A 57,671-nucleotide genomic window follows, 5' to 3' on the forward strand; every position below is an offset into this window, starting at 1 on the left:
AACGCAGCGTGGGGGCACCTCCCGTGCCCGAAGGGCTACGGGGGAGCACGTGCCGGGCGTCGCGCGCCAGGCGGGATTTGTCAGACACGGCCTAGCGGGCGTCTGCCTGGTGACTGCCGGCGCCGCGGTCGAGGAACGCGGCGACCGTCCGGGTGAAGGCGCCGGGGTCGTCGAGCCACGGATAGTGCGCGGCGCCCGCCTGTACGGCCACTTCGGCGTGCGGGAACAGCGCGGCGGCCTCGGTGGCGTGGGCCGGTGTGGGGCCGCCGTCGTACTCGCCCACGAGCACGAGCACGGGCGCGTCCAGTGCGGCGAGGGCCTTCACCGTGGCCGCGGGGTCGAGGGCGCCGTTCGCGTAGTAGACGCCCTTGGCCTGCGGGTTGGCCTGGTGGGCCTCGTCCGCGGCGTGGGCCCTGGCCGTGGCGTCCCAGCGGCCGTACATGAACGGCACGATGTCCGGCCAGAGATCGTCGAGGTCGTGACCGGCGAGGAACTGCTCCCACGCGGCCCGGCCGGCCTCGTACCAGGGCTCGCCCTCACGCAGGGCGGCGGCGGCGCGCCAGTCCTGTTCGGTGGGCTGGATGCCGAGGGCACGGGTGCTGGGGGTGACGAGGGTGAGCGAGCGCACTCGTGCGGGGTACGCCGCCGCGTACAGCACGGCGAGACTGCCGCCGGCCGAGTGCCCGAGGAGGTCGGCGCGGTCGAGCCCCAGGTGCGCGCGCAGCGCCTCGACGTCGCCGACGAGCCGGTCGCAGCGGTACGTGGCCGGGTCGTCCGGCATCGCGGAGTCCCCGGTGCCGCGCAGATCGAGCCGGACGAGCCTGCGGTGGGTGGTCAGCCCGCCGAGGTCGCCCAGGTAGGCGGAGGCACGCATCGGCCCGCCGGGCAGACAGATCAGCGGCTCGCCGTCCCCTTCGAGGTGGTAGGCGAGCTGGGTCCCGTCGTACGCGCTGAACATCGGCATGACGTGATCCATCCTCCCTGGGCGTCCGTGTTCGCGCCAACGGGTAGGTCGTGGTGTGGGGTGCGAGCCGGGCCTGTCGGAGCCCTTGACGCCCGGCCGGGTGGCTGGATTACTGATCCCGAACAGCTCGACCGAATGATCGGTCGTCCGACTTGTGCAGCTGAGCTGGGGGCTGGAATCCTATGACGGACCTGCTGGATGCCGGGGAGCGCCTGAGCCGCGAGGAGCTCCGGGCCCTGCAGCTGGAGCGGCTGCGGGCGACCCTGCGCCACGCCTACGAGAACGTCGCCTTCTACCGGGAGTCGTTCGACAAGGCGGGACTGCGCCCCGAGGACTGCCGCTCGCTGGCCGATCTGGCCCGTTTCCCGTTCACGACGAAGGCGGATCTGCGCGATCACTACCCGTTCGGGATGTTCGCCGTGGAGCAGTCGCGGGTACGGCGCATCCACGCGTCCAGCGGGACGACGGGGCGGCCCACGGTGGTCGGCTACACCGACCGGGACCTGCGGACCTGGGCCGACGTGGTGGCCCGGTCGATCCGCGCGGCGGGCGGACGCCCCGGGCACAAGATCCATGTGGCGTACGGGTACGGCCTGTTCACGGGCGGGCTCGGGGCGCACTACGGGGCGGAGCGGCTGGGCTGCACGGTCATTCCCGCGTCCGGCGGAATGACCGCGCGCCAGGTGCAGCTGATCCAGGACTTCCGGCCCGAGATCATCATGGTGACGCCGTCGTACATGCTGACGCTGCTGGACGAGTTCGAGCGGCAGGGAGTCGATCCGCGCTCGACCTCGCTCCAGGTGGGGATATTCGGCGCCGAGCCGTGGACCGAGGAGATGCGGCGGGAGATCGAGGAGCGGTTCGCGATCGACGCGGTCGACATCTACGGGCTGTCGGAGGTGATCGGTCCGGGGGTGGCGCAGGAGTGCGTGGAGACCAAGGACGGGCTCCACATCTGGGAGGACCACTTCTACCCGGAGGTCGTCGACCCGTTCACGGGTGAGGTGCTGCCGGACGGGGAGGAGGGCGAGCTCGTCTTCACCTCGCTCACGAAGGAGGCGATGCCGGTGATCCGGTACCGGACGCGGGATCTGACGCGGCTGCTGCCGGGGACGGCACGGGTCTTCCGGCGGATGGAGAAGGTCACCGGGCGCAGCGACGACATGATCATCCTGCGCGGGGTGAACCTCTTCCCGACGCAGATCGAGGAGATCGTGCTGCGTACGCCGGGTGTCGCCCCGCACTTCCAGCTGCGGCTGACCCGCGAGGGCCGGATGGACGCGCTCACAGTGCGGGCCGAGGCACGCGACGGGGCGACGCCGGAGCGGCGGGCCGCGGCGGCGGCGGAGATCGCGGCGGCGGTGAAGGACGGGATCGGGGTGTCGGTGGGGGTCGAGGTGGTGGATCCGGAGACGCTGGAGCGGTCGGTGGGCAAGATCAAGCGGATCGTGGACCTGCGCCGGCAGTAGCGCCGCGCCGTCCACGGGAGATCGGTTCAGCGCCGGGGGCCGCGGCTGCCGTGCCGTCGGTCCGCCGGTACGGCCGCGAGCTCCGGACGTCCTCCGGCCAGGGCGACGGTCGCGGAGACCAAGGCCTGGCGGCCGGCGCTCTCGGCGGGCTCGTCCGGCGCGTGGAGGCGCTGCATCGTCAGCCCGTCGAAGCCGGCGAGGACGAAGCGGGCGATCAGCTCCGCGGTGAGCTGCTCCACGACCGCCCGGTACAGGTCCTCCTTCGTGCCGAAGGTGGGGCCGGGGCCGCCGAGGAGAGCGGTGCCCACGAGGCCCCGGCGCAGGTCTTCGCTACGCGAACCGGTCCCGCAGCTCGCGCTTGAGGATCTTGCCGCTGGCGTTGCGGGGCAGCGCGTCCACGAACAGCACCCGCTTCGGGGCCTTGAAGTGGGCGAGCTTCTCGCGCGCGTGGGCCAGGATCTCGTCCTCCGTGACCTCGCCGCGCGGTACGACGACGGCGGTGACCGCCTCGATCCAGCGGTCGTCGGGCAGGCCGACCACCGCCGCCTCGGCGACGGCCGGGTGGGTGTAGAGCGCGTCCTCGACCTGCCGGGAAGCCACCAGCACTCCCCCGGAGTTGATGACGTCCTTCACCCGGTCGACGATCGTGTAGTACCCCTCGCTGTCACGCACCGCGAGGTCGCCCGAGCGGAACCAGCCGCGCCGGAAGGCCGCCTTGGTCTCCTCGTGCTTGTCCCAGTAGCCGTCGCACAGCTGCGGGGAGCGGTAGACGATCTCCCCCGGCGTGCCGTCGGGGACCTCGTCACCGTCCTCGTCGACGACCATCGCCTCGACGAACCGGACGGGCCGGCCGCAGGAGTCCATCCGCCCTTCGTGCTCGTCGGGGCGCAGGACGGTGGCGAGCGGCCCGATCTCGCTCTGGCCGAAGCAGTTGTAGAAGGCGAGTCCCGGCAGCCGTTCACGCAACCGCTCCAGTACGGGGACGGGCATGATCGACGCACCGTAGTACGCCTTTCGCAGCGCGCTCAGATCACGGGTGGCGAAGCCGGGATGCCGGGACAGGGCGATCCAGACGGTGGGCGGTGCGAAGAGACTGTCGGCGCGCCCCGCCTCGACCAGGTCGAAGATCTGCTCGGCGTCGGGGGCGTCGAGGATGGTGTTCTCCGCCCCGACGGCGAGGTACGGCAGCAGGAACACATGCATCTGCGCGGAGTGGTAGAGCGGCAGCGAGTGGACGGGCTTGTCGTTCTCGTCGAGATCCAGGGCCGTGACGGCGGAGACGTACTCGTGGACGAGCGCGCGGTGGGTCATCATCGCGCCCTTCGGCAGGGCGGTGGTTCCGGAGGTGTAGAGCAGCTGGACGAGTTCGCGGGCATCGCGGTCGGGGTCGTACTCCTGAGGGTCGGCGAGGGCGGTCAGCAGCGAGCCCCCGGTGTCGCGCAGGGCGCGTACGGCGAAGCCTTCGGGGACGCGGCCGGCCAGGTCCGGATCGGCGAGCACGAGTGAACTGCCCGACTGGCTCAGGATGTACGCGAGGTCCTCCCCGGTCAGGTTGTGGTTGACCGGGACGTGCACGAGTCCGGCGCGGGAGCAGGCCAGGAAGGCGATCAGATAGGCGTCGGAGTTGTGCCCGTAGGTGGCGACGCGGTCGAACTCACGCAGGCCGTGGCCGGTCAGCACGGCGGCCGCGGTGGTGACGGCCCGGTCCAGTTCGGCGTAGGTCCAGGAACGGTCCGCGTAGCGGACGGCGGTACGGTCGGGGGTGCGCTGCGCGCTGCGTCGCAGAACGCCGTCGACGGTGCTGCTGAGAAGTCGCTCCAAGGCTTCCATGGCTGGATCCTGAGCGGCGGCACCGGCCGGGTCAAGCATCCGCCATCACCGCTTGACTCATCGGATGACTTGCTTTGCCTGCTGTTGATCTCTGCATGCCCGTCAACTGGTGCTCTCGGGAACAGAGTTGACCACATGGCCATGACATGGACAGCCGCGCCCACGCGCGAGAACCCCGAGAGCGTCGCCTCGCCCTTCGCCGGGCGCGACCTGGTCCGGGTGCGGGCGGTCACCCTGGACGCGGTGGTCGGGTACGCGGAGGCCCTGATGCGGCCGGGCGAAGTGCCTCCCGGGCCGCGCTCCTCCCCCATCAGCTGCTACGACGGCAGCGCGGGCACGGGCCTGGAGCTGCTCCAGCACCGCGCGGACGATCCGCGCGTCGCGCCGCTGGTGGGGCGGCTGGCGCGCTGGACCCTGGACTTCGCCGATACGCGCGAGCTCACCGGCGGTCTGTTCCACGGGGGCACGGGCGCCTGTGTGTTCGCCGCGGCGGCGGGTGATCTGCTCGGCGAACCGGAACTGACCGACAGGGCCCGGACCCTGTGGACCGCGCTCGTCGACGAACGGGAAGGGCGCGACGACCTCAGCCGTGGCAGCGCCGGGATTCTGCTGGGGAGCCTCGCCATGGGGCGGCACACGGGAGATGCCTCCTTCCTCACGCACGCCGCGGCGCAGATCCCGGGACTCCGGCTGGAGCAGGGCGTCGAGGCCCTGCGCGCCGGGCCGCCCGCCGGGGCACGGCAGTCAGGGAACGGGCACGCCATCGGCTTCGCGTACGGTCTGGCGGGCCGGGCGCACGCGCTCACCGCGTATCTGGCCGCCCGGCGGGCGCTCGGGGACCCTGCGGCGAGCTTCGGCGTCGACCTCTCCCTGCTCGACGCCGCGTACAGCGTCCTCGCGGACCGTACGGCGGAGTTCGTCCGCCACGTCCGCACCGCGGGGGTCGGCCCCGTGGCCGCCTCCTGGTGCCAGGGGCTGGCCGGGATCGGTACGGCGCTCACCCGGGCGGTCCGGGAGACGGACCGGGAGGATCTGATCCCGCTGGTCGCGGAGGTCGCACGGGCGGTGCTGGAGATCGCCCCGCGGATGACGGCGGTGTCGCAGTGCTGCGGCCTCGCCGGGGTCGGGGAGTTCCTCCTCGACGCGGGACGTCACCTCCAGGAGCCGGAGTACGAGCAGCGGGCGCGGGACATCGCCCTGCTGGTCCTGGCACGTACGGGCGGCACGCTCGCCGGACCCGTGTCCCCCGGCGCCGCGCGGACGAGGCCGAACGGTGGCTGGGGCACCGGCTCCGCGGGGGTCCTCGGGTTCCTGCGCCGACTGGGATCGGGCGGCGGCCGGCGCGTCGTGGGAGATCTCTCCCACGAGTAGGCCGGACACGCCGGACAAACCGTGAGGGTGGGCGGAGTGATGCACCGCCGGGCCTTCACGGGCTGAACGAGAGGAAGACGAACGCGGCGAAGATCACCAAATGGACGCTGCCCTGGAGGAGGGTCGCGCGGCCCGGCACCACGGTCAGCGCGCTGACCACGGCGGTGAGCGTGAGCAGCACCATATGGGTGGCGCCGAGCCCGAGGACGAGCGGACCGGACAGCCAGACCGAGGCGAGGGCGATGGCCGGGATGGTGAGCCCGATGCTCGCCATCGCGGAGCCGTAGGCCAGGTTGAGGCTGGTCTGCATACGGTCGCGGCGCGCGGCACGGACGGCCGCGAGGGTCTCGGGGGCCAGCACCATGAGGGCGATCAGCACACCGACGACGGCCTGGGGCAGCCCGGCCGACTCCACGCCCCCCTCGATGGACGGTGAGACCAGCTTGGCGTCGCCGACGACGGCGACGAGCGCCACGACGAGCAGGCCGAGGCTCCAGCAGGCCTCGCGCACGGTGGGCAGCTCGGCGTGTTCCTCGGGGTCGGACGGGGCGCCGTCGCGTGTCACGGGCAGGAAGTAGTCGCGGTGCCGCACGGTCTGGACGGCGACGAAGACCCCGTACAGCACGAGGGAGGAGACCGCGGCGAAGGCGAGCTGGGCACCGGTGAACTCGGGGCCCGGGGCGCCGGTGGTGAAGGTGGGCAGTACGAGGGTCATGGTGGCGAGGGTGCAGACGGTGGCCAGTGCGCCGCCCGAGCCCTCGGCGTGGAAGACGGCGACGCGGCTGCGCAGGGCGCTGACGAGGACGGACAGGCCGACGATCCCGTTGCAGGTGATCATGACGGCGGCGAACACCGTGTCCCGGGCGTAGCTGGACGCCTTGCTTCCGCCGCCCGCCATCAGCGTGACGATCAGGCCGACCTCGATGACGGTGACCGCGACGGCGAGGACCAGGGAGCCGAAGGGTTCGCCCGCCCGGTGCGCGACGACCTCCGCGTGGTGGACGGCGGCCAGTACGGCGCCGATCAGGCACACGCCCACGAGGGCCACGGAGAAGGCGGACAGCTCACGTCCCCAGCCCAGCGCGAGGGCGACGGCCGCGACGACCGGCACCCAGGTGGTCCACTGCGCGGTCAGCGCTGTCGTGCCGGTCTTCATGCGGGTCACGCTGCCAGGCGGCGGCGCGGGCCGCGCGGGGTGCTGCGCCGATGGGGTCGCACGGGCTCACGGCGGTCGGCGCAGCGCGTACGCGCGGCGGTACGTCCGGCCTCCCGCAGGTCGGGAGGCCGCTGCCGTCACACGGCGCGTTCGCGGCCCTCCCAGTAGGGGTCGCGCAGACGGCGCTTGTAGAGCTTGCCGTTGGGGTCGCGGGGCATGGTGGCGATGAAGTCGACGCTCTTGGGGCGTTTGTAGCCGGCGAGGCGCTCTTCACAGTGGGCGAGGAGTTCGGCGGCGAGCGCCGGGCCCGGCTCCCGGCCCTCGGCCGGTTCGATGACGGCCTTGACCTCCTCGCCCCAGTCGGCGTGCGGGATGCCGAAGGCCGCGGCGTCGGCGACGGCGGGGTGGGTGAGGAGGGCCGCCTCGATCTCGGCGGGGTAGATGTTGACGCCACCCGAGATGATCATGTCGATCTTGCGGTCGCGGAGGAACAGATAGCCGTCCTCGTCGAGGACGCCGAGGTCACCGACGGTGAAGAAGTCGCCGATACGGTTCTTGCGGGTCTTGGTCTCGTCCTTGTGGTAGCTGAAGCCGCCGGTCGACATCTTCATGTAGACGGTGCCGAGTTCGCCGGGCGGCAGCCGGTTGCCGTCGTCGTCGAAGACGGCGAGTTCGCTGATGGGCCAGGCCTTGCCGACCGTACCGGGCTTCTTCAGCCAGTCCTCGGCGGTGGCGAAGGCGCCGCCGCCCTCGCTCGCCGCGTAGTACTCCTCGACGCAGGTGCCCCACCAGTCGATCATCGCCCGTTTGACGTGGTCGGGGCAGGGCGCGGCGCCGTGGATGGCGTGTCGCATCGAGGTGACGTCGTACCGCGCCCGTACGTCGTCGGGGAGCGAGAGCAGCCGGTGGAACTGCGTCGGAACCATGTGCGTGTGCGTGCAGGCGTAGGTGTCGATCAGCCGCAGCATCTCCTCGGGCGTCCACTTATCCATGAGCACCAGCCGGTGGCCGATGTGCAGGGACGCGCCCGCGAACTGCAGGACGGCGGTGTGGTAGAGCGGCGAGCAGACGAGATGGACGTTGTCCTCGAAGGGCCTGATGCCGAAGATGCCGAGGAAGCCGCCGAGGTGGCTCTCCTCGGGGAGTCTGCCGGTGAGGGGGCGGCGGATGCCGCGCGGGCGGCCGGTGGTGCCGGAGGTGTAGTTCATCACCCAGCCGAGGGTGCGGCCGTCGGGCGCCGAATCCGGCTGTCCGTCGAGGAGTTCGGCGTACGGACGGAAGCCCGGGATCTCGCCGACCGCGTGCCGGTGGGTCGCGGGGAGCTCCGCCTCGTCGGCCGCGGCGGTGGCGGCGGCCGCGAACCGTTCGTGGGCGATGAGGACCTTGGCCCCGGAGTCGGCGACGATCCAGGCGATCTCGGGGCCGACGAGGTGGTGGTTGACGGGGACGAGATAGAACCCGGCCTGGCTGGCGGCGAGATAGGCGGTGAAGAACTCGACGCCGTTGGGGAGGACGACGGCGAACGCGTCACCCCGTTCGAGTCCGGCCGCGCGCAGGCCGTGGACGAGCCGGTTGACGTCGGCGTGGAGCCGCCCGGCGGTCCACTCCTCGCCGTCGGGCGCGATCAGGACGGTGTGGTCGGGGGTGGCGGCCGCCTGGGCCCAGAATCCGTTCACCTGCGCACTCATGACCCGCTCCTTCCGGCGATACGGTTCAGACGGTCCATGGCTCGTTCGAAGCCGCGCGTGAGGTCGTCGACGACCTGCTGGACGCTGCGCTCGGCATTCATCCGGCCGACGATCTGGCCGACGGGCGTGCCGAGCAGCGGTTCGATCTCGTACTTCTGGATCCGGGACACGGCCTCGGCGACGAGCAGGCCCTGCAACGGCATGGGCAGGGCGCCGGGGCCGTTCGGGTCGTCCCAGGCGTCGGTCCATTCGGTGCGCAGCTGGCGGGCGGGTTTGCCGGACAGGGCGCGGGAGCGGACGGTGTCGCCGGAGCCGGCCGCGAGGAGTCTGGCCGTCAGCGCCCGGGAGTGGAGGTCGGCCTCGGTGGTGGTGAGCCAGAGGGAGCCGAGCCAGACGCCCTGGGCGCCGAGGGCGAGCCCGGCGGCGATCTGTTCGCCGCTGCCGATCCCGCCGGCGGCGAGTACGGGAAGGGGGCTGACGGCTTCGACGACCTCGGGGGTGAGCACCATGGAGGCGATCTCGCCGGTGTGACCGCCGGCCTCGTAGCCCTGGGCGACGACGATGTCGATGCCCGCGTCGGCGTGGCGGCGGGCGTGCTTGGCGCTGCCGGCGAGGGCGGCGACGAGGACGCCGTGGTCGTGGGCGCGCTGGACGACGTCGGCGGGCGGGGAGCCGAGCGCGTTGGCGAGGAGCTTGATCGGGTAGTCGAAGGCGACGTCGAGCTGGCTGCGGGCGACCTGCTCCATCCAGCCGGTGATGCGCCAGCCGGAGGCCTCGCCCTCTGGCAGCGCGGGCACGCCGTGCTTGGCGAGGGTCTCCTCGACGAAACGGCGGTGTCCTTCGGGGATCATCGCCTCGACGTCGGCCTCGGTCAGGGTGTGCCCGTCCGCGGCTTCGGCCTTCTTGGCGGGCATGACGACGTCGAGGCCGTACGGTTTGCCGCCGGTGTGCTCCTGCATCCAGTCGAGATCGCGGGCGAGGTCGTCCGGGGCGGTGTAGCGGACCGCGCCGAGCACGCCGAATCCGCCGGCCCGCGTGATGGCGGCGGCGACCGCCGGGAACGGCGTGAAGCCGAAGATGGCGTGCTCGACGCCCAGTTTCTTGCTCAGCTCCGTCTCCATGGGCGGCAGGATGCCGCAGCGGGACGGCCGAGGGAAGAGATTTTCTGATGCAGTGTCAGATTCTTCGCCGCCCGGCGAGTGACGCCGGCCGGTCAGCACCCGGGCGCGGGGAGTGGATCGACCGATCGGACGACCCTCTTGTCACCCGCCCCGCTCGTCGGGACCAGCCTGTGTGGTGATGGTCATGGCGGGCCCCCGGGCGGAGGCTGGACGCGGCGCGCGAAGCGCTCCGTCACCCGGCACCGGTCGGCGCCCGCCCGCGCGCCTCCCGGCCGCGGCGTGGCCGACGGCGCGACCCATCGATGAGCTGCCCGCCCTGCGGTCGGCCGGGTGGGTGGCTCGGGCGCCGACGGCGTACGGACGTCCTCGCCCGGCGCGCCACCGACCGATTCCCCTTCCCCCTCTGTGGAGGTTTGCCGTGAGCAGGAAATCAATCCCGCAGGCCCACCGGGCCGTACCGGCCGCCGCGCTCGCGGCGCTGGCCGCGGCGGCGGCGGTGCTGACCGGATGCGCACCGGGCGGCGGCGACCCCGCCGCGTCCCCCCGCGCCGCCGCGCCCTCCACCTCCGCCTCCGCCCCGGCCTCCGGAGCACGCCCGAGCGCGCCGGGCGCCTCCGGCGGTCCGGCGCGCACCGTCGAAGGCACCCTGGTGGCCAGCGACTTCGGGGCCGACACCGTGACCTTCGTCGATCCGTCACGGCGTGGCGAGGCGGCCGGCCCGGCGTCGGTGGAGGTGGGCACGGCCCCGTACGGGATCGCGCTCGGCGCCGACGGGAGGGCGTGGGTGGCGACGGCGGAAGGCGTCGCCGTGGTGGACACCAGGAGCCGTGAGCGCACCGCCCTGATCCCGTACGCGACCGACACCGGGCCGGTGACCACCGGCGAGTACCGGGGCGGCGGGATGGGCATCGCGCTCTCCCCCGACGGGCGGTTCGTCTACGTCGGCGTGAACGTCCCCGGCGGCAACGGCACGCTGGAGGTGATCGACACCCGGCGGGATCGTGTGGTCAGGAGCGTCCCGGTGGGACGGCGGCCCTTCGACGTCGACGTCTCTCGCGACGGCCGCCATGTCTACGCCACGAACCACGATTCCTTCGACGTCACCGTCGTCGGCACCGGCGACTGGGGCACCCGCCGCATCGAAGTGGCCCCGTACGGCACCGAGGGGGGCCTCGGCTCCTGGCTCAAGCCGCACTACACCGCCGTGCGCCCCTCCGACGGCGCCCTCCTGCTCCCCTTCGAGGGCGAACGCCTCGCGGTGGTCGACCCGGAGACCGGCCGGGTGCGCATCGAAACCATGACCGCCAACACCCACCAGCACGGCGCCACGGTGACCGGTGACGGCACTCTGTACGTGGTCGGCACCGGACCGATCGACCCGTCCGAGGACGCCGGTCCGTCCCTCACCGTCCGCGCCCCCGACGGCGACGAGCGCGTCATCCCTCTCGACGGGCCCCACGAGGACGTCGCCGTGTCGGCCGACGGCCGCACCGCCTACGTCTCCGGCGGCTTCACCCGCGACGGCTACTGGAACGGCCTCAGCGTCGTCGACATCGCGACGGGCGACGTGACGCGCCTCCCGGTCGGTGAACGGCCCCTGGGAATCGCCGTGCTGTAGGTGCCCCTGCGTGCTCCTGCCCTGCGGCGGCCCTCCGCGACACCCCGTCGCGCACGCCCTCAGCCGCCCCGTCCGGAGCTATAGACACTGTCAATGCGATGCATCGACAGCACTTCTTGGACGCTATAGCACCTGGTCGTGCATGGTGAATGACGTCGGCCCACAAGGCAGGCACCCACCACGAAGGGAGTGATCGTGCACAAGCTGCAGGACGGCTACACGCGGTTCCGCGAGGACGTCTATCCGGCCAGGGCGAGGCTGTTCTCGCGTCTCGCGACCGATCACCGTCCCGGGACGCTGTTCATCGGCTGCTCCGACGCCAGAGTCGTGCCGGAGCTGATCACCCAGAGCGACCCGGGTGAGCTGTTCGTGATCCGGACCGCGGGCAATCTCGTCCCCGCCTACGGCCCCGGATCGGACGGCGTGGCCGCGAGCATCGAGTACGCCGTGGCCGTGCTGGGGGTGCGCGACATCGTCGTGTGCGGGCACACCGCCTGCGGGGCGATGACCGTCCTCGCCGAAGGGCACGACCTCGGCGCCGCACCCGTCATCGCGGACTGGCTCCGCCACGCGGACGCGTCCCGCGCCCGCGCTGCCGCCGCCCCCGCCGGATCGGGCGCCGACAGGGTCACCACCCTGGTCCGGGCGAACGTGGCCGCGCAGTTGCAGAACCTGGCCACCCACCCCTCGGTGACCCGCGCCCTGGCCGAGGGCGTGATCGCTCTGCACGGCTGGGTCTTCGACATCGGGGCGGGCACCGTCGAGACCATCGACGACGCCCTGGCCGTGTCCTGACCGTCCCGGACCGCGCCGGCCCGTCCCGCACGCACGACCGCGGCCACCACGCCCGCACGCACCACGGTCCCGATGGGGACCGTTCCGTTCCCGGGCAATTCCCACAGACAGAAGGAAAGTCGCCATGACGCACGCCCAGTTCGACCCCGCCGCCCGTCAGGCCCTGGCCGTCTCCGCCGTCGAGGCCAAGACCCGCAAGGACCTCACGTGGCAGCGGATCGCCGACGCCGCCGGCCTGTCGCCCGCGTTCGTGACCGCCGCCGTCCTCGGCCAGCACGCTCTGCCCGAACAGTCGGCGAAGGCCGTCGCGGAGCTGCTGGACCTGGACGACGACGCGGTCATGCTGCTGCGGACCATCCCGACCCGCGGCTCCATCCCCGGCGGCATTCCCACCGACCCGACCATCTACCGCTTCTACGAGATGCTCCAGGTCTACGGCACCACCCTCAAGGCCCTCGTCCACGAGCAGTTCGGCGACGGCATCATCAGCGCGATCAACTTCAGGCTCGACGTGAAGAAGGTCGCCGACCCCGAGGGCGGCGAGCGCGCGGTGATCACCCTGGACGGCAAGTACCTGCCGACCAAGCCCTTCTGACGCGAGGCCGCCGCCACCCGGGGCCCATCCCTACATGAAGGAGCAGTCATGACCCCCGCCCGACCGGACGAGACGGACCTCCGGCACCTGCGAAGGGCCGTGGACCTGGCGGCGGAGGCGCTGCGCGCCGGTGACGAACCGTTCGGCTCCGTCCTGGTCGGCCCCGACGGGCAGGTCCTGGCGGAGGAGCGCAATCGGGTGCACAGTCTCGGCGACGTCACCCGGCATCCGGAGTTCGCGCTCGCCCGTTGGGCCGTCGTCCATCTCACCGAGCGGCAGCGGAGGGCCTCCACCGTGTACACCTCGGGGGAACACTGCCCGATGTGCTCGGCCGCCCACGGCTGGGTGGGCCTCGGTCCCATCGTCTACGCCCACTCCGCCGCCCAGTTGACGCAGTGGCTGACCGAGCTGGGTGTGGCACCGTCACCGGTGCGCTGCCTGACCGTCGACGACGTGGTCCCCGGCCTCGACGTGCGGGGACCGGTTCCGGAGCTCGCCGATCGCATGCGCGACATGCACAGCAGCTTCCATCGGCAGGCACGCCGGGACGAGCGGCCCTGACCGCTCGGGCGGATGCGCCCCCGCCCATACCCCTCGCAATAGCCGCAGCCACGGTATCCGGGTGCTTCCATCGACGCTGCCTATGATGGAAGGTGTCCGTGGAACTGCGTCACCTGCGCTACCTGCTCGCCGTCGCCGATCAGGGCAGCTTCACCCGCGCCGCGGAGGAGCTGCACATCTCCCAGCCGACCCTCTCCCAGCAGATCAGACAGCTGGAGCAGAGGCTGGGCACACAGTTGCTGGACCGCACCGGACGTACGGTCCGGCTCACCGGCGCGGGCGAGACGTACGTCGTGTACGCGCGACGGGCCCTGCGCGACCTGGCCGCCGCGGAACGCGCCCTCCACGAGGTGCGGGACCTCTCCCGCGGCCACCTCAGGCTCGCGATCACCCCCACGTTCACGGCCTACCTCGTCGGCCCGCTCGCCGCCGAGCTCCACGCCCGCCATCCCGGAATCACCCTCTCCGTCCGGGAGATGACCCAAAGCCGCATGGAGTCCGCCCTGCTCGCCGACGACATCGACGTCGGCATCGCCTTCGCGGGGCCGCATCAGCCGGGCATCGAGGCGACGGCCCTGTACCACGAGAGGCTCAGCCTCGTCGTGGGTGCGGACCGGACCGGGCCCGACGGTGCCTCCGGGAGGGACGCGCCGCCCGCACAGGAGAGGGACACGCCGCCCGTACGGGAGAGGGACATGCCGCCCGTTCGGGAGCGGGACGTGCTGCCCGTTCGGGAGCGGGACGTGCTGCCCGTGGCCGAGGTGACCGAGCATCAGCTCGTCCTGCTCAGCCAGGACTTCGCCACCCGCGGTCACATCGACGCCTACTTCGCCGAGCACGGTGTCACGCCCCGCATCGCGATGGAGGCGAACTCGGTCCAGGCGCTCACCGAGATCGTCCGGCGCACGTCCTTGGCCACCGTGCTCCCCGACGCCGTGACCCACGACCACCCGGGACTGCGCCCGGTGCCGCTCGACCCCGCCCTTCCGCCCCGTACCGTCACGCTGCTCAGGCGGGAACTCGCCCATCTGAGCCCCGCGGCCGGGGCCTTCAGCCGGCTGACCCGTGAGGTGGTGGAGTCCCGCGCGTACCCGCCCGCGCGCGGAGCGTGCCCGAGGCAAGACCCAGCCGGGACTCGGCCGTCTCGATCGCCACGTCGCTGAGATCCGGGTCCTGCGGCGGCGAGTCGTCGTTGGCGTACGCCCCCAGGCCGTCGACGGCGATGAGGATGTGCAGAGTCGCCCTGAGCGCGTCGTCGGTCGTGAACTCCCCGGCCCGGACGCCTCTGTCGACGAGGGCCACGAGAGCGGCCCGCGTCTCCGATTCCTGCGTGCGCACCGCGTGGCGCAAGGAGTCCTTGAACCTGCTGAGGTGCCGTGCGTTCAGCCACAGGCGGCTGAGGTCCAGGTAGTCACCGTCCGCGAGCCCCACGAGGAAGCGCGCGAGACGCTCGACGGGCGGCAGGTCCTGCTCGTGCGGCGGCAGGAGCGAGTCGCGTTCCCTGGTCGTGGCGTGGGTGAACGCCTCGCTGACGAGGTTGTCCGCCGCGGGGAAGTAGTGGCTGATGAGGCCGGGGCGGACGCCCATCTCCTCGGCGACGCGCCGCAGCGTGATCAGCTCCAGTCCCTCCTCCAGCGCGATGTGCGCGGCGGTCTCCACGATCTCCGCACGGCGCTGTTCCGGCAGCTTTCGCGTTCGTATCGGCCGAGGTCTTGACGTCATGGGTCAAAGGTTATTGGATCGGTGACCAATACACTGTTGGCCGACTGACCAATAACGGCGCCGGAGGCGCACCCGAGAGGCTTCGATGACGACACACCCCACCACCACCCGCGCAGGAGCTCTCGACGGACAGGGCCCCGAGCGGGCGGGGCATCCGGAAACCCGGGGCATCGACCTCGTCCCCGCCGACGAGCGGACGGGGCACCCGCGCCGGCTCTTCGCGGTATGGGCGGCTCCGAACGTCAGCTACCTGAGCTTCACGGTCGGCGCCACCCTGATCCTCATGGGGCTCACGCTCCCGCAGGCGGTCGGTGTGATCATCGCCGGAAACCTGCTGTGGATCTTCACGGGGATCCTCGCGGCGAGCGGCCCGGTCGCCGGCACGAGCGGCTCGGTCGTCTCGCGCGCGTTCTACGGGGTCATGGGCAACAAGGGCGTGCTCATCCTGACCGGCTGGCTCATCGCCTCGGCCTACCTCGCCCTGAACTGGTCGGCCGCCTCGGTCGCGGGCATCGGCCTGGCAGGACGGATGGGACTGCCGGCCGGCCCGGCCGTCGACGCGGCCGTCATCTGTCTCATCGCCGGGGCGACCCTCTTGATCGCGATCTACGGATACGCGACGATCGTCCGCCTCTACACCGCGCTCAGCGTCCTGCTGACCCTCGTGTTCGTCGTCGTGACGGGATACGTGCTCGCCCAGGCCGACTGGTCCTACGCCCCGGCGGAGCCTCTGCAGGGCACCGCGCTCGCCGCCACGCTGGGCATCGGCTTCACCATCGTCGCCTCCACGCCGCTGTCCTACAACAACAGCCCCGACCTGGCCCGGTACCTGCCCGGCGACAGCGGCCCGCTCGCCGTCGCCGGGTGGACGGCCGCGGGCGCGTACCTGCCGAGCGTCGTGTTCACCTCCGTCGGCGCGCTCGCGGCCACCAGCCTCGACATGAGCGACCCGCAAGCCGCGCTGGAGAGCATCCTGCCCGGGTGGTTCGTCCCCGTCTTCGTCATCGCGGTGGTCGCCAACACCGTGGCGAACAACGGCATGACGGCCTACAGCGCCGGCCTGTCCATCCAGTCGGTCGGCGTCCGGCTCGCCCGTATCCCCGCGGTCCTGACCATCGGCGTCCTCGGCACCGCCATGACGCTGTACGCGATCCTCGTCCAGGACTTCCTCACGAGCGTCAACACCATGCTCCAGCTCGTGGTCGTCGTGACCGGACCGGCCATGGCGGTGGCCGTGACCGACCTCGTCATGCGGCGCAACCGCTACGACGGGCCGGACCTGCTCGAGCAGGAACACGGCGGGCCCTTCTGGTACCACCGCGGTGTCCACTGGTCCGGCGTCCTCGCGCTCGTCACCGGTGGACTCACCTCCCTGATGTGGGTGACGACCACCTTCTGGACCGGCCCGATCGCCGCGGCCACGGGTGATGTCGACATGGCGATCCCGTCCGGCATGGCCGTCGCCGCCGCCGTCTACTGGGCGTCCGCACGCGTCCTCGGGACCGTCCCGCGCCCCGGCTCCCCGCGCCCCTGACACTCCCGCGGCCGGTTCCCAGCGCCCCGCGCCGCAGCTCCCCACGAACGGCACCGAAGGAAACCCGTGACCCCGACCGTCATCCCCCGCCCCGCGCACCGCCCGCACATCGCGGCCGCCGCCACCGACCCGTACGACCGCGGCACCGCCCGAGGTGAGCGGCTCCGTGACGGCATCCCCGCCGCGGCGGAGGTGTACGACCGGCTCTTCGCGCTCGGCGGCATCACCCCCGACCGGGTACGTGAGGACGCCGAGCGTGCCCTCGACGCCATCGGGCGGTTCCGTCCCGCGGCCCACGCCGAGATCTCGGGCATCGCCCATGGCGCCGGCGTCGAGGAGTGGCGCGTCGCCGCCCTCAACGCCCGTACGGAGATCCTGGCCCGCAGCGCCGCCGTGCCACCCGGGGAGTGCACCACGATCGTGCGCCGCGTCCCCGGCGACGGCGGTCCGCCGCGCACGTTCGGCGTCCAGACGTGGGACTGGCACGTCGAGCTGAGCGGCATGTGGCACACGCTGGAATCACGCGGCGGCCGGCACGACGTCGTCGGCCTCACCGAGAACGGCATACTCGGCAAGATGGGTGTCAACAGTGCGGGCCTGGCCCTGCACTTCAACATCCTCGGTCACGTCGACGACGGCATCGGCGGCATCCCCGTGCACGTGCTCGCGGCCATCGTCCTCGAAGAGTCGGGAAGCGTCGCCGAGGCCGTCGAGATCGTCCGCGGCGCGCCGCTCGCCTCCTCCGGGTCCTTCGCGCTCTTCGACGAGACCGACGCCGTCCTCCTCGACCTGAGCCCGGTCGGGGTCTTCGCGGTGCCGCCCACGCACGACACGCTCGTGCGCACCAATCACTTCCTCACACCGGTGCCCGCCGCCGGTGAGAAGTCCTGGCTCTACCAGCCCGACTCGGGCGAACGCCACGACTTCGTCCGCGATCGCCTCGCCGGCGGACGGACGCCGACGACGGCCGACGAACTCGCGGGCCTTCTCGTGACGGGTGCGGGCGAGCCGCCGGTGACCTGCGTGCCCGACCTGGACAAACCGCTCGGCCGCCGCTGGGCCGGCCTCGCGACCCTCACCCTCGAACCCGCGACACGCACGGCCCGGATCCTCGACGGCACCCCCGCCGACATCGGCTCACGCGACTGGCGCGTCCTCACCGCCGGCTGATCCCGGCGCCGGGGACACCGGCGTGGCCTGGGCGATGAGGAGGGCGACGTCGTCGTGGTCGTCGGGGTGCCGCAGGGCGTGCAGGAGCCACTCGCAGGTCTCGTCCAGGGGCCTGAGCGGTTCGTCCAGGGTGCGCAGCAGGGTGTCCAGGCGCTCGTCGATGGGGTGGTGGCGGGTTTCGACGAGGCCGTCGGTGTAGAGCACGAGCCGGTCGCCCGGGTTCAGGTCGAAGGCGGTGGTGTGGAAGGGAACACCGCCGACGCCGAGGGGCGCCCCGGTGGGCAGGTCGAGCAGCCGGGGGTGGCGCCCGGCCGCGGCGAGGACGGGCGGCAGGTGTCCGGCGTTGGCGATGTGGCACCGGTGCCGGTGGGGGTCGTAGACGGCGTACACGCAGGTGGCGATGTAGTGCTCCAGCCCGTGGGTGATCTTGTCGAGATGCTGGAGGACCTCGTCGGGTGCCAGGTCGAGGTCGGCGAAGGCGCACGTGGCGGTGCGCAGCCGGCCCATGGTGGCGGCGGCGTCGATGCCGTTGCCCATGACGTCGCCGACCACCAGGGCGGTCCTGTCCTCGGTCAGCGGGATGACGTCGTACCAGTCGCCTCCGACCTCGCTGGACGCCTGGGCGGGCTGGTAGAGGGAGGCGATGGCCAGGCCCGTGAGCCGGGGCGGGCGGCCCGGCAGGAGGCTGCGCTGGAGGGTCTCGGAGACGTTGCGGACGCTCTGGTGCCAGCGGGCGTTGTCGATGGCGACGGCTGCGCGGGCGGCCAGCTCGGCGGCCAGGATCACATCGTCCTCGTCGAACGGGAGCTCGTTGCGGGCGCGCAGCAGGTCGAAGGCGCCGAGGACCTCGTTGCGGGCGATCAACGGCACCGCGAGGTAGGAGTGCACACCGGCCCGGGCGAAGGCGGCGGCGCCGTCCGCGTCGCGGGCGATGCGCTGCAGGTCCTTGTCGGCGACGTGGGCGACGACGACGGGCTGCCCGGTGTGGACACACTGCGTGATCAGCCGGTCCGCGCTGTAGGCGGCCAGGTCCCCGGGCTGCAGGGCGCCGGTGGCCGGCGTCGGGTAGGCGGTGGCGACGGCGAGCGCGCGGAACAGCTCCGGGCCGCGTTCCTGGGACGGGTCGGTGCGGCGGAAGGCCAGGACGGCGTCGAGCAGGTCGACCGCCGCCACGTCGGCGAGGTCGGGCACGGCGACGTCGACCAGTTCCTGGGCGGTCGTCCCGACCTCCAGGGTGGTGCCGACGCGGGCGGAGGCGTCGGCGATCATGGCCAGGCGGCGGCGGGCCCGGTCCGCCTCGGTCGCGGCCTGGTGGCGTTCGCTGACGTCGACCACGGTGCCCGCCACGCCGATCACCCGCCCGCTGCGGCCTTCGAGCCTGTAGTACGACACCGACCAGGCGTGATCGTGGTCCGGGTCGGCCGGGGTGCGGCCGACGGTGTACTGGTCGATCAGCGGTGTGCCGGTGAGCAGCACCTGGCGCATCGCGGACTCGATGGTGTCGACGTCGAGGAAGGGCAGGAGGTCGCGGGGGTGCCGGCCGATGTGGTCGGCGGCGGGGATGCCGTTGATCCGCTCCAGGGCCGGGTTGATCAGCAGATAGCGCAGGTCGGTGTCCAGCAGGACGATACCGATGGCCGCCTGCGACACCAGGCGCTCGGACAGGGCCAGGTCGGTCTCCATCCGCTGCAGTGTGCTCTGGTCCGCGGCGATGCCGAGCGCGTAGACGTCACCGACGTCGTCCAGAAGGCGCATGTTGCGGAACTCCACCAGGCGCGTACCGCCGTCCTTGTACCGGATCGGAAAGGCTCCGGCCCAGCTCGCACCGGTGGCCATCACCTCGGCGAACAGTTTGACCACCAGGTCCCGGTGCTCCTCGCGGACCAGCAGCTGGGCCGCGTACTGTCCCAGGGCCTCCTCGGCGGTGTACCCGAACACCTCGTCGGCCTGCGGGCTCCAGAACACGATCCGCCCGCTCGTGTCCAGCACGACCGCGGCCACGCCGAGCAGGTCGAGCAGCCCTCCCGGCGGCGACGGCCCGGGCCTGCGGTTCTGCTCCTCGTCGCGGAGCGGCTCGTGTGCGCCCATGTCCGAAAGCTCCCTCCTCGCGGCGGGCCCTCGGGGCGCCCGCCGGCTGAGGTCTCCTCTTCCATGCTCCTCCCCGGACCCGGTCCCGCACGATCCGGTGGCCCGCCCCGCGCGGCACCGGCCCCCCGCGGGCCGGGCGGTCCGGTCCGCGTCCACGCGCCCGTCCGGGGCGACGCCGGCATCGGGTAGACCGTCGCTCATATGTCCAACTGGGCAATGGCATCACGGGTGTTGCAGCCGCTATCGTCCTCCGCACATCGCACGCGCATACGCATACGCACAGCCGCACTGCATCACGGTCGTCCCCCGGAGAAGCCTCGGAGTCTCACGCGTGGCAAGGGGGTCCGATGGAATCCTTCAGGGAGGGTGAGGTATGACGGAGGTCTCGGCGGGCAGAGGAATCAGCCGCCGCCGGCTGGGCGGCGGGCTGCTGGCGCTGGGAGGTGTGCTGGTGATCGGACCGTTCCCGGGCGGCGCCGCGGTGGCCGCCCCGGGGCCCCGGGGCGACCGTACGACCCTGCGGCGCGGCTCCCCGGAGCGGGCCGGGCTCATCGCCGAGCACCTGGACCGGCTCGTCGCGGACGCCGAGAAGTACCTCTCCCCCTCTCCCAAGCACCCCTGGTACGCGGGCGCGGTGCTGCTCGCGGGCCGCGGCGGGACGGTGGCGCTGCACCACCCGATCGGCAAGGCGGTGCGCTACGTGGCGTACGACGAGAAGACGGACACGGGGGTGGAGTTCCCGGCGGACGACCAGATCCCGATGGCGCGGGACACGGTCTTCGACCTCGCCTCGGTGTCGAAGCTGTTCACGTCGATCCTGGCCGTGCAGCAGATCGAGCGCGGCGCGCTGGTGCTGGAGGAGAGGGTCGCGGCGTATCTGCCGGAGTTCGGGGCGGCGGGCAAGCAGGACATCACCGTACGGCAGCTGCTCACCCACACCTCGGGCCTGCGCGCGTGGATCCCGCTGTACAAGGAGCCGACGAGGGAGGGGCAGCTGCGGCTGCTGTGGAACGAGGCGCCGGCGAATCCGCCGGGAAGCAAGTACCTCTACTCGGACCTCAATCTGATCGGGCTTCAGCTCGTCCTGGAGAAGATCACCGGCCGCGGTCTGGATGCCCTGCTCCACGACGAGATCACCGCTCCGCTCGGGATGCACCGCACGCGTTTCAACCCGCCCGCCTCCTGGAAGCCGCGGATCGCGGCGACCGAGGATGCCCGGCTGCCGTGGTCGGGACTGGAGCGGGGGCTCGTGTGGGGCGAGGTGCACGACGAGAACGCGTACGGGTTCGGCGGCGTCGCAGGCCACGCGGGGGTGTTCTCCTGCGCCTGGGACCTGGCCGTTCTGGCCCGTACGCTGCTCAACGGCGGGACGTACGGGCGGGCGCGGATCCTGTCCGAGGAGTCCGTGGAGCTGATGTTCACGGACTTCAACACGGCGTTTCCCGGCGACGAGCACGGTCTCGGGTTCGAGCTCTACCAGCACTGGTACATGGGGGCGATGGCCACGCCGCGCACGGCGGGGCACACGGGGTTCACCGGCACGAGTCTGGTCCTCGACCCGTCGACCGACTCGTTCCTGGTACTGCTCGGCAACTCCGTGCATCCGGTGCGGAGCTGGCGCTCGGGCAGTGCGCCCAGGGTGGCCGCCGCGAACCACCTGGCCCGTGCCGTCGCCGTACGGCCCGACCGGGGAGGAACCGCCTGGTTCTCCGGCATGACCGGCGCCACGACCACGACCCTCACCCTGCCCGCGCTGAGCCCGGCCACCGACCGCGCCCGGCTGCGCTGCTCCCTGTGGTGGGACACCGAACCCGGCGCGGACAAGGTGTACCTGGAGGCCTCGGCGGACGACGGCGGCACGTGGCAGCCCGTGCCGTTCACGACCGTACGGCCGGGCCTGCCGCCCGAACCGCATGCGGCCGGGTCCGCGACCGGCTGGTCCGGCCGCGTCTGGCACCGGCTGGAGGCGTCCCTCTCCCCCTGGCGGGACCGTCCGCTGCGGCTCCGCTGGCGCTGCACGACGGACCGGCTGTACGTGGGCCGCGGGGTGTACGTGGACGGGCTGCGGGTCGAGGACGGCGGCCGGGTGCTCTTCGACGAGTCCCGGCCCAAGGACGCGGCCCGGATCGACGCCGTGGGCTGGACCGCCGCAGCCGACTGAGGCGTCCCTGCCCGGCCTGCCGGGGCGCGCCCGGCGGGCCGGGCCGGGGCCCCGTACCGGCGCGGGCGCGCGCGGGACCGCCGGGAGGGGGATCTCCCGCTACGGCACCGCCGGGGCAGGGACCTCCAAGTACGGACCCGCAGGGACGGGCATCTCCCGCTACGGCACCGCCGGGGCAGGGACCTCCAGGTACGGACCCACAGGGACGGGGACCTCCAGGTACGGGACCCGCCGGGGCAGGGACCTCCAGGTACGGACCTGCCGGGCGAGGTCCCGTCGGATACCGCCAGGTACCGGATCAGTCGTCCAGGACCGTGAGCACGATCTTGCCCCGGGTGCGGCCGGTCTCCCCCAGCCGGTGGGCGTCGGCGGCCCGCTCCAGCGGCAGGACGGTCTCCACAACGGGCCGCAGCCGGCCCTCCGCGGCCAGCCGGGCGAGGGCCCGCATCCCGGTGGAGTCGGGCTCCACCAGCGTGAAGCCGGTGCGGATGCCCCGCCGTCCGCTCCCGTCGGCGGCCGGGGCGGGCGGGACGTCGTCGGGCGAGGGCAGGGTGAGCAGCGTGCCGCCGTCCCGCAGCACCTTCAGGGAGCGCGTTCCGTAGTCCCCGCCGATCGAGTCCAGGACGACGTCCACCTCACGGCCGGCGAGCGCCTCCACGAAGTCCTGCCGGGTGTAGTCGATCAGTTCGTCGGCGCCCAGCTCCTTGAGCAGGGAGTGCTTGTCCTCCCGGGCGGTACCGACGACGTGGGCGCCATGGGCCGCGGCGATCTGCACCGCGAGGTGCCCGACGCCGCCGGCCGCCGCGTGGATCAGGAGCCGCGTGCCGTCGGTCAGCCCCGCCGTCTCCACCAGCGACTGCCAAGCGGTGAGGCCCGCCAGCGGCAGCGCCGCGGCCTCGACATGGCTGAGGGACCCGGGCTTGGGCACGAAGTGCCGGGCGGGCCCGGTGACGTACTCGGCGTATCCGCCGGCCTGGCGGGGGAACTCGGGCATGCCGAACACCTCGTCGCCCGGCCGGTACAGCGTGACACCGGGGCCGACGGCCTCGACGACACCGGAGACGTCGTAGCCCAGCACCGGAGGGTCGGAGTGCATCCCGAAACCGCCGGTGGCGCGGGTCTTCCAGTCGATCGGATTGACGCCCGCCGCATGCACCCTGACCAGGATCTCCGTCGGTCCCGGTGCGGGCCGGGCGAGGGTCACCGGGGTGAGCACCTCGGGGCCGCCCCAGGAGGCCGGGCTGATCGCGCGCATCGTGGTGTCGTTCATGAGGGGTCCTTTCCGTTCCTGCGGTACGTCTCCACGATCGGCGCTCGCCCGCCCGCCCAGAACTGGCCGGATGGCCATGCTGTGACAGAATCTGGCCATGGCCGATGCGCAGCGAGTGGACACGACCGACGAGTGGGATCCGCGCGGCGGCTGCGTCGTACCGCCGGGGCCCGACCCGCACCGGGTGGCGGTGCTCGCCCTCGACGGCGTCATGACCTTCGAGCTCGGTATCCCGCCCCGCATCTTCGGCAGCGCCCGGGCCGCGGACGGGACCGCGCTGTACGAGGTGGCCGTCTGCACGCCGGACGGCGGGCCGGTGCGGACCGAGGCGGGCTTCTCGATCGACGTGGAGCACGGTCCGGAGGCGCTGGAGCGCGCGGACACGGTGGTCGTCGCGCCGACGCACCGGCTGGGTGTCATCGGTGAGCAGGGGGTGCTGCCCGGACCGCTGGCGGCCGCCCTCGCCCGGATCCGGCCGGGCACGCGGATCGTGTCGGTCTGCACCGGCGCGTTCGTCCTCGCGGCGGCCGGGCTGCTCGACGGGCGCCCCGCCACCACGCACTGGGCGGAGGCGGGGCACTTCCGCCGGCTGTTCCCGCGCGTACGGTTCGACGAGGACGTCCTCTTCGTCGACGACGGCGATCTGCTGACCTCGGCCGGAGCGGCGGCGGGCGTCGACGTGTGCCTGCATCTGGTGCGGCGCGACCACGGAAGCGCGCTCGCCAACCAGGTCGCCAGGCGCTGCATCGTGCCGCCCTGGCGGGACGGCGGTCAGGCGCAGTACATCGAACGCCCGGTGCCCGCCCCGACGACGGCCACGACGGCGCCGACCCGGGCCTGGGCGCTGGAGCGGCTCCACCGGCCGCTGACCCTCGGGGAACTGGCCGGGCACGCGCGGATGAGCGTACGGACCTTCACACGACGGTTCCGCGACGAGGCGGGCGTCACCCCTGGCCAGTGGCTGACCGCACAGCGGGTCGAGGTCGCCAAGCAGTTGCTGGAGACGAGCGACCTGTCCATCGACCTGGTCGCGGACCGCGCGGGGTTCGGCAGCGCCAACTCCCTGCGGCAGCACATGCGTGAGCTCGTGGGCGTCTCCCCCGCCGCGTACCGGCGGACGTTCCACACCGCGGCCGCCACGCGCGAGCCGGCGCCCGCGGCGTAGGGCCTCCGAGGTCTCCGGCCCCGGACGCCGGCGGCGTCACCGCCCCAGCGCCGCCATCGCCGCGTTGTGGCCGGGAATGCCGCTCACCCCGCCGCCGCGCACCGCGCCCGCGCCGCAGAGGAGCACGTTCGGGTGGGCGGTCTCGACGCCCCAGCGGCCCGTCCCTTCGTCCGCGTAGGGGAAGGAGAGGTCCCGGTGGAAGATGTGGCCGCCGGGGAGACGCAGGTCGTGTTCCAGGTCGAGCGGGGACTTCGCCTCGATGCAGGGCAGGCCCGCCTCGTCCAGGGCGAGGCAGTCGGCGATCGGGTCCTCCAGGTGGGCGTCGAGTTCGGCGAGGGTGGACTTCAGGAGGGTGTCGCGCGCGGAGTCGGGGTCCGTGGTGAAGAGACGGGCCGGGGTGTGCAGGCCGAAGAGGGTAAGGGTCTGGTAGCCCTGGGCGGCGAGCTCGGGGGCGAGGATGGACGGGTCGGTCAGGGAGTGGCAGTAGATCTCGGACGGTGGCGCGTCCGGCAGCCGCCCGGCGGCGGCCCGGGCGTACGCCGTCGCCAACTCGCCGTAGCCCTCGGCGATGTGGAAGGTCCCGGCGAACGCCTGCCGGGGGTCGACGGCGTGGTCGCGCAGCCGGGGCAGACGGCGCAGCAGCATGTTGACCTTGAGCTGGGCGCCTTCGGGCGGGGCCGGGAGCTCGTCGCCGAGGAGCGTGGCCAGGGCCTGGGGCGAGGCGTTCACCAGGACCTTGCGGGCGGCCACCGTGCCTTCGCCGTCGGGCGTGCGGAAGACGACCTCCGCGGCTTCTCCGTCCGTGTCGATCCGGATCGCCTCGTGGCCGGTGACGATCTCCGCCCCCGCGCCGCGCGCCGCGTCGGCGAGGGCGTCGGTGAGGGCGCCCATGCCGCCCACGGGGACGTCCCAGTCACCGGTGCCGCCGCCGATGACGTGGTACAGGAAGCAGCGGTTCTGCACCAGTGAGGGGTCGTGGGCGTCGGCGAAGGTACCGATCAGCGCGTCCGTCAGGACGACGCCGCGGACGAGGTCGTGCGTGAAGCGTTCCTCGATCGCGACGCCGATCGGCTCCTCGAACAGCATCCGCCAGCTGTCCTCGTCGCCGACGCGGGCCTTCAGCTCGGCGCGGGTCGGCAGCGGCCCGGTGAGGGTCGGGAAGACCCGGGTCGCGACGTGGTGGGTGGCGGCGTAGAAGGACTGCCACGCCTCGTACTCGCGGTCGGAACCGGTGAGCGCGGCGAACGACTCGCGCGTGCGGTCCCCGTCCCCGCCCACCAGCAGGCCGGTGGGGCGCCCGCCGCGCACGGTGGGCGTGTAGGAGGAGACGGTCCGCTTGCGTACGGCGAACCGCAGGCCCAGGTCGCGCACGATCTTCTCGGGCAACAGGGAGACCAGGTACGAGTAGCGGGACAGCCTGGCGTCGACCCCGGCGAAGGGGCGGGTGGAGACGGCGGCTCCTCCGGTGTTCCCGAGGCGCTCCAGGACGAGGACGGTGCGACCGGCCCGGGCGAGGTAGGCGGCGGCGACCAGTCCGTTGTGGCCGCCGCCGACGATGACGGCGTCGTACGCGGCGCGGGAGAACGCGTGAGCGGGGGCTACGGGCATGCCTCTTGGTAGCACGGGGTGATACTCCGGGCCAGGGGGCGGTCCGGACGCGCCTGGCCGGTTTCCCGTGCTTGTGGCAGTGCCGGTGGCCGTGCCGGTCACTGTGCCTGCGGCAGTGGCCGTTCCGTGCCGGTCACTGTGCCCGTGGCAGTGGCCGTGCCTGTGCCCGTCCCGTGCCCGCGCCTGGTGCCCACGCCGGGGCCGGAGCGTTCGCCCACGCCAGGGCCGGCGCCTTGCCCGTGCCGTGCCCACGCCAGTGGCCGTGCCGCGCCCGTGCCGTGGCCGTGCCGCGCCGTGGCCGTGCCGCGCCGTGGCCGTGCCGCGCCCGCGCCAGTGACCGTGACCGTGTCAGTGGCCTTGGCCGCCTCGCTGTTGTCGCAGCGCCGCGACCTGCCGGTACAGTTCGACGGCCTCGCCGCCCCTGCCGAGTTGTTCCAGGCAGTGTGCCTCGTCGTTACGGCTGGCCAGGGCGTCGGGGTGGTCGGCGCCCAGGACGCGTTCGCGGGCCTCGGCGACCTGGCGGTAGACGGCGAGGGCGTCCGCCCAGCGGCCGAGCCAGCCCAGTCCCACGGCGATCTCGCGGCGGCTGACGAGGGTGTCGGGGTGGCCCGGTCCCAGCACCCGCTCCCGGATCGCGCAGACGTCGCGGGCCTCGGCGAGGGCCTCCTCCCAGCGGGCGAGCCGCCCCAGGTTGACGCCGAGGCCGTGGCGGGCGCGCAGGGTCTCGGGATCGGCGGGGCCGTGGACGCGGGTGCGGTCGTCGACGAGGGCGCGGTACAGCTCCAGGGCTTCCGCGCTGCGGCCCAGCCTGCCGAGGCTGATGCCGACCTCGTAGCGGGCGGCGAGCGTGTCGGGGTGACCGGGGCCGAGCGCCTGGGAGCGGGCCTCCGCGACTTCCCGGTAGGTCTGCAGGGCCTCCGCCCAGCGCCCCAACTGGCCCAGTGCGTAGGCGACTTCGTAACGGGTGACGAGGGTGTCGGGGTGGTCGGGGCCGAGTACCCGGGCGCGGGCCGCGGCCACCTCGTACGCCAGCCGGTACGAGTCCTCCAGACGGCCCAGCCGGCTCAGGTTGAAGGCGAGGTTGTGACGACAGCGCAGGGTGTCGGGGTGGTCGGGCCCGACGGTGCGCATCCGGGAGTCGAGGACCGCCGCGTACACCTGATGGGCCTCGAAGTGGCGGCCGAGCTGGCCGAGGACGTACGCCGTCTCCTGGCGGGCGGCCAGGGTCTCCGGGTGGTCGGGGCCCATCGTGCGGGCGCGGCCGTCGGCGACGCGGCTGAACTCGCGCAGGGCGTCGGCGATGTGCCCGGACCTGCTGAGGGTGAACCCGACCTCGTAACGGCTCGCGAGTGTGTCGGGGTGGTCGGGGCCGAGCGCCTGCTCGCGCTCGGCGGCGACCGCCCGGTGCACCTCTCCGGCCTCCTGCCACCGGCCGAGCCGGCCGAGGCTGAGTCCCGCGTTGTGCCGGCTGGTGAGGACGGCGAGCAGCTCGGGCGGAGGGGTGGGGCGTTCGGGTCTGGGCAGCGGGACGGAGGTCAGCGGGCGGCGCAGCTCCACGCCGGTGGTCCACTCACCGGTGAGGCCCGCCGTGTAGTCGGGCGGGGTGGGGCGCAGGGTGCCGGTGCCGGTCGCCTTGTGGCCGGTGGTCATGCCCCGGGTCCAGGAGGGCAGCCGCCGCTCCCGGGCGGGCTGCTGACCGGGCACGTCGGCGGCGCCGGGGCCGCCGGCGCTCGGCCCGGCGGTCATCGGCCCGCCGGCCATCGACCCGCCGGCCATCGGCCCGTGCGCCGGGTGGCCGGTTCCGGTCCGGGCCGTAACGATCTTGGCGCGCAGCGCCCTCGCGTCGGCGGGCCGGTCACCGGGGGCCTTGGCGAGCAGTTCGAGGACGATCCGGTCGAGGAAGGCGGGCAGTTCGGCGCGGTGCGTGCGCAGCGGCTCGGGCGGGGTGTCGCGGTGGCCCACGAGGACGGCCCAGGCGTCGTCGAGGTCGAACGGCGGGACGCCGGTGGCGATCTCGTACAGCACACAGCCCAGCGAGTACAGGTCGCTGCGGTGGTCGATCTGCCCGCCGCTGATCTGCTCGGGCGACATGTAGTGCGGGGTGCCCATGGCGATTCCGGTGCCGGTGAGGCGGGAGGTGAAGCCGACGTCATGGCCGAGGCGGGCGATGCCGAAGTCGCAGATCTTCACCGTCCCGTCGCCGAGCCGCATGATGTTGGCGGGCTTCAGGTCGCGGTGGACGATGCCCTGTTCATGGGTGTAGGCGAGGGCGTCGGCGACCTGTTCCGCGATGTCGACGATGTCGGGCACGGCCAGCGGGTGCTGCTTGTTGTCCTCCAGGAGCTGGCTGAGGTTGCGGCCCTCGAGCAGCTCCATCACCAGATAGAGCACGCCTTCGTACTCACCGAAGTCATGGACGACGGTGACGCCGCGGTGCTGGAGCGCGGCGGCCACCCGGGCCTCCCGGCGGAACCGCTCACGGAGCACGCGCGTGAACGAGTGGTCCTGCTGCGGACCCAGCGGTTTGAGGCATTTGACGGCCACGCGCCGGCCCAGGGACTCGTCGCGGGCCTGCCACACCTCGCCCATGCCACCGCGCCCGATCAGATTCTGCAGCCGGTACCGGCCGTGGATCAGCCTGGTGTCCGCCATCGCGTGCTGTCGCCCCCGTCGCTTCGCTGCTGCGCCCTCCCCGGCCCGTCCAGTATGGACGCCTGTCTGCGGAGTTTGTACGGGGCGGGGCGCGCGTCGGGGCCGAGTCGCGCCATTGCCTTCAAGATGTGACCTGGCGGCAGCTGCCAGCGCAGCCGGGAGGGGATGGCGCGCAGGGTGGTGCCCGTGGTGGCGAGGCGGCGGGTGACCCGGTCGGGGGCCGGGGCGGGCCTGCCGTACAGCGCGTGGGCGTACGGCGGCAGGGCGTCGTAGGCGAGCGCTGCGACGCGCCGCCAGAGCAGTTCGCGCGCCGGGACGAGAAGGGTGTGGACGGGCGGGCGGCGCAGGAAGCCGTCGACGGTCCGGGCGTCCGCTCCGACGGCGAGCTGCGGCCGTACGGCTTCGAAGTACGCGGCGAGCTCGGCGGTGGAGGCCGGTACGCCGGCGGGGTCGAGACCGACGAGCCGGGCGCTGACCCGGTGTTCGCCGACGTAGCGGTCGGCCTGCGCGTCGCTCAGCGGGAAGCCGGAGCGCCGCCCGACGTGCAGGTACGAGTCGATCTCGGCGCAGTGGACCCACAGCAGCAGGTCGGGCTCGTCCACGCCCAGCATCCGGTGGATCTTACGGACGCGGGCGCCGGCCTTCTCGGCGGCCGCGACCGTCCCATAGGTGATGGTGCCGACGAAGTCGGCGGTGCGGATGAGCCGCCCCCAGGCGTCTCTCCGGAAATCGCTGTTGGCCATCACGCCGCGCACGGCCCGGGGGTGCAGGGCCTGAAGGTAGAGCGCGCGCACTCCTGCGACCCACATCATCGGGTCGCCGTGCATCTGCCAGGTCACCGAGTCCGGGCCGAAGAGCCCGGGGTCCGCCGCGTCGCTCATACGTCGACGTTAACGCCGTACCCGGGGCATCCCCAGCCCGATCCAGGAGATGATCTCGCGCTGGATCTCGTTGTTGCCGCCGCCGAAGGTGAAGATCACGGCGGAGCGGTAGCCGCGCTCCAGCTCGCCGTGGAGCACGGCGCCCGTCGAGCCCTCCTTGAGCGGGCCCGCGGCCCCGACGATCTCCATCAGCCAGGCGTAGGCGTCGCGGCGCGCCTCGGAGCCGTACACCTTGACGGCGGAGGCGTCCTGCGGGGTGAGGCTGCCCTCCTGGACCGCGTTCACCATCTGCCAGTTGAGCAGCTTCATCGCGTCGAGCCTGGCGTGGGCGCGGGCGAGGCGGCCGCGGACCCAGCCGAGGTCGATGACACGGCGGCCGTCGGCGAGCTTGGTGTCGCTCGCCCAGCGCTGGACGTTGTGGAGGGCGCGGATGGCCATCGTGCCGTGGGCGGCGAGGGTGACGCGTTCGTGGTTGAGCTGGTTGGTGATCAGCCGCCAGCCCTTGTTCTCCTCGCCGACGCGGCGGGAGACGGGGACGCGGATGTTCTCGTAGTAGCTGGCGGTGGTGTCGTGGGAGGCGAGGGTGTTGATGAGGGTGCAGGAGTAGCCCGGGTCGGACGTCGGCACGAGGAGCATCGTGATGCCCTTGTGCGGCGGGGCGTCCGGGTCGGTGCGGACGGCGAGCCAGACCCAGTCGGCCGTGTCGCCGTTGGTGGTCCAGATCTTCTGCCCGTTGACCGTGTAGTGGCCGGTGTCCTCGTCGCCCTCGCGCACCGCCCGGGTCTTGAGGGCGGCGAGGTCGGTGCCGGCGTCGGGCTCGCTGTAACCGATGGCGAAGTCGATCTCGCCGGCGAGAATCTTGGGCAGGAAGTACCCCTTCTGTTCGTCGGTGCCGTACTGCATGATCGTCGGGCCGACGGTGTTGAGCGCCATGAGCGGCAGCGGTACGCCCGCCTGGGCGGCCTCGTCGAAGAAGATGAACTGCTCCATCGGGCTCATCCCGCGCCCGCCGTATTCCGTGGGCCAGCCGACGCCGAGCCAGCCGTCGGCGCCGAGGCGGCGGATCGTCTCGCGGTAGAAGCGTTTCTGGGCGGAGGGGTCGGCGTAGCGGGCGTAGGCGTTGTCCGGGACGAGTCCGTCGAAGTACGTGCGCAGCTCGGCGCGCAACTGCTGCTGTTCCGGCGTGTATTCGAGGTGCACGGCCCCTCCAGGCGTTACCGAGTCTGTCGATGCGTCCCTGCGGCGCGCACACAGTAGAACGTGTTGCAGGAATCCGGAAGGGCCGTGCACAGCCCGCTAGTGAGGCGTCGTGAGGGCGGTGCCCGCGAGGCCGGGGCGGATCAGCACCTTGATGTGGTCGTCGGGGCGGCGCAGCGCGGCGAACGCCGCGTCGACGCCGCCGTATCCCGCCTCCCCCGTGATCAGCGCGGCCGCGTCGATCCGGCCCTCGGCGATGCGCCGCAGGGTGCCGCCGAACTCCTCGGGCGGGTAGGTCAGGCACATCCGGATGGTCACGTCCTTGTAGATGCCGACGACGGGCCGGATGGTGTCCTCGGTCATCACCCCGCCGATCTGCAGGATCTCGGTGCCGCGCGGGACGGTGTGCAGGAGGCGGTTCAGCATGCCCGGTACGCCGACGCAGTTGACGACGACGGTGGGGCGGACTCCGGGCCCGGCGAGCTCCGCGCAGCGGGCCACCGGGTCCTCGGCGGCCGGGTCGACGACGGCGTGCGCGCCGAGCGCGCGGGCGGCCGCGCGGCGCAGGGCGGACGGGTCGGAGGCGACGACGGGTCCGGCGCCGCGTTCCAGGAGGGCGGCGACCGCGCCGAGGCCGACGGGTCCGCAGCCGGTGACGACGGCCGGGGTGCCCGGGCCCGCGCCGCTGCGGGCGACGTTGCCGAAGCCGACGGCGAGCGGTTCGGTGAGCGCGGCGTGGCGCGGGTCGAGGGAGCCCGGTACGGGGATCAGCGCCGCGGCCTGGACGACGATCCGTTCGCCAAAGCCTCCGGGGAAGGCGTTGCTGTAGCCGACCGTACGGACCGTGCCCGCCGGGTCGAGCGCCCAGGGCAGCGCGACCACGCCGGTGCCGGGTTCGGGGCCGACCGCGCCGGGGCCGTACGAGATGACCCGCGCGGCGAACTCATGGCCCATGACCAGCGGTGTCTTCGGGTCGAAGAGGAAGCTCTCCGTGCCGCTGTCGCGCGACGCCGCGAGGAAGTCCTCGGTGTGCGCCACCGCGCTGAGATCGGAGCCGCAGATGCCGCAGGCGACGGTCTCCAGCAGCGCCTGCCCGGGGCCGGGCACCGGATCGGGGACCTCGCCGACGGTGAAGGAGCCGTCGGCCAGTACGGCGGCCCTCATCGGACCTCTCCCCCGCGAACTTCTCCACCGCGAAACTCTCCGCCGCGAACCTCTCCCCCGCGCGCGACGGCCTCGGCCGTGGCCTGGCGCATCGCACCGATGAACCGCTCGCTGTTGCGTCCGGCCCAGGCGAGGGAGGCCTGGCGGGCGTCCGCCGTGCCGGTCAGCCGGGGCACCACCCGCTCGGCGAAGAGTTCCAGGCTGCGCCGGGTGGCCGCGGGGTCGCCGATGTCCAGCTGAAGGATGAGGAACGTACCGAACCCACCGGTTTTGTCCGCGAGTTGGCGGATGCGTTCCACCGCGTCCTCCGGGTTGCCGATGACGGCCCGGCCGAACGTCGGGAGCCCTTCGCCGCTCCAGCGGGCGACGGCCTCGGCCGGGGTGGCACAGCCGTCGAGGCGCGCCCCGCTCAGTGCCTCGACGTACGCGACGAGGTCACCGGTGCCGAACTCGGCCTCCTTCAGGGCCTGTTCCCGGGTCTCGGCGAGGTGGACGGGGGTGACGAGCCGCCAGGCGGAGCGATCGGGGGTGTGTCCGGACTCCCGGCAGGCCTCCTCGTGGGCGGCCCAGTTGGTGCCGAGCGTGGCGTAGCCGGCGGGGTCGGCGGCGGCCAGGGAGAGCAGCCCGGCGCCGTACCGTCCGGCGAGCCGCGCGCCGGTCGGCGACACCGCCGAGGCGACGGCGATCTCCAGCTCCCGGCCCCGGTACGGGCCGAGCTGCAGCCGCGCCTCGTCGAGGGTGAACCAGTCGGTGGTCGCGGTCACGGTCTCACCGCGCAGCAGCCTCACGATCGCGTCGAGCGACTCGGCCATCATGGCGCGCTGTCTCATCGGGTCGACGCCCATCATGAACGCGTCCGAGGGGAGCTGGCCGGGCCCGACACCGAGCATGGCGCGGCCGCGGGTCTGCTGGTCGAGCTGGCAGATGCGGTCGGCCAGGATCAGCGGCTGGTGGTACGGGAGGGAGTTGACGCCGGTGCCGAGGCGGATGCGCCGCGTGCGCTCCGCGGCGGCGGCGATGAAGACCTCGGGCGAGGCGATGATCTCGTATCCGGCGGAGTGGTGCTCGCCGATCCACGCCTCGTCGAATCCGAGCCGGTCGAGGTGGGCGACCAGGTCGAGATCGCGGCGGAGCTGGAGGGCGGGGTCGTGGTCGTGACGGTGGTAGGGGGCCAGGAACACGCCGAAGCGGGTGGGGAGAAAGGGCTGTGGGTGCGGCACGGTGTCCTCTCCTTCGTCTCGCTCGTTTCATTCGAATCAGTTCGTCGCGCTTGATTCGTTCGTCGCGCTCGTTTCCTCGGATCGAGGCGGGACGCCCGGTCATATCCCGGCCCGGTACAAAGTGCAATGGCCACGCACTGGTGTAGGCGCCGTGTAGGGGCGATGTCGGCGGGTGCTGGGAGCGTCCGCTGGCGTGGCGCGATCGACTGCAAGCGCTGGGACAACGGCTACGTCTACCGGCACTACGGTCCGTGGGTCTGGGGCAGTGCGACCTCGACCGTGTGGTGCGATCTGGGCGCGAACGTGATCGCCGGGTACTACATCGTCGGCTGATCACGGACCCGAGTGCCGGCCCGCACCCGTCCGTGCGGGCCGCGTCACCCGGGACCACGTCGCGCGGGACCGTTCGCTCCGGTCGTGTTCCGGTCGGATTCCGGGCACTGGCGGGATTCTTCCGCCATCGCACGCGCGGCACGGTCATCATGGTCGTCCGGCGGCGGCACAGCGGTGACGAGGGGGACGGGTGGGCGACGACGAGAGCGGGGGCCTCGCGGGGCTGCGCGCGTGGGCGGCGGACGCGACGGTGCGGGCCGAGCGACTGCTGCCCGTCGAGGGCGCGTTGCCGCCGACCCGGCACGAGTACGACCGGTCGGTGGACGAACTCACCCAGCTGGAACAGCTGTTGACACACGATGCGGCGCTGCGGAGCAGCGTCTCCGTCCGGCTCGGCGTCGTGCTCACGCTGCGCTATCTGCTCGGCGGCGGTACGCCGGAGGACCGGGAGCGGGCACGGGACCTGTTCCGCCGGGCGCGGGATCCGCAGACAGGCGCGGCGACGTCCGTCGTGGACGCCCAGTGGGCAACGGTGTTACTCCTCAAAACGGCGCTTCCCGTGCATGAGCTCCCCGGCGTCATCGACGGGAACTTCGATATACCGTTCCTGCTCAACTGGCACGCGCGGAAGGCCGGGCTGGTCGAGGACGCCTTCGAGGAGATCCGGTCGCTGCTCGCGGACGTGCGGTTGGAGTATCTGCCACCCGAGCTGGCACAGCACCTGGAGCAGACGAAGGCATCCATGGTCGCGTTGGAGGGCGCGTTCCTTCCCGGGGGCGCCGAGAGGCTGATGGCGACGCTGCCCCCGGACTTCCCCTTCGCGGCGCAGATGGCCCAGATGATGGATGTGCTGTCCGGCAACCCGGGGGCGGCAGGCTCGGCTTTCGGCCCGCCGGCAGCAGGCCCGACGCCGTCAAGCCCGCCCTTCCGCCCGGCGGCAGCACGCCCGACGGCGTCAAGCCCGGCTTTCGCCCCGGCGACGCCGCCACCTGCGACGACCGGCCCGGCGCGGTCGGACGATCCGCCACCCCCGGCACCGCCTACCGCCCCCGCACCGCCGGCCGCACCAGCCCCCGCACCAACGACGGCAGCCGAGCCTGCCGCCGACACGACGAAGCCGACGAAGCCGACCGAGCACACGCCCGACCGCGACGGTCCCCCGCCCGGCGACGCCGCCGCTCCTGGCATGTTCTCCGCCATGCTCTCGGCCTACGCGGCGGGGCAGGACCTCGATCCGGCGGCGTACGACGCGGCGTTGCGCCAGATGTCCCAGGCGTACGACCAGTTGTCTCCCGATGCCGATCTGGCCCCCATGATGCGGACCATGACCGCCGCCATGCTGCAGGTCGCCCACGGCAACGGTGGAAACCTCCGGGACAGCGAGCTCGGCAGGCGCCTCGCCCAGGCCGAGGGCGAGCAGCACACGACGCGCGACCTCAGCACCCCCCTCGGCGCGCAGCTGGGGATGGGCCGACTGCTCTCTCTGGGGTCGCGGCTGAGCTCGGCGCTGGACGCGGAGGATCTGACCGCCATCGACGCTGTCATCGCGGAGCTTCGCCGGCTGGAGGCGCAGCCGTCCGGGATGGCCACCTTCCATGCCAGTCTCCTGATGAGCCTCGGCCAGGCGTACACAGCGCGTGCCGAGCTCACCCGCAACCCGGCGTCGCGCCTGATCGCCGCCCAGTACCTGGAACGGGCCGCCGCCCTGAAGGGCAGTGTGCCCCCTGTGCTCGGGAAGATGCTGGACCAGCTGGGCAACCAGGCCCTTTCCGCCCAGGCACGCTTCACGTCCGACCCCGAGCGCCTCCGCAGCGGCCTGAAGCTGGATGACACGTCGACCTCGCTCTTCGCCCGCTACGACGCGGCACGGCACCTGGGCAGCCTCTTCGCGCTCTCGGGCGATCTCGCGGATCTGGACCGCGCCATCACCGCGTTCGAGGAGCTCGGACCGGGCGTCCGGGAGGGAGGCGTGGGACGGCTGGCCGCGGAGATCCACTGGTACCTGGCCGAGCTGTACCACGTGCGCTGGCTGCTCGCGCACGCGAAGCAGGACCTGGTCGCGTCCACGGACTCAGCGCGAGAGTCGCTGCGCGCCCTCACCACCGACGTACTGCTGCAACTGGGCTCCGAGCACGGACTGCTGGCGGCACGCTCCAGCGTCGAGCGCGGGGTGCGCGCGGCCTTCTGGTCCGGTACGCAGGGCCGTGTGGAGGAGGCCGTCGCGGCGCTGGAGCTGGGCCGGGCCCTGGTACTCCACGCGGCCTCCGCGTCCGCCACGGTCCCGGAGCGCCTCAGGGCGCGCGGGCACGACGAGCTGGCCGAGGCATGGCAGGCAGCGGTCGACGCACCCGACGACGCACCCGCCGGACCCGGGCTGCCCCGGGAACTGCCCAGCAGTCTGCGCCGCCGGGCTCTGGAGGCACTCGGCTACCGGCAGGAGGGGCTGATGACGACGCCGACCGTCGCCGAGATCCAGGCCGCGGTCGCCGACGCCGACGCCGACGCGCTCGTCTATCTGGTCGCCGGATTCAACGACGCTCCGGGGATGGCGGTCGTCGTGGGCCCGGACACCGGGGCCGGCACGCTCGGGCTGCCCCTGCTGTCCGGCGCGGAGAGCGGCCCCCTCGAACGCTATCTGGACGCCGCGGCCGAGCGGTCCCGGCACATCGGGGAGCCGGCCGCCGAACAGGCCTGGGAGGAGGCGCTGTCGCAGCTGTGCGACTGGGCGTTCACGGCGGTCATCGGCCCGGTGACGGAGGACGTCGCGCAACGCCTCCAGGCCAACGAGAACCGTCGCCGCGACAGGCCGGGAGGGCCGAGGCTCGTCCTCGTGCCGTGCGGCAAGCTCGGAGTCGTACCGTGGCATGCCGCCCGGCTGCCGGAGGCGGCGCCCAAGGACTACGCCTGCCAGATCATGGTCATCAGCTACGCGGCTTCGGCAGGCCAGTTCCTGCGGACGGTCAAGCGGGCCCGGCGGGACCCGGCGGCGGCCCCCGTGCTGGTGGCGGACCCGCGCATCGATCTCCCCTGGGCCGAGCAGGAGGCCCTCGCGCTGCGCGAGGCCTTCTATCCGGCGGCGCGGCTGTACGGGGAGTTCTACGAGCCGCCCGTCGCACCGGAGTCGGCGGGCACGCCCGACGAACTGCTCGGGCTGCTGCACGGCGACGTCTCGCTGCTCCATGTCGCGTCGCACGGCTCGACGGGCACCCGGCCGACGGTCTCGGCGCTGCATCTCGCCGTCCCCGACGGGACCGAGGTGCCGCCGACCGGGGAGTGCGGCAAGGCGGCGGAGACGGATCCGGGGATGCTGACCGTCACCCGGCTGCTCGATCACACGGCCGGCCGGACCACCCGTCCGGACGGCCCGTTGGTGGTGCTCAGTGCCTGCGAGACCGACCTGAGCAATCGTGACCACGACGAGGCACTGACCCTGACGACGGCGTTCGTCGCGGGCGGTGCACGGGACGTGGTGGGCTCACGGTGGACGACCCAGGACGCCGCGTCCGCGCTGATGATGACGGTGTTCCACCACCACCTGGCGGTGGAGGGGCTCAGTCCGGCGGACGCGCTGCGCGCCGCCCAGATGTGGATGCTCGACCCCGGCCGCAGGAATCCGGGGACGCTCAGCGGCGAACTGCTGCGCGAAATGGCCCGCCCGGGGCTGGAACGGCCGGCGATCTGGGCCGCGTTCACGCACCAGGGACATCCGGGGCCGGGACGCCGGGGAGGAGGAGCCGTATGAATCCGGAGAACCCGGAAGACCGGGCGCACCGGCTGCTCGAACTGATCGGCGAGCACCGGGAGAGCATCCGTGCGTGCCTGAACGACGAACAGCACGAGCTGCTGGTCACCAGAGTACGGGCCCTCGCCGACGCGCCCGAGGGCGTCATGGCGATCCGCAGGGCACTGCGGGGGGTGGAGTTCGCCCTGCGGCCACTGCCGCTCGAGCATCCGGTGCGGTTGGCTGTGGACACCGGCGTCCGGCTGACCGAGGGCGCCGCGGGGGCGCACACTGCCGTGCAGGCCCGGGAGTTGCTCGTACGCCTCACGGAACCGGCCCCCGGCCCGGCGGCGACGCCGGACCCCCACCCTGACCAGGACGCGGGCCGCAACACCGCCGACGTCACCACCGATGTCATCGTCGCGACCGTCCAGCGGCGGCTTCTCGCAGCCCCCTCCCTCTCCCCGCAAGAGGTACGCGCCCGCTGCGCGGACGATCCGCCGCCCGAGCTGATCCGGCTGGACGACCCGGTGCGCGGGGACCGTTACCCGGCGTTCCAGTTCACCGGCCGGGCCGGTGGACCGATCGCCGTCGTACGCCAGGTGAACCGGCTGCTGCTCGCGGACGTCGACCCCTGGGGCGCGGCCGACTGGTGGCTGAGCGGGAACCTGTGGCTGGGCGGTCCGCCCGCCTCGTTGCTCGGGGAGGTGCCGGACGAGGTGCTGTCGGGCGCCGCCCGGGCGCTGGTGGAGGGGGACCGATGACCGGCACCGTCCCCCCGTCCGCGTACACGATGCGGCCCAATCCGTATGTGATCCCCGCCGGTGCCGAGCTGTGGCGCGTGCACAGCGCGCAGCGTCCCGCCGCGCAGTTCAACCCGGTGTCCGTCGACGCGCACTTCGGCGGCAACCGCTTCGACGGCACCTCGTACGACCCGTACGCGTATCTGTACCTGGCGACCGACCCGGCGACCGCGCTGGCCGAGACGCTGCTGCGGTCACTGGACTTCGACGTGGAGTCGGGGATGCGGCTCATCCCGTACGCCGCGGTGCGGGGAAAGTCCCTGAGCCCGCTGCGGGCGCGGGTCGACCTCCCGCTGATCTCGTTGATCACCGAGGAGGACCTGGCGGCGGTGTGCCAGGATTCCTGGCTGCTGGAGGCGGACGGGGACCGTTACGCGAAGACCAGGCGCTGGGCGAGCGAGATCCGTGCGCAGGCCCCCGGCGCCTGGGGGCTGGTGTGGCAGTCGCGCAGGCACCGGCCCCGGCTCGCGTCGGTGCTCTTCGAGGACCGCTGTGTCGCGGGCGGGGGTGACGCGCTGGACATGGGCGGGCCCGGTGGAATCCCGGAGCTCGGTTCGCCCTCGGGGGTCGCCGAACTGAACCGGCTGCTGGCACCGTTGCGGGCGGCGGTGGTACCGCCGTGGCCGCGGTGACTCGCCCTGATCCGACGGTTGTCGGCATGGGGTGCCCGGTGCGATCGTGGCGGATATGCCGCCGTTTTCTGACCATAAGTCAATAGTCGATGAATTGAAGGAAGTTCGGCGTGCGGGACTCGTACGGCTGCGAGGACTCGCGCTGACCGCGCTGACCGGGGCGGCGTCCGCCGCGACCCCGGACGGGTCCGTCGAGACCCTGCTCAGGCTGGCGGTGTCGCACCTCGACGCGGGCACGTTGCGTACGGCCGCCGAGTACACCCTGGGCCTGGCGCAGGGCACCCGGGACTGGCCCGGCGCCGACCGGCGGCGCAGGGCCGCCGAGGTGTACGGGGTGAGCGTCGAGCGGTTCCGCAAGGACCAGGAGCTCATGGTGCTCGGGCAGGTCGCCGAGGCCGTCGTCCGGCTCGCGGAGCGACCGGCGCGGGAACGGGCGGAGGAAGCATCCGGGGAGGACGGCTGGAACACCGCGACGCACCGGGTCGTGGAGGTCAGGGCGGGCGGGCGCGACGCGCGGCTCGTCGTGCACCTCCACCCCGTCGACCTGCTGCGTGACGTGGATGTGGTGGTCGCGCCGGCCAACACCTTCTTCGCCCTGCCCGAGCCGTACAAGTCGTCGATCTCCGCGTCGCTGCGGCGTGCGGCGGCGGTGCGCGGGGTGACCGGGGACGTCCTGGACGACCCGGTCCACGACGAGCTGCGCAAGTGGGCCGCGCGACACGGCACTTCCGGCCGCCCGGTCGTGCCCGGCACGGTGGCGCCGACCGGCTCCGGCGCCCTGGCCGCGCAGGGGATCCGCCGGATCTACCACGCCGCGGTGGCCGTGCCCCGGGCCGGGACCAACGACTACGACGTACTGCCCGCCGATGTCACCCGGGCCGCGGCCCGGGTGCTGCACGTGCTGGCGGCCGAGCACGACCGCTTCGAGCCGCCGCTGCGCTCCGTGTGCTTCCCGCTGCTCGGCTCGGGCCGGGGCGGGCTGCCGTACGGGATCAGCGTCGGGGCCCTGTGGGCGGCCGTGGAGGCGGAGCTGGCGCGGGGCGCGCGGTGGGAGGTCCACTTCGTCGTACGCACGCCGGAAGCGGCCGCGCTGCTGGAGCGGCTGCCGGCCAGGATCCGCCCCGCGGGCGACCGGTCCGCGACCGGCCGGTCCGGTTGACTGGAGGTACCGGGCCGTTCGGGGAGCATCGGGGGACCGGCGGCGCACGCTCTCCGGACGGCCCGGCCCATGAACCAATTACGCGAAAGCACAGATCATTTGACGGGGTGTCACGTAGCGTGATCCACATGACCAGGGGGATGGAAGAGTGGGCTGACGGCTCGGTCGGGCGCATCGTGAGCCATCCGGATCCGGATGCGTACGTGCTGGTCGACGGGGTGCTGCTGCGGATGCTTCCGCACCCCCCCGGGGCGCTGCCCGGTACCGAGGTCGAGGTGCGCCACGACGCGGGGCTGGGGCGGCTCGTCGCGTACGCGCGCGGGGCGGCGCGCGGATGAGCACGGTGGACTTCGGGCCGGCCTCCGGGTACGACGAGCGGCAGCCCGTCGTCATCCTGCTCGACACCTCGGCCTCGATGGGCCGGCCGTCGGACCGTCCGCGTATCGACGAGCTCAACACCGCGCTGTCCCGCTGGTTCGAGGGCGTACGGGCCGAGCCCCGGCTGCGGTCGCGGGTGGAGGTCTGCCTGATCACCTTCGACTCGCGGGTGCGGGTGTACGACCCGGGCCAGGAGTGTCTGGTGGCCGCGGACGAGGCCGTCGCGGACCGGCTGTTCGTCCCGGTGGACCAGGTGCGCCCGCCACGGCTGGGGGCGTCCGGCTTCACCCGCATGACCACGGCGGTCGACACGGCGCTCGATCTGGCGCGGGCACGCTACCGGTCCCTCCAGGAGCGGAAGGTCCCGGTGCGGCGCCCGTTCCTGTGGGTGCTGACCGACGGCGCCCCCAGCGACGAGGACGGACGACCGCTGGACGCCGGGGAGCTGGCCGGCACGGCACGGCGGCTGCGCCGCTGCGAGGAGCAGGGAGAGGGGATCTTCCAGGCGATCGGGGTGCGCGGTGCGGATCTTCCGCTGCTGCAAGTCCTGGCGCCCAAGGCCACGTTGATGCTCGACACGCTCGACTTCGGGCAGATCCTCGATCTGCTCTTCCAGAGCTCCGACCGGGTCGGGGCGGTGCAGCACGCCGACGACGTCCATGCGGAGGTGGCACGCATGGCCGCGGCGCGTGCGCGGATGAAGAAGCTGGAGGAGGGCCTGTGATCGTCGCCGGGGCCGTCGTCCAGGGCACGGGCCACCTGGCCGCCGGCCAGGGCTGCCAGGACGCCTTCAAGGCCGTCGACCTCGGCGACGCCGTGGTCCTGGCCGTCGCGGACGGCGCCGGCAGCCGCGACCGCAGCGCGCTCGGCGCGCACATCGCCGTGGACACGGCGTGCCGGGTCCTGACCGCGAACGTCCCGGACGCCTCGGCCGGTCCGGAGGACTGGACGGCCTGGATCGCCACGCGCGGCGCCGAGGTGGTCGACGGGTACCTGCGGGCGGCACAGGCGGTCCTGAGCTCCAGCAGCGGTGGGACCGGCGCGGCGGACAGGCCTGCGCGGGACGGCGGTGACGGCGAGCGGGCGGGTGGGCCCGGGGTATACGACGCGACCTACCGGCCTGAGCGGGCCCACGGGCCTGGGGTGTGCGACGTCGGGGCGCTGGCCGCCGGGGTCGTCGGGGTCGTCGTGCGGCCGCCGTGGGTGGCGTTCGTGGCTCTCGGGGACTGTTTCGGCGCCGTGCTCACGCGCGCGCGGGGCGAGGCGGCCGAGCGCTGCCATCTGGTGCTGCCGCCGCCGGATCCGGGCGGTCCGCCGCCCGGTTTCCTGTCGTCGCCCGGAGCACGGCTGCGGATGCGGACGTTCACGCTGTGGGACCCGGAGCTCAGCGGTGTCGTCCTCGCCACCGACGGGTGCGCTCCGCTGACCCTCGACCATCCGTCGGTGCGCGGGCTGCCGGACGCGGTGGGCCCGCTGCCCTCGGAGCGGTTCTTCTCCGGGCTCGCGGCGACGCTGCGGCGCAACGGCGGTGACGCGGAGCCGCTGCGGGCCCTGCTGTCGGGGCCGGACGCGGCGCGCACCGGTGACGACCTCACCGTTCTGTGCGGGCTGCTGGAACGGGGGTGAGCGTGCCGGTCAAGGTGGTGTCCGGGGCCGGGCACGAGTGGCTGCTGACCGAGCGGATCGGCAGCGGGTCGGAAGGGGTGGTGTACGCGGTCGACGACCCGCGCGCGCTGGTGGCCAAGCTCGTCCCGGATCCGCCCGACCCGGCCGCGTACCGGCGCCGGGTCGAGCGGTTGGTGCGGCAGCGGCGCGAGCCGAGGACCGTGCGGCTGCTGGCCGGTACCCCGGCGCGGCTGGCCTGGCCGATGGTGGCCGTACGGACCGTGCACGACCGGGTCGACGGCTACGTGATGCCCGATATGCGGGGGGCCTTCCAGCCCTTCGTCCATCTGCTGTCCCCCGACGCGCGCCGTTCCCTGCTGCCCGGCGCGACCTGGGCGACCGCGCTGGCCGCGGCCGAGTCGCTGGCCCGGCTGCTGGCCGGGCTGCACGCCGAGGGGTACGTGGTGGGGGACCTGAAGCCCGACAATCTGTGGGTCGACGGGCGCAGCGGCCTGGTCGGGATGGCGGATGTCGATTCGTGGCAGTTCACGGACGGCCTGGAGGTGTTTCCCGGGCGGATGCGCACGCCCGGCTATACGGCTCCGGAGCTGATCGGGCCAGGGGGTGCCTTGTGGATCAGGCCGGATCAGGGAGTGGGGGTCCCCCCATGCCCGCAGGGCATAGGGGGAGGGTCTGGTGCCGTGGATCGCAAGGCGGAGGAGGGAGGCTGGGGGTACCCCCGTGCCCGAAGGGCTACAGGGGAGGAGCCATGCCGACCGACGACAACGCGGCGAGGCGCGGCACCAGGGCACGCGAGCCCGGCAGGATCCACAAGACACCCCCGAGGCGCCCCCGTGTCCGGGGGGTCGCCCGACAGCGCGTCGGACGACTTCGTCCTCGCGGTGCTGGTGCACCAGTTGCTGTTGTCCGGGCTGCACCCGTTCGCGGGTCACCCGACCGACGGCGGCGACTATCTGTCGTACGACGACAACGTGCTGCGCGGGAGGTGCCGGATCACCGACCGGACGTCGGTGACACTGCCCCGTTCCGCGCCCCCGGCCGATCTGCTGCCGCGACGGCTGGCCGAGCTGCTGCGGGCCGCGTTCGGCGGGCGCCGCCGCCCCCGGGCCGCGTTGTGGGCCGAGGAGTTGGCGGCGGCACGGGCACCCGGCCGGCTCACGGTGTGCGCGGCCCACCGGCGGCATGTGTACACGGTGGAACGGCCGTGGTGCCCCTGGTGCGACCAGGCGGAGCGCGGCGTCGACAGCTACCCCGACCCGGGAACGGGACCGGGACCGCGATCGGCGGAGGACACGCCATGACGACCCACCTGCTCTCCGTGGCCCGGACCCTGGACCACTGCACCGTGCTCGGGCCGGGCACGCGGGCCGTGATCTGGGTGCAGGGCTGCCCCTTGCGCTGCCGGGGCTGCGTGGCGGCGGAGACCCTTCCCTTCGAGGGCGGCACCTCACGCGAGGTGGCCGAACTGGCCGCCTGGCTGGCCGCGTTGACCGGGGTGGAGGGAGTCACCCTCTCCGGCGGCGAGCCGTTCAGCCAGGCGGAGGCGCTGAGCGAACTGCTCGACGCGGTGCGCGAGGCACGGCCCGGCTTCTCGGCGATGGCGTACTCCGGGTTCCGTTACGAGGCGCTGCGCCGGGGCACCACCGGGCATCAGGCGCTCCTGGACCGGCTCGATCTGCTGGTGGACGGACCGTACGTCGCCGCGCAGCACGGCAGTCTGCGCTGGCGCGGCTCGTCGAACCAGCGGGTATTGCCGCTGACGGACCGTTACGCACGTCTGCTGGCGCAGTCCCCGGACACGAGCGCGGGCGTCGAGCTCTCGGTGGAGGCCGACGGGTCGTTCTCCTGGGCCGGGGTGCCGCCGGTGCCCGGTTTCCGGGAGGGCATGGAGGAACAGCTCGCGGCACGGGGGTTCGTGCTGCACACGCGAGGCCGGAGGGAATCATGAGCGGATCACCCATGTACAGCTTCGTCGCCGTCGATCCGGTGACCGCGGCGCTGGGGCTGACCGTGAGCGCGGGCCTGGCGCTCGCACGTCGGCAGCGGGAACGCGAACGGGCCGAACAGCGCGCCGCCCTGGCCCGGGAGCGGGCCCGGCAGGCCGAGCTGCGCCGGGCCGAGATCGAACGCCGTAACGCGGAACTGGCGGGACGACGGCGCGCCGAGCAGGAGGCGCACGCCGCCCGGACCCGCCAGGAGTACGGCCGCGCCGACGCCCGCCGGCTGGACGAGGTGGAACAGCTGATCATCCGGGTGCGCGCCGCCGCGGGCAGCAGTGACGCGCTCGCCGCCGCCGGGCGGCGACTGGCCGAACTGCGCGGCCGGGTCGGCGAGGGCGGCCCGCTCGGCGGCGCCATCGAGGAGCTGCGCGGTCAGGTCGTCCTCCTGCACCCCTCCGGTGACGCGCCCGCCGCGCGGACGGATCAGTACGAGGTGCTGGCGGATCTGGAGCAGCGGCTGGCCGACGCCGGGGCGAACGGCGAGGGGTACGACGAGGCGGGGCGGCTGCGCTGCGCCGACCTGCTCGTACGGCTGCGGGCGGCGGCCGGCCCGGAGCAGGTGGTCGCCTTCGAGGCCCTGCTCGGTACCACGGAGCACGCGCTCGTCCGCCACACGGCGACGGTGGCGGGGCTGGCCGAGGCCCGGCACCGGGCGCAGGCCGCGGAGGCGGAGCGCGCCGAGGCGCTGCGTGAGGAACTCGCCGAGGCGGAGGACCGGTTCGGCGTCGTCGACCGGGCCGCCCGGCACGCGGTCCGGGACGCCGTCGAGCTCGGCGACCCCGAACTGGCCGACCGGCTGGAGGACGTGCTGGACTCCGTCACCGGGGCGCTCGCAGCCGAGCAGGTGGACGCGGCCCTGGCGGCGGTGGCCGAGCTGGAGCGGCTGCTCCCCCTCGCGGAGGAGCGGCTGGACGAGCTCCAGGTGGCCCATGCCCGGCGCGGCGAGCTCGCCAAGGTCCTCAGGGACGCCATGACCGGCGCGGGCCTGTCCTTCAGCGGGGGCGAGGATCTGGGCGAGCGGTTCGTCCTGTCCTTCGAGCGGCCGACCGGAGCGACGTACGAGGCGACCGTCCAGACCGACGCCGAGGGCAATCCGGTGCTGACGTACCACGTGGACGGCGAATCCGACATGTCCGTGCGGACGGCGTCCGAGAGCGGCGCGGTCTGCGAACCGGAGGAGCTGCTGGACCGGGTGCACCGGGCCATGCACGGGGACGGCTTCGTACCGGGCGAGCTGACGTGGGACGACAAGCCGCCCCGCCAGGTGGGGCTGGAGCTGCCCGGGAACGACGCGCGGAGGACTCCGTGAGCGCCGTCGACTGGGAGAAGCACGAGCCGCGCACGGCGGCGGCCGAGGGCCCTGGTGCGCGGCGGGGGCCGGGCGCGGGCGCTGGCACGGACGGTGCGCGCCGGGAAGGGCCGGCCGCGGCCGACGGGATGATGCCGCTGTGGGCGGTCTCCCTCACCTGGGAGCTGCGCCGGGGCCGCCAGGTCGTCCTGGACGGCCAGATCAGGGACCGCTGGTGGTTCGAGGACCGACCCGCCTCCTTCCGCGCGCTCGTCGCCGGAGTTCTGGATACGTGCGGCGCGGAGGTCGTCGGCTGGTGGGACCCGGTCGACGGGCTCACCTTCCCGAATCCCTCCCACGCGAAGCGCTTCGACGAGCTCGTGGCACGGCTGCCGCGCACGGAGCGGGACAGGTCCTCTCAGGATCCGGCCGCGCGGGCCGCATCCACCCGACAGGATCCGGCCGCGCGGACCGCGCTCGCCGGACAGGACCCCACGGCTTCGAACATCGCGCCCCGGAACGGGTCCGCCCCGGAGGAGACCCGGCGTGGTGAGGAGCGGCGGCGCAACCGGGAGGGGCTCCTCGCACCGCAGCGGGCCCGGCGGGTGTCGGCCTTCGAGGACGTCGTGGCGATCGTGCGGCGCCTCGTCGCGTCCGACGAGGCGGCCACCGCGTTCGTCTTCCAGGACGTCGACCACCATCTCCCGCCCGGACAGCCCCAGTCGCACCTCGGCTATCTGCGACTGCGGGCGGCGATGACGGATGCCGTCGTGCCGCGGCCCGGCCCGTACAGCGGGCCGGCGCCGCGTGCCCGTAACGCGGTGCTGTGCGCGGTCGGGGACATCGGGCGGCTGCCCGGGTGGTTCCATCTGGAGGATCCGCGGGTCGCGGCACTGCACATCGGCCCGCCCGACCCGAGCCAGCGACGGCTCTGGCTGTCCTGGCTGCGTCACGAGTTCCAGGGCGCCGCCGACGCCTCACGCACCGATCTCGAGGCCCTGGTCGGCGCCACGGACGGGATGAGCGGCTGGGACATCGACGCGCTGTCGCGCACGTCCTGGATACGGAACGCCCCTGTCCGCAAACCCGACAAGCTCCTGGAGGTCCACCGGCTCAATGTGAGCATCGACCCCTGGACCCAGCTCGACCGGGAGACCGTCGGCGGCGCGGCGCGCGAGCTCGGGACCCGGGTGATCGGACAGCACGCGGCCGTCGAAGCCGTGGCATCGGCGCTCCAGGCCGCGTTCGTGGGCGTGGACTTCGGCAGCTCCGGCACCGCGCGGCCCCGGGGCGCGTTCTTCTTCGTCGGCCCGACCGGTGTCGGCAAGACCGAACTCGCCAAAGCGGTCGCCGAGTTGATGTTCGGGGACCAGAGCGCGTACGCGCGCTTCGACATGAGCGAGTACCAGCAGGAGCACGCCGCCGAGCGCCTCGCCGGCGCCCCGCCCGGATATCTCGGCCACGAGGAGGGCGGCGAGCTGACCCGCCGGGTGCAGGAGCGGCCGTTCAGTGTGCTGCTCTTCGACGAGATCGAGAAGGCCCACCCCAAGGTGCTGGACAAGTTCCTGCAGATCCTGGAGGACGGGCGGCTGACGGACGGCCGGGGCCAGACCGCGCACTTCTCCCAGTGCCTGATCATCTTCACCTCCAACACCGGCGCCGACGGGGTGCAGGACCTGCTGGCGGAGCGCGGGGACGACCTTCCGTACGCGATGCTGGAATCGCATTTCACCTGGGCCGTGGAGGAGAAGTTCCGCTCCATCGGACGGCCGGAGATCTACGGGCGTCTCAAGCCCGGGGTCGTCGTCTTCGACATGCTGCGCCGCGAGCACATCGTCAGGATCGCCGACCGGCTGCTCGGCCAGCTCGCCGAGTCCGTGCGCGAGCGGTACCAGGTGGAGCTCGTCCACGACACCGCGGGCATCCACCCCTGGATCACGGAGCGGATGTCCGAGCCCGAGCACCAGGCCTACGGCGGGCGGCAGATCCGCAACGAACTGGAGCGGCTACGGGCGGCGGTGGTGCGGCACTTCATCGAGCACCGGCCACCGGCGGGCAGCCGGATCCGGCTCGGGGTCGCGACGGACGGCACCCCCGAGGTGACCGCCGAAGTGACCGCAGAAGGGGGCGGATGAGCGTGCTCGGCATCGACATCGGCCACCGCTACGGACGGATCGGGTGGACGGGTGGCGACGGCCGCCCGGTCGTCGCCACCACGCTGCTGGAGCGTCCCGACGCCCCCGCCGCCGCACTCACCGCGCTCCGCGCCCTCGTCCCGGACACCGGAGGGGACCCGGAGGACACCGAGGCCGCGATCGGGCTGGCGCCCGGCGGCCAGGATCTGACACTGCTGCGCGCCGTCGGGAACGCGGGGCTGAACGTGCGCCATTCGGTCCCGGAACCGGTGGCGGCGGCGCTGCACTACGCCGCTGTCGTCGAGGGCGTGGACCGTACGGTGCTCGTCTGCGACCAGGGGGCGACGACGCTGGACCTGACCGTCCTCTCGATCACCCCCGATCGGACGGTGCGGGTCGTGGACTCGCGCACCCACCTGCTCGGCGGTGACGACTGGGACGAGGTCGTCGCCGTCGAGTTGACACGGCGGTTCCCGGGCGCCCGGGGTGACGGCGATCCGCGCCCGGTCGCCGAGCGGCTGCGCAGACTGCTCGACGAGCGGGAGACGGCCTCGGTCGGGGAACTGACGCTGGACCGGGAGACCTTGGACCGGCTGGTGGCACCGCTGCGCGAACGGGCGCGGGCCGCGGTGGCCGAGGCGCTGGCGGCGGCCGCGCAGCCACCGGATGCCGTACTGCTCGCGGGCGGTCTGTCGGCGACCCCGGGCACGGCGGCTGCCCTGGAGGCGCACCTGGGCCTGCTGGTGCGGTGCACCGCTCCCGAACTCGCTGTCGTGCGGGGCCTGCTGGCCCTGGAGGACTTCGGACTGCTCCGCATTCTCTCGGGCCCGGCGAGCCCGCCCGCCGCGCTCCGCAAGGCCCCGGAGCCGGCGGCCACACCGGCGCCGGCCCCCGTGGAGGACCCGGAGCCGCAGTGGTGGCAGCGCCGCGAGGACCCGGAGCCGCCGGCGGCCCGGGCCGGCGCGGACAGCGCGGGCGGACGCACCGAGCCGTACGCGGCCCCCGGACCTGACCCCGCCCGCAGCCACGTCACGCGCCCTCCGGAAACGCCCGCGGAGACCCTCAGCGGAACCACGGCCGACACCCCACCGCGCACCACCGCCAACACCACCGTCCCCGCCCCGGACGCGTTCGCCCCTACCCCGAACGCCGCAGACGCCTTCATCCCCGCCCCGGACGCCCCGGACGCGTTCGCCCCGGACCCCACGGCCCCCTTCGCCCCCACCCCGGACCCCACGGCCCCCTCAGCCACGCAGCCCCCCTCCCCCGACCCCGGCTCCCCCGCGCGTGAGGACGGCGCCGCCCCCGTCCACGGCCCCCTCGTCGCCGTCCCCGTGGACCAGCTCCAGGCGATGCGGCGCGGTGAGCATCTGCTCGTCCTGTGGGCCTGGCCCCCCGACGCGCTCACCGCCCGGGTCCGCTGGCGGGTCGAGGGCGACAGCCCCGACAACCCGCTGGACACGGGCGACATGCGCTGTCTGCGCCGGGTCTACGAGCACGACGGCGGCCTCGTTCTCCCGGTCGGCCGCGGCGCCGTCACGCTCACCGTGGAGGCCCTGGCGCCCGCCGACCCCTCGATCGACTGCGAGGGCTCGTCGTCGCTGATCGTCGCCGCGGAGGGGCCCGTCGTCGAGTACGAGCCGTCCGTACGCCGCCGCCTCAAAGGACGCTTCGCCACGGTCACGTTCAGCTGCGAGACCGGCTGCGAGCTCCCCCCGGTCCGTATCGTCCACGGCATCGGCCGCTACCGGCCCACCAGCACCGCCGAAGGCACGGTGCTGTACGAGGTGCCCGCCCAGCGGCTGCCCGCGCGGGTGCCCGTCTCCGTCGAGTTCCCGCTGCCCGCCACGCGTGAGCCGTCCTGGCTGGTCTGCTTCCCGGCCGACGCCGACACCGACATCGACATCCGCCCCACGGCGCTGCACCGACTGCGAGTGACCTGAATGGCCAGACGACTGACCTGCCCGTACTGCTACGAGACGTTCACGGCGCGCGAGATCGGATTCCGCTGCAACAGCCGCATGAGCCCCACCCAGAAGCGGTGCCCCCGCAAGCGCGACCGAATACTCGCCGAACGCATGGGCCAGCGCGCCGAGGTCGGCCCCGACTTCGCCGGGGACGGGCGCAAGCCGACCGCCGTCTGCCCCGACTGCGACGGCGAGACGACGTACCGGATCTGTCCGGTGTGCCACTCCACGCTCCCGGTGCAGTTCGGCATGGTGGAGAACCGGATGATCGCCATGGTGGGGGCCAAGGCGTCCGGCAAGACGGTGTACATGACCGTGCTGCTGCACGAGGTGATGCATCAGGTGGGCGCCGCCTTCGGCGCCGCGCTGATGGGGGCGGACGACGCCACGATGCTGCGCTTCAGCTCCGACTACCAGGATCAGCTGTTCCGCGACGGCCAGATGTTCCTCGGCACCCGTACGGCGGTCGCCAATGACAACCGGGTCGAGCCGCTGGTCTTCCGGTTCGGGCTGCGGCGGCGCGGGCTCTTCGGGGAGCGGCCGCAGCACACGGTCCTGTCGTTCTTCGACACCGCGGGCGAGGACTTCAGCTCCCGGGACGGCATGGAGATCAACACCCGGTACCTGGCGAACGCCGACGGCATCATCCTCCTCCTCGACCCGCTCCAGATGCCGGGCGCCCGCAAGGCGGCCAGGCCCGGCACCGCACTGCCCGGATCGGAGGGCGTCGACGCGCCCGGCAACGTCCTGAGCCGGGTGACGAACATGCTGCTCGGCCTCCAGAAGGGGACGCCGAGGAAGGTGGACACCCCGATCGCGGTGGTCTTCTCGAAGCTGGACGCCTTCTGGCACCAGCTGGAGGCGGGCAGTCCACTGCGCGCGCAGCCGCCCACCGGCAACCAGTTCGACGTGGAGGACAGTCTCAGCGTGCACGAGGAGGTGCGGCAGCTCCTCAAGGACTGGGACGGGGTGCCGATCGACCAGGCGCTGGAGAACAACTACGCCCGCTACCGCTACTTCGGCGTCTCCGCTCTCGGCAACAGCCCGACCCCCGAGGCCAGGGTCGCCCCGACCGGCATTCAGCCCTACCGGGTCGCCGATCCTCTGCTGTGGCTGCTCAGCGAGTTCGGTTCGGTGCCGCGGAAGGTGCGGCGGAAGGGGAAGGGGCGGGGATGACGGGCGAGGGCTCCCGGCCGGTCTTCCAGCAGCTGTACTACACCTCGTGCGAGCGCGGGCTCACCGGCTTCTCGGGCTTCCAGTTCAACGCGGTGAGCGCCGGGGTCTCGGCCGAGACGATGCACACGGTCGAGACGCTGGCCGGCTACGACCCGCCCCGTTCCCTGGTCGAGTCGGACACGCCGCAGCAGCTCGCGCGCTGTCCCGTCAGCCTCTGCTTCGTCCCGTCCGGACCGTCCGGGAAGGGCGCGACCGTGCTCAACGTGCGGTACGTGGGCCGGGACTCGGCACGCCGGTTCGGGAACTACTTCGCCCACGCCCTGCACAGCGACGACTTCGCCGCGGCGGGCGGCGGGATGCTCGGCATCGAGCTGTGGGACTCGTCCGCGTGGACGACCGAGCGGGCGCCGGCCACCGAGATCCCGGCGCTCGGGGCCGCTCCGCCCCGGGGACCGCTGACCCCCCGTGCCGTGCAGGGGTTTCTGCGGGAGCACCCGCACGCGGATCAGCTGCCGTGTCTGCTGGCCGCCGTGTTCACCGCGCTCGCCGAGGACCGCTCCGTCGTCGTGGTCGACAGCTCCACGGACCGGATCGCGCACTGGTTCGCGGCCGTCAGCTATCTGCTGCCGCCGCGGCTCGCCCGACGGCTGTCGTTCACGACGTACCTCTCCCGCCCCACCCGCAGCCGGCTGCATCTGATCGGCACCGTGCCGGAGGCGGAGGCCGGCATCGGCCCGGACGAGCAGGAGTCGTATCCGGTCTTCGACTTCACGACGGGCCGCTTCCCCGACGCCGTTCCGCTGCACTATCTGGTCCGGCTGCTGGTACGGATCGGGGTGCGGTCGATCGGGCCGGTCTGGTCCTGGACGGCGGAGTACGCGGACGGCGAGGAGCGCCACCTCGGCGACTGGCACGCCCCGGTGGCCGCCGCTGCCGCCGCGGGCGGCATCGCGCTCACCGCCGAGGACGTGGCGGCCGTGGTCGGCTGGCTCGGCGGCGCCGCGCATCTGGGGTCCCGCCGGGCCGTCGTGGCCAGGGACATCTACCTCAAGCACCGAGGGCTGGACGACGGCCGGCTGGCGGCGCTCAGCGCGGCCGCGCTGGCCGGCGGCGATCTCGCCCTGCACCAGGAGCTGGAGGGCACGCTGCACGAGTCGCGGATGCGTGCCTATCTGACCGGCGCGGAGGAGGCCGCCGCACCCGTGCCGATCGCCGACCCGGCGCTGCGCGAGCGGGCCGCCGAGCTGTGGCTGCGGCTGCTCGACGAGGCCGTCGGCGTACGACAGCGGGTACGGCACCTGCTGTGGGCCCACGGCGCCCGGCTCGACCCGCCGGCCGAGGTCGTCGGCCGGGTGGGCCGGGAGCTGGCCCGGGGCCTGCTGGACCGGGCGGCGACCCATGCGGTACTGCCCTCGCTCCAGCGGGAGGTGGGACAACTCATGGACCACCGGCCGGAGTTCAGGACCTCCCTGGCGGCCGCGGTGGCCGAGCTGGTCGGGTCGCGCGGCGGCCAGCACCAGCTCTTCTCCCAGTTCCCCGCCGCGCTGCTCGACGAGGGGGATCTGCGGGACCATCCGCGGCTCCTGGAGCACTACTGGATCGCGCGGGCGGAACGCGAACCGGCCACCACTGTCGCGGTGTTGTTCCGGATCCTGCGGCACCGGGGACGGGATGTCCCGGACGCCGAGCTGCTGGACGCGCTGTGGCGGCGGACCCCGTGGTCGTACGAGGAGGCCGGCGAGATCGCGCTCGCGCTGCCCCAGGGACGGCCGGTGGGCCCGGCGGTGGGCGAGTACTTCACCCGTACCCTCCGGCAGGAGATCTCGGACCAGGCCGGTCTCACCGCGTGTCTGCACCTGTGCGAGCTGCTCTCCGTCGGTACCAGGTTCCTGTGGCTGCCGCCGGACACGGCCGAGTGCGTCGCCGTCACCCTCGCCCGGGACACCGAGCTGCGGACCGCCGTCGAGGCGACCCGGCTGGCCGATGCCTTCGCGGTCCCGCTCGACCCGATGTGGGCCCCGCCCCGTGCGCTGAAGCTGCTGCGGCTGGCGGACACGCTGGTGCGGCTGCGCGCCGATCCCGCCGGCGTACCGAAGATGGTCCGCCGGCTGGACTTCGGCCCCGCCAACGCCTACCTGCACGCCGTCCGGGCTGCGGCGCGCGGTGGCGGCCGGATCGACGACGTACTGCTCGGCCATGTGGCCGGGCTGGCCCTGGTCGGCGCCAGGACCGGGCTGCCGGACGCGCACCGCGCCATCGCCGCCGACGTACGGCGTCACGCCGCCGATCAGTGGCGGACCGCCGACACCGAGCGGCTCGCCGAGCGGGTACGCCCCTACGACGCCCGGCTCACCGACTGGCTCGTGGACCGCGCCGAGCAGCGCGTCGGCGCGCCGAAGAAACTCTTGCGGCGCTTCACCGGGCGCAGGCCGACGAGCGGTGACCCGGGCCCCCGCCCGGGCGGGGAGGGGTGAGGCGAACATGCCGGACATCGGCCTCGGCATCCAGTATCTGATCGCGGCCCTGCTCACGATCGTTCTGGCCTTCATCTCGGTCACCGCGGCCCTGCGCGCCATCGGTCTGGTCGGCGAGCTGGTCTGGCGGTACGGCCGCCTGCTGGTCGGCGTACTGCACCGGCGTACCCCCGAGTTCGAGACGATCCCGCCCCACCGTCCGCAGGACGAGCCCGTACCGGCCCACCGCAACTACTTCTTCGGTCCCGCCGTCCGCGATCTGCGTCAACTCCTCACGCTGGGGCGGCGGATGCTCGCCCGGCAGGTCGGGGACAGCTTCCGCACGGTCACCCAGGAGCGGATCAGCGGGCCGCGCGGGGCACGGTCCACGCTGTACGGGCTGAGTCTCTGGGCCGGTCTCGCGCTCGGCGCGGCGCTCGCCGTTCCGGTGCTCGGGACGCTGCTGCTCCTGCACGCGGCCGCCGTGGCCCTGCTGGGCGGGGCCACGCGGCTGACCGCCGTCGCCCTGCGGGCCCTGGACCGGGCGGTGCTGAGGATGAAGCGGCTGCACACGGGCCTGCTGTGCCCGCACTGCTTCGAGCGGGTCCCCTACCCGGCGTACGACTGTCCGCGCGACACCTGCCGTCGTCGGCACAGCGACATCCGGCCCGGCAGGTACGGCATCTTCCGGCGCCGTTGCGAGTGCGGCGGGAGGCTGCCGACGTTGCTGCTGCTGATGCGCAGGAAGGCCAGGCTCCAGGCGTACTGCACCCACGAGGCGTGCGGAAAGCCCATGAACACGGACGCCGGGCACGCGCCCGAGCTGGTGCTGCCGCTGATCGGCGGCCGGGCGGCGGGCAAGACCCAGCTGATGGCCGCCATGCTGCTGTCCCTCGAACACGCGGCAGGGCGCGGCGGCCCGGCGGTCCGGCTCGCCGACGAGGAGTCGCTCGCCAAGTACCGGGTGCTGCGCGAGGTGCTGCAGATCAGGGGCCACACCCTGGGCACCCAGCGGACGCTGCCCCGGGCGCACTCGTTCCTGCTGGGCAGCGGGCGCGCCGAGCGTCTCGTCCATCTCTTCGACACGGCCGGTGAGCGGTTCGTGAACCGCGAGGACACCGACGTGCTGCGCTATTTCCGCGCCGCACGCACCTTCGTCTTCGTCCTGGACCCGCTCGCGGTGGACACGTTCTGGACCGGACGCGACCCACGGCCGGGCCCTTCGGTGGACCGGACGCTGGCCTCGCCGGTCCATCCGGAGCTCGTCTTCGGGCCGTCGGTGCAGACGGTGGCCCAGATGGGAGCTCCGCTGAACCGGTCCCGGCTGGCCGTGGCGATCAGCAAGACGGACCTGCTGGACGAGCACGGGCTGGTGCCCGACCGCGGCGACGAGAGCGGGTGGGCCCGTGACTGGCTGTGCAAGGAGCTGGGGCTGCGCAATCTGATCGAGTACATGGAACTGGAGTTCCAGGAGGTCCGATTCTTCTTCACGGCGGCGGTGACGGTCGACGGAACCGACGACCAGGAGCAGGAGATGCACGCGAGCATCGCGCCCCTGGTGGACTGGTGCCTGGAGCGCGGCCGCGCGGCGCGGCCCCCGCTCGGAGCGCGCTTCCGACGCGCCGCTAGGTGACCACAAGGGCACTCATCGCGATACTGGCCCTGGCCGACGGCGCAGCAGCATGTCCTGATGGACCGTCACAGGAGTCAGCACCCCAGGACCCGCGGCAGGCGCCACTCCCAGCTGGAGGTACCCGTTGAAAATGCTGATCAACGTCCCCGAGACCGTCGTCCCCGACGCCTTGCGCGGCATGGCCGCCGCCCATCCCGAGCTGACGGTGGATGTCGACAACCGCGTCGTGATCCGGGGTGACGCCCCGGTCGCCGGGAAGGTGGCGCTGGTCTCCGGGGGCGGGTCCGGGCACGAGCCGCTGCACGGCGGGTTCGTCGGGCCGGGGATGCTGTCCGCCGCGTGTCCCGGAGAGGTGTTCACCTCGCCCGTGCCCGACCAGATGGTGCGGGCCGCCGCGGCGGTGGACAGCGGGGCCGGGGTGCTGTTCGTCGTCAAGAACTACACCGGCGACGTGCTGAACTTCGACATGGCCGCCGAGCTCGCCGAGGACGAGGGCGTCCAGGTGGCCAGGGTGCTGGTGAACGACGACGTGGCGGTGACCGACAGCCTCTACACGGCGGGGCGGCGCGGCACGGGCGCGACCCTGTTCGTGGAGAAGATCGCGGGGGCGGCCGCCGAGGAGGGTCGGCCACTGGAGCGGGTCGAGGCGATCGCGCGGCGGGTCAATGAGCGCTCGCGCAGCTTCGGGGTGGCGCTGAGTGCCGTGACGACCCCGGCGAAGGGCACGCCGACGTTCGATCTCCCGCCGGGTGAGCTGGAGTTGGGCATCGGTATCCACGGCGAACCGGGCCGCGAGCGTCGGCGGATGATGACCTCGGGCGAGATCGCGGACTTCGCGGTGAACGCGGTCCTGGAGGACCTGAAGCCGTCGAGTCCGGTGCTGGTGCTGGTAAACGGCATGGGTGCGACGCCGCTGCTGGAGCTGTACGGGTTCAACGCGGAGGTGCACCGGGTGCTCGCCCAGCGCGGTGTGCCGGTGGCCCGCACCCTGGTCGGGAACTATGTGACGTCCCTGGACATGGCGGGCTGCTCGGTGACCCTCTGCGCGATGGACGAGGAGCTGCTGCGGCTGTGGGACGCGCCGGTGCGGACTCCCGCGCTGCGCTGGGGGTGCTGATCCGGGGAGACGCGGAGGACAGGGAAGGCATGGAGGACATGGGAGCCGTGGGATCCACGGGACATACCGAAGGGGAGCGTGTGCTGGACGCCGGGTTCTTCCGCCGTTGGATGACCGTCGCCGCGGCCGCCGTCGACCGCGAGGCCGACCGGCTCACCGAGCTGGACTCGGCGATCGGGGACGCCGATCACGGCACCAATATGCGGCGCGGGTTCGCCGCCGTGACCGCCGTACTGGAGAAGGAGGCCACCGACACCCCGGGGGCCGTACTGACGCTGTCCGGGCGGCAGTTGATCTCGACGGTCGGGGGCGCGTCCGGGCCGCTGTACGGGACGCTGCTGCGGCGTACGGGCAAGGCGCTGGGCGACGCCGCCGAGGTGACGCCGCAGCAGCTCGCCGAGGCACTGCGCACGGGGGTCGCCGCGGTGGCGCAGCTCGGCGGGGCGAAGGCCGGTGACAAGACGATGCTGGACGCGCTGGAGCCGGCGGCCCGGGCGCTGGACGAGTCGTTCGCGGCGGCGCGGGAGGCCGCGGAGCAGGGCGCGCTCGCGACCGTGCCGATGCTGGCCCGCAAGGGCAGGGCGAGCTATCTGGGCGAGCGCAGCGTCGGGCACCAGGACCCGGGGGCGACGTCGTCGGCGCTGCTGATCGCCGCGCTGGAGGAGGTGGCCCGATGAACCCGACGCGCCCGGTCGGCATCGTGCTCGTCTCGCACAGCGCGGCGGTGGCGACCGCCGTCGCCGAGCTGGCGGCCGGCCTCGCCGGTGGCGGGGGGACCGCCCCGGTGGCGGCCGCCGGCGGTACGCCCGACGGCGGGCTCGGCACCAGCTCGGAGCTGATCACCAGGGCGGCGCGGGAGGTGGACGGCGGTGCGGGGGTGGCCGTGCTGGTCGACCTCGGCAGTGCCGTGCTCACGGTGAAGGCGCTCCTCGCCGAGGGCGACGAGCTGCCGGACGGCACCCGGCTGCTGGACGCGCCGTTCGTGGAGGGCGCGGTCGCGGCGTTGGTGACGGCGTCGGCGGGCGGGGACCTCGACGCGGTGGAGGCGGCCGCCTCGGAGGCGTACGGCTACCGGAAGGTGTGACGTCACGTCTCCGTACGCATCCGTGCGCGGCTTGTGATGCACCTGGTCAAACCACTAGTGTCACACCGCCTTGGTGTTCGGGAAACCGGTGCGGTACCGGTGCGGCCCTCGCCACTGTGATCGGGAAGTCCGGCTCCATCCACCAGGAAGCCACTGGACCACCGCGGGAGACCGCGGCGTCCGGGAAGGCGGAGTCGGGCGGCAAGTCGTCTGGGGGAAGCCCCCAGGCCCCCTCCCGTAAGCCAGGAGACCGGCCAAGGTGCGTTGTCCATCCACGAGGTGTTGGAGAGGGTCTCCCAACTATGCATATAGCCGAGGGGTATCTGCCCCCGTTGCACGCGGCTGCCTGGGGCGCCGCGTCCGCGCCCTTCGTCATTCACGGCGTACGCGCACTCACCCGCGAGGTCAAGGCCCACCCCGAGTCGACGCTGCTGCTCGGCGCGTCGGGTGCCTTCACCTTCGTCCTGTCCGCGCTCAAGATTCCGTCGGTGACGGGCAGCTGCTCCCATCCCACCGGGACGGGGCTGGGCGCGATCCTGTTCAGACCCCCCATCATGGCGGTGCTGGGCACGATCACGCTGTTGTTCCAGGCGCTGCTGCTGGCGCACGGCGGGCTGACGACGCTCGGGGCCAATGTGTTCTCGATGGCGATCGTCGGGCCGTGGGCCGGGTACGCGGTGTACAGGCTGCTGCGGGGCTCCGGTCTGTCGCTGATGCTGAGCGTGTTCTTCGGCGCGTTCGTCGCGGACCTGTCCACGTACTGCGTCACCAGCGTCCAGCTGGCGCTGGCCTTCCCCGACCCGAGCAGCGGTTTCATCGGCGCGCTCGGCAAGTTCGGCGGCATCTTCGCCCTCACCCAGATCCCGCTGGCGGTCAGCGAGGGGCTGCTCACCGTGCTGGTGATGCGTCTGCTGGTCCAGTCGAGCAAGGGTGAGCTGACCCGGCTGGGCGTGCTGCTCCAGGGCGGCAGGGGCAGCGAGGGCGAGAAGAAGTCGGAGGCCACGGTCTGATGAGCCGTAACGCGAAGATCAATACGCTGCTGCTGGTGCTCGTGGCCGCGCTGGCCGTGTTCCCGCTGGTGCTGGGGCTCGGTGACCACAAGGAAGAGCCGTTCGCGGGTGCCGACGCCGAGGCGGAGACGGCGATCACCGAGATCGCTCCGGATT

At 73.1% G+C, this 57,671-nt stretch carries 46 protein-coding genes, 1 pseudogene and 1 riboswitch (1 of these 48 running past the window's edge); of the genes and pseudogenes, 32 read left to right on the forward strand and 15 right to left on the reverse strand.

From position 1 onward, the window contains the following. Window positions 1-91 precede the first annotated feature (91 nt). Window positions 92-964, reverse strand: coding sequence for an alpha/beta fold hydrolase (locus ABT342_RS13355; protein ID WP_351571621.1), 873 nt, complete (start codon window positions 962-964; stop codon window positions 92-94). 182 nt (window positions 965-1,146) lie between these two features. Here ABT342_RS13355 and paaK point away from each other — a divergent pair, with 182 nt between their 5' ends. Next, on the forward strand, window positions 1,147-2,433 hold the full coding sequence (gene paaK, locus ABT342_RS13360; protein ID WP_351571624.1) for a phenylacetate--CoA ligase PaaK: 1,287 nt from the start codon (window positions 1,147-1,149) through the stop codon (window positions 2,431-2,433). A gap of 26 nt (window positions 2,434-2,459) precedes the next feature. On the opposite strand, the pseudogene ABT342_RS13365 reads toward paaK, so the two are convergent. Together ABT342_RS13365 and ABT342_RS13370 are read right to left on the reverse strand one after the other, a co-directional pair. Then, window positions 2,460-2,657 (reverse strand): annotated as a pseudogene (locus ABT342_RS13365) (hypothetical protein); the annotation flags it as partial. Window positions 2,658-2,763: 106 nt separating this feature from the next. After that, window positions 2,764-4,263, reverse strand: a complete 1,500-nt coding sequence (locus ABT342_RS13370; protein WP_502965527.1) for an acyl-CoA synthetase — start codon at window positions 4,261-4,263, stop codon at window positions 2,764-2,766. Window positions 4,264-4,398: 135 nt separating this feature from the next. Between ABT342_RS13370 and ABT342_RS13375 the strand changes: the two genes are divergently transcribed. Continuing rightward, window positions 4,399-5,634 (forward strand): lanthionine synthetase LanC family protein, encoded by a 1,236-nt coding sequence (locus ABT342_RS13375; protein WP_351571627.1) that lies wholly within the window; start codon window positions 4,399-4,401, stop codon window positions 5,632-5,634. Between the two features lie 55 nt (window positions 5,635-5,689). On the opposite strand, the gene ABT342_RS13380 is transcribed toward ABT342_RS13375, so the two are convergent. The 3 genes from ABT342_RS13380 to ABT342_RS13390 form a co-directional block, all read right to left on the reverse strand. Further along, window positions 5,690-6,790, reverse strand: coding sequence for a calcium:cation antiporter (locus ABT342_RS13380; protein ID WP_351571630.1), 1,101 nt, complete (start codon window positions 6,788-6,790; stop codon window positions 5,690-5,692). Between the two features lie 137 nt (window positions 6,791-6,927). Further along, a complete protein-coding gene (locus ABT342_RS13385; RefSeq protein WP_351571633.1) occupies window positions 6,928-8,478 on the reverse strand; it encodes an acyl-CoA synthetase in 1,551 nt (516 codons plus the stop codon). Beyond that, window positions 8,475-9,599 (reverse strand): NAD(P)H-dependent flavin oxidoreductase, encoded by a 1,125-nt coding sequence (locus ABT342_RS13390; protein WP_351571636.1) that lies wholly within the window; start codon window positions 9,597-9,599, stop codon window positions 8,475-8,477. Before ABT342_RS13390 ends, ABT342_RS13385 begins: the two co-directional genes overlap by 4 nt. Window positions 9,600-10,017: 418 nt before the next feature. Here ABT342_RS13390 and ABT342_RS13395 point away from each other — a divergent pair, with 418 nt between their 5' ends. The 5 genes from ABT342_RS13395 to cynR all read left to right on the forward strand — a co-directional run bounded on the left by ABT342_RS13395 (window position 10,018) and on the right by cynR (window position 14,331). Further along, entirely contained in the window at window positions 10,018-11,217 is a 1,200-nt protein-coding gene (locus ABT342_RS13395; RefSeq protein ID WP_351571639.1) for a YncE family protein, read from the forward strand. 195 nt (window positions 11,218-11,412) lie between these two features. Continuing rightward, entirely contained in the window at window positions 11,413-12,012 is a 600-nt protein-coding gene (locus tag ABT342_RS13400) for a carbonic anhydrase (protein ID WP_351571642.1), read from the forward strand. Window positions 12,013-12,136: 124 nt separating this feature from the next. Beyond that, window positions 12,137-12,607 (forward strand): cyanase, encoded by a 471-nt coding sequence (cynS, locus tag ABT342_RS13405; RefSeq protein ID WP_351571645.1) that lies wholly within the window; start codon window positions 12,137-12,139, stop codon window positions 12,605-12,607. A 48-nt stretch (window positions 12,608-12,655) separates the two neighbouring features. After that, complete coding sequence (locus tag ABT342_RS13410; protein ID WP_351571647.1) at window positions 12,656-13,168, forward strand: nucleoside deaminase; 513 nt, start codon at window positions 12,656-12,658, stop codon at window positions 13,166-13,168. Window positions 13,169-13,260: 92 nt separating this feature from the next. Continuing rightward, the gene (gene cynR, locus ABT342_RS13415) at window positions 13,261-14,331 is read left to right on the forward strand and encodes a transcriptional regulator CynR (RefSeq protein ID WP_351571649.1); all 1,071 of its coding nucleotides are present in this window, start codon (window positions 13,261-13,263) and stop codon (window positions 14,329-14,331) included. Here the strand turns inward: cynR and ABT342_RS13420 are convergent. Next, entirely contained in the window at window positions 14,219-14,890 is a 672-nt protein-coding gene (locus ABT342_RS13420) for a TetR/AcrR family transcriptional regulator (protein ID WP_351571652.1), read from the reverse strand. The genes cynR and ABT342_RS13420 overlap by 113 nt on opposite strands. A gap of 85 nt (window positions 14,891-14,975) precedes the next feature. On the opposite strand from ABT342_RS13420, the gene ABT342_RS13425 reads away from it, so the two are divergent. Both ABT342_RS13425 and ABT342_RS13430 read left to right on the forward strand, forming a co-directional pair. Beyond that, window positions 14,976-16,424, forward strand: a complete 1,449-nt coding sequence (locus ABT342_RS13425) for a purine-cytosine permease family protein (RefSeq protein ID WP_351571655.1) — start codon at window positions 14,976-14,978, stop codon at window positions 16,422-16,424. A gap of 66 nt (window positions 16,425-16,490) precedes the next feature. Beyond that, the gene (locus ABT342_RS13430; RefSeq protein ID WP_351571658.1) at window positions 16,491-17,594 is read left to right on the forward strand and encodes a C45 family autoproteolytic acyltransferase/hydrolase; all 1,104 of its coding nucleotides are present in this window, start codon (window positions 16,491-16,493) and stop codon (window positions 17,592-17,594) included. On the opposite strand, the gene ABT342_RS13435 is transcribed toward ABT342_RS13430, so the two are convergent. Continuing rightward, window positions 17,562-19,682, reverse strand: coding sequence for a SpoIIE family protein phosphatase (locus ABT342_RS13435; protein WP_351571661.1), 2,121 nt, complete (start codon window positions 19,680-19,682; stop codon window positions 17,562-17,564). The genes ABT342_RS13430 and ABT342_RS13435 overlap by 33 nt on opposite strands. A gap of 373 nt (window positions 19,683-20,055) precedes the next feature. Here ABT342_RS13435 and ABT342_RS13440 point away from each other — a divergent pair, with 373 nt between their 5' ends. After that, window positions 20,056-21,843 (forward strand): serine hydrolase domain-containing protein, encoded by a 1,788-nt coding sequence (locus ABT342_RS13440; RefSeq protein WP_351571664.1) that lies wholly within the window; start codon window positions 20,056-20,058, stop codon window positions 21,841-21,843. Between the two features lie 298 nt (window positions 21,844-22,141). On the opposite strand, the gene ABT342_RS13445 is transcribed toward ABT342_RS13440, so the two are convergent. Beyond that, the gene (locus ABT342_RS13445; protein WP_351571666.1) at window positions 22,142-23,113 is read right to left on the reverse strand and encodes an NADP-dependent oxidoreductase; all 972 of its coding nucleotides are present in this window, start codon (window positions 23,111-23,113) and stop codon (window positions 22,142-22,144) included. 97 nt (window positions 23,114-23,210) lie between these two features. Between ABT342_RS13445 and ABT342_RS13450 the strand changes: the two genes are divergently transcribed. Next, entirely contained in the window at window positions 23,211-24,278 is a 1,068-nt protein-coding gene (locus tag ABT342_RS13450) for a GlxA family transcriptional regulator (RefSeq protein WP_351571669.1), read from the forward strand. Between the two features lie 36 nt (window positions 24,279-24,314). On the opposite strand, the gene ABT342_RS13455 is transcribed toward ABT342_RS13450, so the two are convergent. From ABT342_RS13455 to ABT342_RS13480, 6 genes are all read right to left on the reverse strand, one after another. Beyond that, entirely contained in the window at window positions 24,315-25,886 is a 1,572-nt protein-coding gene (locus tag ABT342_RS13455; protein ID WP_351571672.1) for a phytoene desaturase family protein, read from the reverse strand. Between the two features lie 348 nt (window positions 25,887-26,234). Next, entirely contained in the window at window positions 26,235-28,538 is a 2,304-nt protein-coding gene (locus ABT342_RS13460; RefSeq protein WP_351571675.1) for a serine/threonine-protein kinase, read from the reverse strand. Then, on the reverse strand, window positions 28,520-29,419 hold the full coding sequence (locus ABT342_RS13465) for an oxygenase MpaB family protein (RefSeq protein WP_351571678.1): 900 nt from the start codon (window positions 29,417-29,419) through the stop codon (window positions 28,520-28,522). The genes ABT342_RS13460 and ABT342_RS13465 overlap by 19 nt, the downstream gene beginning before the upstream one ends. 9 nt (window positions 29,420-29,428) lie before the next feature. Then, a complete protein-coding gene (locus ABT342_RS13470; protein ID WP_351571680.1) occupies window positions 29,429-30,619 on the reverse strand; it encodes an acyl-CoA dehydrogenase family protein in 1,191 nt (396 codons plus the stop codon). Window positions 30,620-30,715: 96 nt separating this feature from the next. Then, complete coding sequence (locus ABT342_RS13475) at window positions 30,716-31,780, reverse strand: zinc-binding dehydrogenase (protein WP_351571683.1); 1,065 nt, start codon at window positions 31,778-31,780, stop codon at window positions 30,716-30,718. Continuing rightward, window positions 31,777-33,000, reverse strand: coding sequence for an LLM class flavin-dependent oxidoreductase (locus ABT342_RS13480; protein WP_351571686.1), 1,224 nt, complete (start codon window positions 32,998-33,000; stop codon window positions 31,777-31,779). The genes ABT342_RS13475 and ABT342_RS13480 overlap by 4 nt, the downstream gene beginning before the upstream one ends. A 162-nt stretch (window positions 33,001-33,162) precedes the next feature. Here ABT342_RS13480 and ABT342_RS13485 point away from each other — a divergent pair, with 162 nt between their 5' ends. The 21 genes from ABT342_RS13485 to ABT342_RS13585 form a co-directional block, all read left to right on the forward strand. Further along, window positions 33,163-33,333: a hypothetical protein gene (locus tag ABT342_RS13485; protein WP_351571688.1), complete on the forward strand. Its 171-nt coding sequence runs from the start codon at window positions 33,163-33,165 to the stop codon at window positions 33,331-33,333. A gap of 190 nt (window positions 33,334-33,523) precedes the next feature. Beyond that, window positions 33,524-37,075, forward strand: a complete 3,552-nt coding sequence (locus tag ABT342_RS13490; RefSeq protein ID WP_351571691.1) for a CHAT domain-containing protein — start codon at window positions 33,524-33,526, stop codon at window positions 37,073-37,075. Further along, a complete protein-coding gene (locus ABT342_RS13495) occupies window positions 37,072-37,818 on the forward strand; it encodes a hypothetical protein (protein ID WP_351571693.1) in 747 nt (248 codons plus the stop codon). The genes ABT342_RS13490 and ABT342_RS13495 overlap by 4 nt, the downstream gene beginning before the upstream one ends. Next, window positions 37,815-38,489, forward strand: coding sequence for an RES family NAD+ phosphorylase (locus ABT342_RS13500; RefSeq protein WP_351571696.1), 675 nt, complete (start codon window positions 37,815-37,817; stop codon window positions 38,487-38,489). Before ABT342_RS13495 ends, ABT342_RS13500 begins: the two co-directional genes overlap by 4 nt. A gap of 55 nt (window positions 38,490-38,544) precedes the next feature. Continuing rightward, window positions 38,545-39,648, forward strand: a complete 1,104-nt coding sequence (locus ABT342_RS13505; protein ID WP_351572024.1) for a macro domain-containing protein — start codon at window positions 38,545-38,547, stop codon at window positions 39,646-39,648. A gap of 128 nt (window positions 39,649-39,776) precedes the next feature. Next, complete coding sequence (locus ABT342_RS13510) at window positions 39,777-39,986, forward strand: hypothetical protein (RefSeq protein ID WP_351571699.1); 210 nt, start codon at window positions 39,777-39,779, stop codon at window positions 39,984-39,986. After that, entirely contained in the window at window positions 39,983-40,750 is a 768-nt protein-coding gene (locus tag ABT342_RS13515; RefSeq protein WP_351571702.1) for a vWA domain-containing protein, read from the forward strand. The genes ABT342_RS13510 and ABT342_RS13515 overlap by 4 nt, the downstream gene beginning before the upstream one ends. Further along, window positions 40,747-41,652 (forward strand): protein phosphatase 2C domain-containing protein, encoded by a 906-nt coding sequence (locus ABT342_RS13520; protein ID WP_351571705.1) that lies wholly within the window; start codon window positions 40,747-40,749, stop codon window positions 41,650-41,652. The genes ABT342_RS13515 and ABT342_RS13520 overlap by 4 nt, the downstream gene beginning before the upstream one ends. After that, a complete protein-coding gene (locus tag ABT342_RS13525; protein WP_351571708.1) occupies window positions 41,649-42,953 on the forward strand; it encodes a hypothetical protein in 1,305 nt (434 codons plus the stop codon). Before ABT342_RS13520 ends, ABT342_RS13525 begins: the two co-directional genes overlap by 4 nt. Beyond that, a complete protein-coding gene (locus ABT342_RS13530) occupies window positions 42,950-43,600 on the forward strand; it encodes a 4Fe-4S single cluster domain-containing protein (RefSeq protein ID WP_351571711.1) in 651 nt (216 codons plus the stop codon). Before ABT342_RS13525 ends, ABT342_RS13530 begins: the two co-directional genes overlap by 4 nt. After that, window positions 43,597-44,961, forward strand: coding sequence for a coiled-coil domain-containing protein (locus ABT342_RS13535; RefSeq protein ID WP_351571714.1), 1,365 nt, complete (start codon window positions 43,597-43,599; stop codon window positions 44,959-44,961). Before ABT342_RS13530 ends, ABT342_RS13535 begins: the two co-directional genes overlap by 4 nt. Next, the gene (locus ABT342_RS13540; RefSeq protein WP_351571717.1) at window positions 44,958-47,075 is read left to right on the forward strand and encodes an AAA family ATPase; all 2,118 of its coding nucleotides are present in this window, start codon (window positions 44,958-44,960) and stop codon (window positions 47,073-47,075) included. The genes ABT342_RS13535 and ABT342_RS13540 overlap by 4 nt, the downstream gene beginning before the upstream one ends. Continuing rightward, window positions 47,072-49,018 carry an Hsp70 family protein gene (locus ABT342_RS13545; RefSeq protein WP_351571720.1) on the forward strand — a complete coding sequence of 649 codons (1,947 nt, stop codon included), beginning with the start codon at window positions 47,072-47,074 and terminating at the stop codon, window positions 49,016-49,018. Before ABT342_RS13540 ends, ABT342_RS13545 begins: the two co-directional genes overlap by 4 nt. Beyond that, window positions 49,019-50,218 carry a TRAFAC clade GTPase domain-containing protein gene (locus tag ABT342_RS13550; protein WP_351571723.1) on the forward strand — a complete coding sequence of 400 codons (1,200 nt, stop codon included), beginning with the start codon at window positions 49,019-49,021 and terminating at the stop codon, window positions 50,216-50,218. Beyond that, window positions 50,215-52,692 carry a GTPase-associated protein 1-related protein gene (locus ABT342_RS13555; protein WP_351571726.1) on the forward strand — a complete coding sequence of 826 codons (2,478 nt, stop codon included), beginning with the start codon at window positions 50,215-50,217 and terminating at the stop codon, window positions 52,690-52,692. The genes ABT342_RS13550 and ABT342_RS13555 overlap by 4 nt, the downstream gene beginning before the upstream one ends. Before the next feature lie 7 nt (window positions 52,693-52,699). Then, entirely contained in the window at window positions 52,700-54,304 is a 1,605-nt protein-coding gene (locus ABT342_RS13560) for a TRAFAC clade GTPase domain-containing protein (protein ID WP_351571729.1), read from the forward strand. A 124-nt stretch (window positions 54,305-54,428) separates the two neighbouring features. After that, a complete protein-coding gene (gene dhaK, locus ABT342_RS13565) occupies window positions 54,429-55,421 on the forward strand; it encodes a dihydroxyacetone kinase subunit DhaK (RefSeq protein WP_351571732.1) in 993 nt (330 codons plus the stop codon). A gap of 80 nt (window positions 55,422-55,501) precedes the next feature. After that, a complete protein-coding gene (gene dhaL / locus ABT342_RS13570; protein WP_351572027.1) occupies window positions 55,502-56,098 on the forward strand; it encodes a dihydroxyacetone kinase subunit DhaL in 597 nt (198 codons plus the stop codon). Continuing rightward, window positions 56,095-56,505 carry a PTS-dependent dihydroxyacetone kinase phosphotransferase subunit DhaM gene (locus tag ABT342_RS13575; RefSeq protein ID WP_351571735.1) on the forward strand — a complete coding sequence of 137 codons (411 nt, stop codon included), beginning with the start codon at window positions 56,095-56,097 and terminating at the stop codon, window positions 56,503-56,505. Before dhaL ends, ABT342_RS13575 begins: the two co-directional genes overlap by 4 nt. Before the next feature lie 54 nt (window positions 56,506-56,559). Beyond that, window positions 56,560-56,778, forward strand: a riboswitch (cobalamin riboswitch). Between the two features lie 29 nt (window positions 56,779-56,807). Beyond that, complete coding sequence (locus ABT342_RS13580) at window positions 56,808-57,515, forward strand: energy-coupling factor ABC transporter permease (protein ID WP_351571737.1); 708 nt, start codon at window positions 56,808-56,810, stop codon at window positions 57,513-57,515. Then, window positions 57,515-57,671: the beginning of an energy-coupling factor ABC transporter substrate-binding protein gene (locus ABT342_RS13585; RefSeq protein WP_351571739.1), read on the forward strand. It continues 209 nt past the right edge of the window; the window shows 157 of its 366 coding nt (coding positions 1-157); its start codon is at window positions 57,515-57,517; its stop codon lies beyond the right edge, outside the window. The genes ABT342_RS13580 and ABT342_RS13585 overlap by 1 nt, the downstream gene beginning before the upstream one ends.

The sequence above is a fragment of the Streptomyces sp. NPDC000410 genome, assembly GCF_040300305.1.
GTDB lineage: Bacteria > Actinomycetota > Actinomycetes > Streptomycetales > Streptomycetaceae > Streptomyces.

Bases quoted from the DNA above. Each gene is read 5' to 3' on its own strand.
- ABT342_RS13485 (WP_351571688.1), top strand. From the start codon at position 33,163: ATGTCGGCGGGTGCTGGGAGCGTCCGCTGGCGTGGCGCGATCGACTGC.
- ABT342_RS13445 (WP_351571666.1), bottom strand. From the start codon at position 23,113: ATGAACGACACCACGATGCGCGCGATCAGCCCGGCCTCCTGGGGCGGC.
- ABT342_RS13500 (WP_351571696.1), top strand. From the start codon at position 37,815: ATGACCGGCACCGTCCCCCCGTCCGCGTACACGATGCGGCCCAATCCG.
- ABT342_RS13505 (WP_351572024.1), top strand. From the start codon at position 38,545: ATGCCGCCGTTTTCTGACCATAAGTCAATAGTCGATGAATTGAAGGAA.
- ABT342_RS13390 (WP_351571636.1), bottom strand. From the start codon at position 9,599: ATGGAGACGGAGCTGAGCAAGAAACTGGGCGTCGAGCACGCCATCTTC.
- ABT342_RS13370 (WP_502965527.1), bottom strand. From the start codon at position 4,263: ATGGAAGCCTTGGAGCGACTTCTCAGCAGCACCGTCGACGGCGTTCTG.
- ABT342_RS13460 (WP_351571675.1), bottom strand. From the start codon at position 28,538: ATGGCGGACACCAGGCTGATCCACGGCCGGTACCGGCTGCAGAATCTG.
- ABT342_RS13420 (WP_351571652.1), bottom strand. From the start codon at position 14,890: ATGACGTCAAGACCTCGGCCGATACGAACGCGAAAGCTGCCGGAACAG.
- ABT342_RS13355 (WP_351571621.1), bottom strand. From the start codon at position 964: ATGCCGATGTTCAGCGCGTACGACGGGACCCAGCTCGCCTACCACCTC.
- ABT342_RS13530 (WP_351571711.1), top strand. From the start codon at position 42,950: ATGACGACCCACCTGCTCTCCGTGGCCCGGACCCTGGACCACTGCACC.
- cynS (WP_351571645.1), top strand. From the start codon at position 12,137: ATGACGCACGCCCAGTTCGACCCCGCCGCCCGTCAGGCCCTGGCCGTC.
- ABT342_RS13580 (WP_351571737.1), top strand. From the start codon at position 56,808: ATGCATATAGCCGAGGGGTATCTGCCCCCGTTGCACGCGGCTGCCTGG.
- ABT342_RS13495 (WP_351571693.1), top strand. From the start codon at position 37,072: ATGAATCCGGAGAACCCGGAAGACCGGGCGCACCGGCTGCTCGAACTG.
- ABT342_RS13440 (WP_351571664.1), top strand. From the start codon at position 20,056: ATGACGGAGGTCTCGGCGGGCAGAGGAATCAGCCGCCGCCGGCTGGGC.
- ABT342_RS13475 (WP_351571683.1), bottom strand. From the start codon at position 31,780: ATGAGGGCCGCCGTACTGGCCGACGGCTCCTTCACCGTCGGCGAGGTC.
- ABT342_RS13555 (WP_351571726.1), top strand. From the start codon at position 50,215: ATGACGGGCGAGGGCTCCCGGCCGGTCTTCCAGCAGCTGTACTACACC.
- ABT342_RS13455 (WP_351571672.1), bottom strand. From the start codon at position 25,886: ATGCCCGTAGCCCCCGCTCACGCGTTCTCCCGCGCCGCGTACGACGCC.
- ABT342_RS13450 (WP_351571669.1), top strand. From the start codon at position 23,211: ATGGCCGATGCGCAGCGAGTGGACACGACCGACGAGTGGGATCCGCGC.
- ABT342_RS13385 (WP_351571633.1), bottom strand. From the start codon at position 8,478: ATGAGTGCGCAGGTGAACGGATTCTGGGCCCAGGCGGCCGCCACCCCC.
- ABT342_RS13575 (WP_351571735.1), top strand. From the start codon at position 56,095: ATGAACCCGACGCGCCCGGTCGGCATCGTGCTCGTCTCGCACAGCGCG.
- ABT342_RS13515 (WP_351571702.1), top strand. From the start codon at position 39,983: ATGAGCACGGTGGACTTCGGGCCGGCCTCCGGGTACGACGAGCGGCAG.
- ABT342_RS13535 (WP_351571714.1), top strand. From the start codon at position 43,597: ATGAGCGGATCACCCATGTACAGCTTCGTCGCCGTCGATCCGGTGACC.
- ABT342_RS13465 (WP_351571678.1), bottom strand. From the start codon at position 29,419: ATGAGCGACGCGGCGGACCCCGGGCTCTTCGGCCCGGACTCGGTGACC.
- ABT342_RS13410 (WP_351571647.1), top strand. From the start codon at position 12,656: ATGACCCCCGCCCGACCGGACGAGACGGACCTCCGGCACCTGCGAAGG.
- ABT342_RS13380 (WP_351571630.1), bottom strand. From the start codon at position 6,790: ATGAAGACCGGCACGACAGCGCTGACCGCGCAGTGGACCACCTGGGTG.
- ABT342_RS13545 (WP_351571720.1), top strand. From the start codon at position 47,072: ATGAGCGTGCTCGGCATCGACATCGGCCACCGCTACGGACGGATCGGG.
- ABT342_RS13510 (WP_351571699.1), top strand. From the start codon at position 39,777: ATGACCAGGGGGATGGAAGAGTGGGCTGACGGCTCGGTCGGGCGCATC.
- ABT342_RS13550 (WP_351571723.1), top strand. From the start codon at position 49,019: ATGGCCAGACGACTGACCTGCCCGTACTGCTACGAGACGTTCACGGCG.
- ABT342_RS13375 (WP_351571627.1), top strand. From the start codon at position 4,399: ATGGCCATGACATGGACAGCCGCGCCCACGCGCGAGAACCCCGAGAGC.
- ABT342_RS13425 (WP_351571655.1), top strand. From the start codon at position 14,976: ATGACGACACACCCCACCACCACCCGCGCAGGAGCTCTCGACGGACAG.
- ABT342_RS13560 (WP_351571729.1), top strand. From the start codon at position 52,700: ATGCCGGACATCGGCCTCGGCATCCAGTATCTGATCGCGGCCCTGCTC.
- paaK (WP_351571624.1), top strand. From the start codon at position 1,147: ATGACGGACCTGCTGGATGCCGGGGAGCGCCTGAGCCGCGAGGAGCTC.
- ABT342_RS13435 (WP_351571661.1), bottom strand. From the start codon at position 19,682: ATGGGCGCACACGAGCCGCTCCGCGACGAGGAGCAGAACCGCAGGCCC.